Source organism: Methylorubrum zatmanii, from assembly GCF_014845115.1.
Classification (GTDB): domain Bacteria; phylum Pseudomonadota; class Alphaproteobacteria; order Rhizobiales; family Beijerinckiaceae; genus Methylobacterium; species Methylobacterium zatmanii.
Genome location: NZ_NKUI01000038.1, coordinates 1 through 46,587, shown reverse-complemented (window position 1 = coordinate 46,587; position 46,587 = coordinate 1). Strand labels below are relative to the sequence as shown.

General features: G+C 66.6%; 38 protein-coding genes, 1 other RNA gene and 2 pseudogenes. 12 read left to right on the top strand and 29 right to left on the bottom strand.

The genetic code is table 11. From position 1 onward, the window contains the following. Together MZTS_RS04905 and ffs are read right to left on the bottom strand one after the other, a co-directional pair. Nucleotides 1–1,338: DNA polymerase III subunit gamma/tau (locus MZTS_RS04905; RefSeq protein WP_192282245.1), on the bottom strand; the 1,338-nt coding region annotated here is incomplete at its 3' end. Nucleotides 1,339–1,391: 53 nt separating this feature from the next. After that, nucleotides 1,392–1,488: signal recognition particle sRNA small type (gene ffs, locus MZTS_RS04900), an RNA gene on the bottom strand. Between the two features lie 103 nt (nt 1,489–1,591). Between ffs and MZTS_RS04895 the strand changes: the two genes are divergently transcribed. Further along, nucleotides 1,592–2,062, top strand: a complete 471-nt coding sequence (locus tag MZTS_RS04895) for a DUF5991 domain-containing protein (protein ID WP_009866009.1) — start codon at nt 1,592–1,594, stop codon at nt 2,060–2,062. A gap of 33 nt (nt 2,063–2,095) precedes the next feature. Here the strand turns inward: MZTS_RS04895 and MZTS_RS04890 are convergent, their stop codons facing one another. Further along, nucleotides 2,096–2,356 (bottom strand): PepSY domain-containing protein, encoded by a 261-nt coding sequence (locus tag MZTS_RS04890; protein WP_009866008.1) that lies wholly within the window; start codon nt 2,354–2,356, stop codon nt 2,096–2,098. 247 nt (nt 2,357–2,603) lie between these two features. Here MZTS_RS04890 and MZTS_RS04885 point away from each other — a divergent pair. Further along, nucleotides 2,604–3,449: pseudogene (locus MZTS_RS04885) on the top strand (YifB family Mg chelatase-like AAA ATPase); the annotation flags it as partial. Between the two features lie 225 nt (nt 3,450–3,674). Next, a complete protein-coding gene (locus tag MZTS_RS04880; RefSeq protein WP_192282244.1) occupies nt 3,675–5,498 on the top strand; it encodes a hypothetical protein in 1,824 nt (607 codons plus the stop codon). Nucleotides 5,499–5,540: 42 nt separating this feature from the next. Here MZTS_RS04880 and MZTS_RS04875 read toward each other — a convergent pair whose 3' ends face one another. The 5 genes from MZTS_RS04875 to MZTS_RS04855 all read right to left on the bottom strand — a co-directional run bounded on the left by MZTS_RS04875 (nt 5,541) and on the right by MZTS_RS04855 (nt 9,986). Continuing rightward, nucleotides 5,541–6,290, bottom strand: coding sequence for a hypothetical protein (locus MZTS_RS04875; protein ID WP_192282243.1), 750 nt, complete (start codon nt 6,288–6,290; stop codon nt 5,541–5,543). A gap of 86 nt (nt 6,291–6,376) precedes the next feature. Continuing rightward, the gene (locus MZTS_RS04870; RefSeq protein WP_192282242.1) at nt 6,377–6,874 is read right to left on the bottom strand and encodes a helix-turn-helix domain-containing protein; all 498 of its coding nucleotides are present in this window, start codon (nt 6,872–6,874) and stop codon (nt 6,377–6,379) included. A gap of 389 nt (nt 6,875–7,263) precedes the next feature. Next, nucleotides 7,264–7,914 carry a hypothetical protein gene (locus MZTS_RS04865; protein WP_192282241.1) on the bottom strand — a complete coding sequence of 217 codons (651 nt, stop codon included), beginning with the start codon at nt 7,912–7,914 and terminating at the stop codon, nt 7,264–7,266. A gap of 5 nt (nt 7,915–7,919) precedes the next feature. Beyond that, nucleotides 7,920–8,735, bottom strand: coding sequence for a hypothetical protein (locus tag MZTS_RS04860; RefSeq protein WP_192282240.1), 816 nt, complete (start codon nt 8,733–8,735; stop codon nt 7,920–7,922). 360 nt (nt 8,736–9,095) lie between these two features. Next, nucleotides 9,096–9,986 carry a 3'-5' exonuclease gene (locus tag MZTS_RS04855; RefSeq protein WP_192282238.1) on the bottom strand — a complete coding sequence of 297 codons (891 nt, stop codon included), beginning with the start codon at nt 9,984–9,986 and terminating at the stop codon, nt 9,096–9,098. A gap of 340 nt (nt 9,987–10,326) precedes the next feature. Between MZTS_RS04855 and MZTS_RS25100 the strand changes: the two genes are divergently transcribed. The 4 genes from MZTS_RS25100 (at nt 10,327) to MZTS_RS04835 (ending at nt 13,871) form a co-directional block, all read left to right on the top strand. After that, nucleotides 10,327–10,782, top strand: a complete 456-nt coding sequence (locus MZTS_RS25100; RefSeq protein ID WP_343068701.1) for a LexA family protein — start codon at nt 10,327–10,329, stop codon at nt 10,780–10,782. Continuing rightward, nucleotides 10,779–12,068 carry a Y-family DNA polymerase gene (locus tag MZTS_RS04845; protein ID WP_192282233.1) on the top strand — a complete coding sequence of 430 codons (1,290 nt, stop codon included), beginning with the start codon at nt 10,779–10,781 and terminating at the stop codon, nt 12,066–12,068. The genes MZTS_RS25100 and MZTS_RS04845 overlap by 4 nt, the downstream gene beginning before the upstream one ends. 68 nt (nt 12,069–12,136) lie before the next feature. After that, nucleotides 12,137–13,393, top strand: coding sequence for a DUF2235 domain-containing protein (locus MZTS_RS04840; protein ID WP_192282231.1), 1,257 nt, complete (start codon nt 12,137–12,139; stop codon nt 13,391–13,393). Between the two features lie 13 nt (nt 13,394–13,406). After that, the gene (locus tag MZTS_RS04835) at nt 13,407–13,871 is read left to right on the top strand and encodes a plasmid fertility inhibition factor family protein (protein ID WP_157914151.1); all 465 of its coding nucleotides are present in this window, start codon (nt 13,407–13,409) and stop codon (nt 13,869–13,871) included. A 403-nt stretch (nt 13,872–14,274) separates the two neighbouring features. Here MZTS_RS04835 and MZTS_RS04830 read toward each other — a convergent pair whose 3' ends face one another. The 10 genes from MZTS_RS04830 to MZTS_RS04790 form a co-directional block, all read right to left on the bottom strand. After that, nucleotides 14,275–15,354 carry a GIY-YIG nuclease family protein gene (locus MZTS_RS04830; RefSeq protein ID WP_192282229.1) on the bottom strand — a complete coding sequence of 360 codons (1,080 nt, stop codon included), beginning with the start codon at nt 15,352–15,354 and terminating at the stop codon, nt 14,275–14,277. Continuing rightward, nucleotides 15,347–17,440: a DEAD/DEAH box helicase gene (locus MZTS_RS04825; RefSeq protein ID WP_210329123.1), complete on the bottom strand. Its 2,094-nt coding sequence runs from the start codon at nt 17,438–17,440 to the stop codon at nt 15,347–15,349. Before MZTS_RS04825 ends, MZTS_RS04830 begins: the two co-directional genes overlap by 8 nt. A gap of 11 nt (nt 17,441–17,451) precedes the next feature. Beyond that, a complete protein-coding gene (locus tag MZTS_RS04820) occupies nt 17,452–20,163 on the bottom strand; it encodes a class I SAM-dependent DNA methyltransferase (RefSeq protein ID WP_210329122.1) in 2,712 nt (903 codons plus the stop codon). Between the two features lie 135 nt (nt 20,164–20,298). Beyond that, complete coding sequence (locus tag MZTS_RS24955; RefSeq protein ID WP_210329121.1) at nt 20,299–20,709, bottom strand: hypothetical protein; 411 nt, start codon at nt 20,707–20,709, stop codon at nt 20,299–20,301. Between the two features lie 700 nt (nt 20,710–21,409). Beyond that, entirely contained in the window at nt 21,410–21,535 is a 126-nt protein-coding gene (locus MZTS_RS25455; protein WP_281397007.1) for a hypothetical protein, read from the bottom strand. A gap of 273 nt (nt 21,536–21,808) precedes the next feature. Further along, entirely contained in the window at nt 21,809–23,470 is a 1,662-nt protein-coding gene (locus MZTS_RS04810; RefSeq protein WP_192282221.1) for a DUF3987 domain-containing protein, read from the bottom strand. A 159-nt stretch (nt 23,471–23,629) separates the two neighbouring features. Then, complete coding sequence (locus MZTS_RS04805; protein WP_192282218.1) at nt 23,630–24,343, bottom strand: hypothetical protein; 714 nt, start codon at nt 24,341–24,343, stop codon at nt 23,630–23,632. After that, nucleotides 24,340–27,303, bottom strand: coding sequence for an HsdM family class I SAM-dependent methyltransferase (locus MZTS_RS04800; protein WP_192282215.1), 2,964 nt, complete (start codon nt 27,301–27,303; stop codon nt 24,340–24,342). The genes MZTS_RS04805 and MZTS_RS04800 overlap by 4 nt, the downstream gene beginning before the upstream one ends. After that, nucleotides 27,300–28,082: a DNA adenine methylase gene (locus MZTS_RS04795; protein ID WP_192282212.1), complete on the bottom strand. Its 783-nt coding sequence runs from the start codon at nt 28,080–28,082 to the stop codon at nt 27,300–27,302. The genes MZTS_RS04800 and MZTS_RS04795 overlap by 4 nt, the downstream gene beginning before the upstream one ends. A 78-nt stretch (nt 28,083–28,160) precedes the next feature. Beyond that, complete coding sequence (locus tag MZTS_RS04790) at nt 28,161–29,072, bottom strand: GSU2403 family nucleotidyltransferase fold protein (RefSeq protein ID WP_192282209.1); 912 nt, start codon at nt 29,070–29,072, stop codon at nt 28,161–28,163. Between the two features lie 306 nt (nt 29,073–29,378). Between MZTS_RS04790 and MZTS_RS04785 the strand changes: the two genes are divergently transcribed. Further along, complete coding sequence (locus MZTS_RS04785; protein WP_246481996.1) at nt 29,379–30,392, top strand: hypothetical protein; 1,014 nt, start codon at nt 29,379–29,381, stop codon at nt 30,390–30,392. Between the two features lie 343 nt (nt 30,393–30,735). On the opposite strand, the gene MZTS_RS04780 is transcribed toward MZTS_RS04785, so the two are convergent. From MZTS_RS04780 to MZTS_RS04740, 9 genes are all read right to left on the bottom strand, one after another. Beyond that, nucleotides 30,736–31,692, bottom strand: coding sequence for a hypothetical protein (locus MZTS_RS04780; protein ID WP_192282206.1), 957 nt, complete (start codon nt 31,690–31,692; stop codon nt 30,736–30,738). 209 nt (nt 31,693–31,901) lie between these two features. Beyond that, nucleotides 31,902–32,957, bottom strand: coding sequence for a TniQ family protein (locus MZTS_RS04775; RefSeq protein ID WP_157914156.1), 1,056 nt, complete (start codon nt 32,955–32,957; stop codon nt 31,902–31,904). Between the two features lie 7 nt (nt 32,958–32,964). Then, nucleotides 32,965–33,867, bottom strand: coding sequence for a TniB family NTP-binding protein (locus MZTS_RS04770; RefSeq protein WP_192282203.1), 903 nt, complete (start codon nt 33,865–33,867; stop codon nt 32,965–32,967). A gap of 115 nt (nt 33,868–33,982) precedes the next feature. Continuing rightward, on the bottom strand, nt 33,983–35,176 hold the full coding sequence (locus tag MZTS_RS04765) for a hypothetical protein (RefSeq protein WP_192282200.1): 1,194 nt from the start codon (nt 35,174–35,176) through the stop codon (nt 33,983–33,985). 49 nt (nt 35,177–35,225) lie between these two features. Further along, a complete protein-coding gene (locus tag MZTS_RS04760; RefSeq protein WP_210329120.1) occupies nt 35,226–35,567 on the bottom strand; it encodes a hypothetical protein in 342 nt (113 codons plus the stop codon). A 233-nt stretch (nt 35,568–35,800) separates the two neighbouring features. Next, entirely contained in the window at nt 35,801–37,168 is a 1,368-nt protein-coding gene (locus MZTS_RS04755) for a hypothetical protein (protein ID WP_192282194.1), read from the bottom strand. Nucleotides 37,169–37,374: 206 nt separating this feature from the next. Further along, nucleotides 37,375–38,466 carry a hypothetical protein gene (locus MZTS_RS04750; RefSeq protein WP_192282191.1) on the bottom strand — a complete coding sequence of 364 codons (1,092 nt, stop codon included), beginning with the start codon at nt 38,464–38,466 and terminating at the stop codon, nt 37,375–37,377. A gap of 193 nt (nt 38,467–38,659) precedes the next feature. Further along, a complete protein-coding gene (locus MZTS_RS04745) occupies nt 38,660–40,558 on the bottom strand; it encodes a Mu transposase C-terminal domain-containing protein (RefSeq protein WP_192282188.1) in 1,899 nt (632 codons plus the stop codon). Then, on the bottom strand, nt 40,456–41,337 hold the full coding sequence (locus MZTS_RS04740; protein ID WP_192282185.1) for a TnsA endonuclease N-terminal domain-containing protein: 882 nt from the start codon (nt 41,335–41,337) through the stop codon (nt 40,456–40,458). The genes MZTS_RS04745 and MZTS_RS04740 overlap by 103 nt, the downstream gene beginning before the upstream one ends. A 208-nt stretch (nt 41,338–41,545) precedes the next feature. On the opposite strand from MZTS_RS04740, the pseudogene MZTS_RS04735 reads away from it, so the two are divergent. The 3 genes and pseudogenes from MZTS_RS04735 to MZTS_RS04725 all read left to right on the top strand — a co-directional run. Next, nucleotides 41,546–42,265, top strand: a pseudogene (locus tag MZTS_RS04735) (ATP-binding protein); the annotation flags it as partial. A 148-nt stretch (nt 42,266–42,413) separates the two neighbouring features. Continuing rightward, nucleotides 42,414–43,583 carry an FIST N-terminal domain-containing protein gene (locus MZTS_RS04730; protein WP_192282183.1) on the top strand — a complete coding sequence of 390 codons (1,170 nt, stop codon included), beginning with the start codon at nt 42,414–42,416 and terminating at the stop codon, nt 43,581–43,583. Beyond that, nucleotides 43,580–44,956 carry an ATP-binding response regulator gene (locus MZTS_RS04725; RefSeq protein WP_192282181.1) on the top strand — a complete coding sequence of 459 codons (1,377 nt, stop codon included), beginning with the start codon at nt 43,580–43,582 and terminating at the stop codon, nt 44,954–44,956. The genes MZTS_RS04730 and MZTS_RS04725 overlap by 4 nt, the downstream gene beginning before the upstream one ends. A gap of 13 nt (nt 44,957–44,969) precedes the next feature. Here MZTS_RS04725 and MZTS_RS04720 read toward each other — a convergent pair whose 3' ends face one another. Both MZTS_RS04720 and MZTS_RS04715 read right to left on the bottom strand, forming a co-directional pair. Further along, entirely contained in the window at nt 44,970–45,290 is a 321-nt protein-coding gene (locus tag MZTS_RS04720; RefSeq protein WP_009866171.1) for a hypothetical protein, read from the bottom strand. Nucleotides 45,291–45,454: 164 nt separating this feature from the next. Further along, nucleotides 45,455–46,129: a transglutaminase-like cysteine peptidase gene (locus tag MZTS_RS04715; RefSeq protein ID WP_192282179.1), complete on the bottom strand. Its 675-nt coding sequence runs from the start codon at nt 46,127–46,129 to the stop codon at nt 45,455–45,457. Between the two features lie 261 nt (nt 46,130–46,390). Here MZTS_RS04715 and MZTS_RS04710 point away from each other — a divergent pair. Continuing rightward, nucleotides 46,391–46,587 (top strand): hotdog domain-containing protein (locus tag MZTS_RS04710; protein ID WP_343068700.1); only part of this gene is annotated, 197 nt, incomplete at its 3' end.

Here is a 46,587-nt window from a genome sequence, read left to right as displayed (position 1 = left end):
GGGTGGGGGGGCCATCTGCAGCGCCGCCGAGCCGTGGGACAGCATCGCGCCAGGGCCGCCGTCACGCCCGAGGCTGGGGCGGGAGGCCGGAGGAGCCCCGCCCTCGGAGCCGGCGATATCAGCCCGCAACTGGCGCAGGGCCTCGTCCGGTGTCGGCAGGTCGGCGGCATAGGCGAGCCGCACGATGGCCATCTCCGCCGCCGCGAGCGGCCGCGGGGCGGCCTGCACCTCCGGCAGGGCCTTGAGCAGGATCTGCCAAGCCCGCGACAGGGCCCGCACCGGCAGGCGCCCGGCGAATTGGGCCCCGCGCACGCGCTCCGCCTCGCTCAAGGTCGGATCGGCCTCCGCCCCCTGCACGAGCTTGAGCCGGGTGACGAGGTGGGTGAAGCCGGCGAGATCGGAGAGCACCACCGCCGGATCGGCGCCGGCATCGTACTGCGCGCGCAGTTCGGCGAAGGCGGCGGGCACGTCGCCGCGCATCACCGCCTCGAACAGATCGACGATGCGGGAGCGGTCGGCGAGGCCGAGCATGTCGCGCACGCCGGCGGCGGTGACGGCACCCGCCCCGTGGGAGATGGCCTGATCGAGCAGCGAGAGCGCGTCGCGCACCGAGCCTTCCGCCGCGCGGGTGATGGCGGCGAGGGCCTCGTCCTCGGCCTCCACGGCCTCGGCCGCGCAGATCTTCTTCAGATGCGCGGAGAGCACGTCGGCCTCGACCCGGCGCAGGTCGAAGCGCTGGCAGCGCGACAGGATCGTCACCGGCACCTTGCGGATCTCGGTGGTCGCGAACACGAATTTGGCGTGGGGCGGCGGCTCCTCCAGCGTCTTCAGGAAGGCGTTGAACGCCTTCTCCGAGAGCATGTGGACCTCGTCGACGATGTAGACCTTGTAGCGGGCCGAGACCGGCGAATAGCGGATGCCGTCGATGATGCCGCGCACGTCGTCGATGCCGGTATGTGAGGCGGCATCCATCTCCAGCACGTCCATGTGCCGGGATTCCATGATCGCCTGACAATGCAGGCCGAGTTCCGGCATGGACACGGTCGGGCCGGTCTCCGGCTGGCCGCTGCGCACGTAATTGAGGCCGCGGGCCAGGATGCGGGCGGTGGTGGTCTTGCCGACCCCGCGCACGCCGGTCAGCATCCAGGCCTGGGGAATGCGGTTGGCCGCGAAGGCGTTGGCGAGGGTGCGCACCATGGCGCCCTGGCCGATCAGATCATCGAAGGTCTGGGGACGGTACTTCCGGGCCAGCACCCGGTAGGGCGTCGCGGCCGGTTCCGGGGCGGGCATGCCGGGCAGGCCCGGCTCGTCGGGGAACGTGCCGTGCGTCTCGTCCATGCCGCCGTTCGGACTTTTGGGAGAAGCTGGCCGCCCGGGCCGCGGGCGGCGAAGGTGGGAGGCTGGACAAAGACCCGCTCGGTCTCGTTAGGGCTGCTTCCTTCCGGACCTGACCCGGTTGGCGAGTGAAACGTCCCTCGCCAACCTCCCGCGCCGTATATGACGGCAGCCGCGCCGGGATGCAAGCGGGTGCGCGCCGGTTGCGAAGGACGATCCGCGCCGCCATGCTCCGCACGGGATCGAGGGAGGGAGCATGCCGACGACCCTGACCCGGATGTCCGCTGCCGGGCTCGCCGTATTCGCGGGCCTGTCCCCGCCCGCCTTCGCCGAGGAGGGCGCTGCTGCGCGGGAATGGCAGGGGCGCTATCGCTACGAACACGCGGCCGGACGCACCGCCGGGGGCACCGGCATCGTCGTGACCTACGATCTCAGCCTCGGGCCACCGGGCACCCGCGGCGGCTGCGTCCTGTCGATGGCGGGCTTCCAGACCGACGAGCGCCTTCTCTGTCAGGCGCAAAGGGAGGGGGACGGCCTCACGGTCACGTTTCACCGCTACCCGGATGGCCGGACGGTCAACACATACGGCGTGGCGGTCTACCGGCCGGGCCAGCCCCTGTTCAGCCTCAGCCGGAGCGAGGCTGGGCTCGTCACCCGCTGGCAAGGCCTTCGACCCGATGGCCAAGCTGTGCCCGAGACCGGGTCGTTCTTCGTGAAAGCGAAGTAGCCCCGGGGAGGCGCGCTCCCCGGAGCCGGCACCTCACTCGGCCTTGCGCTTCACGATCTCCAGGGTCTTCGGATCGAGCTTGAGATCGAACTGCTTGCCGTTGGCGTCGATGGCGTCATCGACCTCGATCATGCCGTCGTCGAGCTCGATCTCCTTCCACTTGGTGAAGCCTTCCTTCTTCAGGACGTCCTCGACCTTGGCCTGCTGATCGGGCGGCAGCTTCTCGTCGGCGAGCGCGGGGCCGCCGAGCAGGGCGAGGCCGAGGGCAGCGGCAGCGAGAGGGCGAAACGACATGATACGCTCCGTTTGAGGAAGAGACGCCGGGCGAACGGGCGATCGTCCCGGGGGTTCCGTTCTTTTTACCCGATGGCTCGGCTCGCCGTGACCGGGGCAGCGGGCATCCGTCCGCCGGTCTGACATGCGCGGTCACACTATCAACTTAAGGTCGCGGTCTGGCCCTATAAATCCGCTCTGCGCCGGCTTTCTCCCGAGAGGAAGGGGCTCTACTCTGCAACCTCCGGGTCGGAGCTTGCATCTCAACATGGTCACGCGCGTCGCCACCGTCGCCTTCGAGGGGATCGAGGCGCGCGCCGTCGATGTGCAGGTACAGATCGCGCCCGGCGCCGTGGCCTTCACCATCGTCGGCCTGCCCGACAAGGCGGTGGCGGAATCCCGCGAGCGGGTGCGCTCGGCGCTGATCGCCTCGGGGCTGGCGCTGCCGGCCAAGCGGATCACCGTCAACCTCGCCCCGGCCGACCTGCCCAAGGAGGGCTCGCATTACGATCTGCCGATCGCGCTCGCGGTGATGGGGGCCATCGGCGCGCTGCCGGCGGATGCGTTGGGCGGCTACTGCGTCCTCGGCGAATTGGCCCTCGACGGGTCGATCACGGCGGTGGCCGGCGTGCTGCCGGCGGCGATGGCCGCCAACGGGCGCGGCCTCGGCCTGATCTGTCCCGCCGCGACCGGCCCGGAGGCGGCCTGGGCGGCGGGCGACATGGACGTGCTCGCCCCGCGCTCGCTGATCCAGCTCGCCAACCACTTCAAGGGCAGCCAGGTGATGGCCCGGCCCCAGGCCGCCATCGCCGCCCCGGCCGGGCCGATGCCGGATCTGCGCGACATCAAGGGGCAGGAAGGGGCCAAGCGCGCCCTCGAGATCGCGGCGGCCGGCGGCCACAACCTCCTGATGAACGGCCCACCCGGTGCCGGCAAATCGATGCTCGCCGCCCGGCTCCCCTCGATCCTGCCGCCGCTGGGCCCGCGCGAACTCCTCGAAGTCTCGATGGTGCAGTCCGTGGCCGGGGAACTGAAGGGCGGCGCCCTCTCGAACCGCCGGCCGTTCCGCCAGCCGCACCATTCCGCCTCCATGGCGGCGCTGGTCGGCGGCGGCTGTCACTTCCAGCAAACGCTGCGACTGATCTAAAAACTCTGCGACTGGCCAAGCTAGCCTCGGGCGCTTGTGCGCCATTCCGCCGCACCTTATCCACAAAGGCCTTAGTGATCCCCGGTCCTCCGCTCACGTCGCCGCTAAGCGTCCGCAGCGCCCGTCAATTCCACGGGATTTTAAGCACCCTTCGTCAACCCTGCGGCACCAACTCGTGCCGTGGGTCTCCGTGTGGCGTCGCGCTCGTTCAAGATGTCGGGGCTTCCACAGGAGGGCACGTGGCTTATCCGCTGGATCGACGGCTTCGTCGATCATCCGGCGTCCTTGTCAAATCCGGAAATCGAAGTGGCACTTGAGCGCCTGGCGGACGATCGCTGGGACGGTGTGACGTTTGCGGAAGCCGTCGCGCGGAATGAACCCGCACGCAGCAGCGACAACCGTCCGATGGAGAGCGTGATCTGTCGGCTCCATGCAGGGGCGATCACGGGGCTGCATCTTGGCGCGGTCATTCACAAGGGCGACCATGTCGGTCGGCTCGACGCGCCGATCGTGCCTTTTGGCGTCGATCTCCCGGGCGATCTCCTCGCCCTGCCGCCGACTGATCAAAACCTCGGGCTGGTTCACGCGGGCACGAGGATCGGGGGGCTCATCGGCGGCGACAGCGAGCGCGCGTTGGTCCCACGCGACCTCTATCGGACGTTCCTGATTCCGCGCCTCGTCACGCCTGTGAAGGTCTCCGGTGGCGTGCTGATCCTGCCGTCGTCGGTGGTGATCCGGGCTTTCATTTCGCCCATCGGCGCGGTGGTCCGGGACCTTGTGCGCCGACCACCTCAGCCGCTGCCTCTCACGCCTCAGCCTCTTCTCTACTCGGTCCTGGGACCCGGGACGGGCGTGATGCAGGACGGGCGATGGCGGGTGGCGCTCGATGCGAAGATCCACGAGCGTCATGCGCCGTTGCTCGCCAACCTCCACCGGACCTTTAGCGAGCATGGGTTCCTGGCAGCGGAGCGCGTGTTCGACGGCGCGCGCAGCGAGCCGCCGCGGCTCGCGGGCCCGCTGCCGTTCACCGACTGCATCTTGCACATGCGGGTGCACGTCTACGAGATCGCGCCGGGTCATTGGCTGGCGCTGGATGTCGAGAGTGCGCGGTGGCCGTACGACGAGCCACGCGAGATCGACGTCGTGCGCTGGGTGCGCGAGGGCGAGCGCCCTGGCGACGTGCTGTATCGGCCGGGCGGTCGGCCTGGACTGGCGGACGATGGCCAGATCGACGTTCTCTCGCAGGAGGATGCGCATGAGGGCGCGGATTTGGCGATGTGGGCGACAGGTGGCCCGGCATGGGAGGCGCTTCCCGTTCGCCATGAGACCCGAGAGCCTTATCACCGCGACGAGGAGCGCTGGGTCGGGGTGAAGAGCGGGAACCCGAGCGAGGTCGGCTCGCTGGGTGGTACGGGGCCTCACGGTGACGTCGAGGCGGTCACGTTCGATCAAGGTCCCAAAAAGCCTTCGCAGATCGAGCCGATCGCGCGGTTCGAGGAGATCCTCGCGCTTTTCGACGAGCTTTGCGCGCCAGATCCACGAGAGCGGAGAGGGACGATCACGTCCGCGATCCCCTGTGTTCAGGGATTAGAGGTAGACCGGATCATGGCTGGCAATTGCCCGGTATGGCGATTTCGGAATAGCCCCAACAAGCCCGACAAGCCCAATCCCTGGGTCGTGTGGAACCCTGGGGCGATGCCGGAGCGAAGCCGCACGGCCCTCGTCTGTCGGATCCCGGTGCCAGGGCATGGCGATGCAACGTGGTTCGAGATCGAGGGCCGCACGGCGAACGATCTCTACCGGGCGCTGATCGTGGGGCGTCTTTTGTGCGATGCGGAGATCATCGCGATCCTGGACGCTGTGAGCGAACAGAACAACGTGCTTCACGTCGATTACGGTGCGATCCTTCCCCATTGCCCGCCGCCCGCCCTGTGGAAGCATGGGCGGGTCAAGGAGACGGGGCGGCTGAGTGCGAAGAGCGCCTGGGCAAAGCTCGTGGCGGCGTTCGGCGGCTGATCCGAGGGGATCGGTATCCCTGTTCCGCGGGTGTAACCCGGATCAGACGCTGGTCTTGTCAGCATCGCCCGCCGTGAGTTCGGCGATCTTATCGAGCACGGCCTGCCGGATTTCGGCGGCGTCGTTCATTCCAGGAACGGCTTGGATCTCGGCCGGGGTCGCTCGTGCGAGCGCGGCATAGTTCGTGAGACCAGCCCGCTTCCTGACCGGGGCGGTTGCGGCATCACCGCCGAGCTTGCAGGTGGCGAGGCGTTCGAGCGCATCGCTGTCGGCCTCAGGCACGAGACAGGTCCGGTCGCGTTCCTCGGGGCTGATGGTTGAGCGCTTGAGCAAAACCTTGAGCGCGTTGGTGAGCGCTTCGGCCGCTCGGATCTTGGCAACGCGGGCGGCAGAGGCTTGCGAGCGCGCTTGGGCGGCGCGGTCGCGCTCGATTGCCTTGAGGACGCCGTCTCGCATGTTGCCCACGAGTTCCGACTGTGCGCCGGGCAGGGCGAGGATTTCGGCGGGCGTCGCGCGGGCGAGGGCGGCCATGGTCAGGAGGCCGGCATCCTTCATGGCCTGGCGGAAGGCGGGTTCGCCAGTGAGCCGATGGCGTACCAAGGCCCCGAGATCCGCCGCGGTGGCTTCAGGGACGAGGCAGGTTCGCTCGCGCTCCTCGGCGCTGATGATCGAGCGCGCGAGCAGAACCTCGAGCGCATCGGCAAGGATCTGGTCCGGCGTGCGGCGGGCCTTGCGCTCGGCCGGTTGCGATCGCGAAGGGCCCCAGGTCGAGAGCCATGGTGTGTCGGTCATGGATGTCCTCGTGGCGCTGACACGCGGCAGATCAGCCTGGACGCTCGCTCGAGGTGCGCGATTCAGGCAAACTGCTTGTCCAGCCTTCAGATGGACGCTTGAGCCCCCTGGGTCATCTTTCCTTTGTCCGAGGCGGCCAATGTGCAGTCCACGGCACCGAACCGGATCGGGCAGAGGCCGAGTGTCTCGGCGAGTTTGACTAGGATCGCCATCGGCATGCTGCGGCGACCGTCCTCGACGATGACGATGTCGTCGAGGGAGACCCCGGAGCGCGCTGCGATATCCTCGCGGCTGAGCCCGGCGGCGGCGCGGGCCTTCGGTAGGATTTCCTTGGCTTGGCACCCTCGGCGAACGATGCCGACGCTCAGGCGGTCCGGGATCTGGCGCAGGATCTCCCAGCCGAAGGCCTCGTAGGCTTGCTGGGCGCTGATTTTCAGCCCTCCCGCGTCCGGGCTGTCATGGGCGATCGCGGTGTGGCAGCGAACGAAGCGATGCGAAGATTGGCGTGCCCTCTCGGCCGGCGTTTCACCCGGTCCCGGCCCGAACACGTCGTCGAGTTCGAACGGGTCTGCATTTTCAATCATGGAATGACGGCCTCAGAGATCCTTGATCTCGGCAGAAGCCTTCGCGCGAAGCCAGGATCCCCTGAGCTCGGATCGACCCTGAACGACGACGCGCTCGCTGGCGCGAATGACGTAGGGAGAGCTTGAGAATTCGGACAGGTACTGAGCGTCGGTCGTTTTTGTTCTCTCAGACATCGTGTTTCGATCCGTTTTGGTTGCTGGAGGCGCAGGGGGATCGCGCAAGCCTGATGTCGCATGAAACCCGGTCGGCCGAGGGGCCGTTCCAGACCGCGTCCGGTTAAAGCGCGCCCCTGGCTTCTCGGCGCGATCATCCGAGCGCCTGAGCGGAATGAGTTTCTCGGCCAACCCGAAGCACGTGTACGTTGTGTTGGAAGGGACGCAGGTGGCGTTCAGTCCTCGGCTGGCTTCAAGTTGGTTCGGGCGAATGTTTTGCGGATCCGGTCCTGCTCCCGCCAGGCCGGGAGATAGGCAACGGCCTCGGCAATCTGTTCGGCACTCCAGAAACGGCAGTTCGTCGTCTTCTCGAACGTCGTTTTTTTGATGAACAGGTGCGGGAGTCGCCCGTCGGAATCCCATCGGTTTAGCTCGGACGACGTGCACTGGAGTTGTCTGCGCACGTCGTCCGACCTAAGCGCAGTTTTGCGCATGGCAATGGCTGCCGTGCGCTCAGGGCCTGTGGCGATGCGGTCGCGCTCTTCTGAGGTCAATCCGGCGAGGGCGGTGATCCGCGCAAGCCCGGACAGAAGCGCGAGCGAATTCTGGAGTTTGCGAAGGCGCGCCTGTTTGCGTGCGTTCTCGGCCTGCTGCCGCGCCTCGGCCGCATCGGCCTTGTCCCGCGCGGTCCGGAGGACCTTGGCCGCGTGGACGTCACCGATCTTTCGGCCGTGCTCGGCGAGCGGGATCGGCAATTGGTTGAGGAAGGCCTCGCTGCCGGCGCGCTCGGGTTCCTGGACTACGACTTTGCCGAGGTAGAGTTTGGCTTTGGCGGGATCTATGGTCCACAGACGCATCACGCGCTTAAATATGGGATCATCGGTCATGTGGCTCAAATCCGTCCGGTGAGACGCGCGTAGGCGTCCCGGATTGGCGTGTGGATGCGCTGCCCATCGCGTGAGAGGATCCACTGGCCCTCGCCACGGCCGCAGAGGCGCACGGTGCCGTGCTGGTCGATCACCCGGAAGATCCCGGGCGCGAGCCCGCTCTGGTCGTCGTGCAGGACGGCCACGCTGATATGACCGCGGATCTCGCCGCTGCCATCGAACAGGCGATGGCCGGGCGAGGGTGGCGACAGGGCGTCGATACCGATCCGCGAGAGCGGGAACAGGCCGGCGCGATCTTGCGCGTCGTAGGTGATCGTTATCTCGTCCTGGTCTGCGTCGTCATCCGGCTCGCTGACGACGAGGGTGATGTCGACGCGATCGCCGCGGCTGGTCACGTCCTGGATCGGCAGGATGTCGCCGGGCGAGACTTGCGCATCGCCCTCGCCGTCGGAGCTTTCGACGAAGCCGTGAAGCTGCACCACGACACGGTCGCCGGGCATCAGTGTGCGCACGTCGTCCGCGCGCAACCAGTCCTGGGTTCCCCGAGCGAGGATCGCGGCGACCCAATCCCGGTAGCCGAGGTCGGTGGCTTCGCTGTGCACGGCCGCGCGCCAGTCCTCGCGCAGCAGGCTGGGGTGCTCGAACGCGCGTGCGTCGATCTCGGTTGGCTTTGCGCCCGCGATGAGCGCGGCGATCGTGGCGGCGCGCGTCTCGGCGTCCGTCCGATCAGCGAAGGCGTGGGCGAGACCGCCGGACTGCGCCGCAACCTCTGCGGCGAGACGGACGAGGTCCGCGTAGACGGTATCCTGGAGCGTGACCATGTCTGTCCTCGGATTGGTCGAACCCCACCGGGTTTTATAGGCCCGTTCTTCCCTGGGATTTGAAGCGGGGTCGGCAGATCCGCCGCTTCTTCTTGGGTATTTCTTCTCCGGCGCTACGGCCGGTCCTCAACCGATTGTCAGAACTGTCGGTTCTGTCGCTGTCTTCGGATTGGCCAATCGGGACAGACGGCAGGGGTACGACAACGGGCGTGAGGTCGTCTGACAGAAGGGACGGAAGCGCTGAACCCCGGTCGGCGTCGTACCCGCAGTCGGCAGACGCCTTCGTCATCCCCGCCTCCGGATGAGCCTGCAGGACGCTGCAGGCCAGCAGGCCCGCGAAGCTCTTCCGGACGTGTCGTGTCAGAATAGCCGATCCGAGAAGCGGATATAGGCGTCGACCGCGGTCACGAGCGGGGCGATCTCGGGGAAATCGAGGTCCTCCAGGAAGCAGAGCTCGGCCTCGACCTGGTCCACGTCGACTTCCCGATGCCAAGCCCGGTAGCGCCCGTCCTGCCCGGCATTCCATCGGTAGCCGTGCTCGCGCAGGCGATCCTTCACCTCGAATGGGGTTCCGATGGCCCAGATTTTCCGGGTCTCCCGGCGGGCGGCGTCGAGGAGCGTCGTCATCGTGATCGCGTGCGAGCGCGGCAGCGGCATCTCGAGGAGTTCGAGCAGGGCGTAACAATCGTCGAGCGCGCGATGGCCCTCGAACCAGAACGCCTGCTGGTAGGCGACGTAGAACAGCTTGGTGCCCTCGACGCCTTCCTCGCGCCAGGGCACCTGGCTCATCGAGCAGGCCCAGGCCTTGTCCACAAAGACGGTGTTCAGGCGCTCGCAGAAGCGACGGTCGAAGGCGGCGTTGTGGGCGATCACGAGGTCGGCCGAGCCGACGAAGTCGCGCACGGCGTCATCGTCGATGTGCTGCCCCGCAACCATCGCGTCGGTGATCCCGGTCAGCTGCGTGATGTGCCGGGGGATCGGCCTGGAGGGCTCGCGGAAGCTGTGGAACTCGGCGAGCGGGCCCAGGATGGTGCCGCTGGCCGTGTAGGCGAAGCGGAGCATGCCGAGTTCGATGATCTCGTTCTCGTGCGGATCGAGGCCGGTGGTCTCGGTGTCGACGATGACGCCGATCTTCACCTTGTCGGGCAGGGGCCACTCGTAGAGGGGACGACGATCGAGCTTGCGGAGAACCCGGTAGTGAGGTGAGCCTTGCAGAGCGATCGCGTGCAGCTCGGCTTCGAAACGGTCCATTTTGGGCCTCCGGAATCCGAAAAGCCCGCGTTCGCTCCTAGGAATTCGGAGCAGTCCGCTGGGCTTCTGGTCCGGACGTTAACTAAGAACAAAAGAGGAACAAGACCTCGCCGACATCGCGTTGCGATCGCGAATGGGTGCGACGGACGGGGACTTAGCGGGGGGTCTGGACTCGCAGGCGCGCCAAATTCGGTTTCGCGTCGTACCCGGCGACGTCCGAACGCCATCCCCGATATCCACAGGCTTCCCCAGGCTCGCGCGATCGTTGCCGTCGGCGCTTGCCTCAGCCGGAACCGACGGCGCATCTGTTCGCGTTCTGTTCCATAATTGGAGAGGCGCGGTGGGGATCGCTCGGATCGAAGAACTCGTGTCCGGCAGCGCCGACGCGGTGCGGATCCCGCTGATCGGGCAGAGCCTCTGTGCGGGCTTCCCGTCGCCGGCCGACGACTTCCTGGAGGGCGCGCTCGAACTGCCGCGCTGGCTCGCGCCGAACCCGCCCGCGACCTTCCTCTGGCGCATCGCCGGCAACAGCATGCACGGGGCAGGGATCTTCGACGGCGACCTCGCCTGCGTGGACCGCAGCTTGCAGCCCGCCGACGGTAGCGTCGTCGTGGCGGCGATCGACGGCGAGATGTCGATCAAGCGCTACCGCCTGGAGGGCAACCGCGCCTGGCTCGCCTTCGAGAACCCGGACCTGCCGGTGTTCGCGGTCGAGGAGCTTCAGGACGGTGTGATCTGGGGCGTCGTGCGGTTCACGATCCACTGGCACACTGCGAAGGCGGCGTTGAAGCGATGAGCCGGGCGATCGCGCTCATCGACGGCAACAGCTTCTACTGCTCCTGCGAGCGGGTGTTCGACCCGAAGCTCGCAGGCAAGCCCGTGATCGTGCTGTCGAACAACGACGGCTGCGCGATCGCCCGGACGGCCGAGGCCAAGGCGCTCGGCATCAAGATGGGCGCGCCGTACTTTCAGATCCGGGACATGTGCCGGGCGGAAGGCGTGCGCGTGTTCTCGTCGAACTACACGCTCTACGGCGACATGTCGGCCCGCACCAACGCGGTGTACCGCGACTTTGCGCGGGACGTGGAGATCTACTCCATCGACGAGAGTTTCTTGGACCTCTCCGACGTGCGCGAGCGGGACCGCTTTGCGCTCGCGCAGGATCTCAGGGCGACAGTGCGCGCCTGGACCGGCATCCCGACCTGCGTCGGCCTCGGGCCGACGAAGACGCTGGCGAAGCTCGCCAACCACATCGCCAAGACGGTGCCGGACCTCGGCGGTGTCTGCGACCTGACCGATCCGGTCCAGTACGACCACTGGCTCTGCCGGATCCACGTCGGCGAGCTCTGGGGTATCGGCCGGGCCTCGCTCGCCAAGCTCGAGGCGATGGGCGTCGACAGCGTCGCCGATCTGCGCGACCTCGATCCCCGACCGGTGCGCAAGGCGCTCACCGTCGTCGGCGAGCGCATGATCCACGAGCTGCGCGGGCTCTCCTGCCTGCCGCTCGAACTGGTGCCGGCGCGGCGCAAGGGCTGCGCGGTGACCCGCTCCTTCTCAGGCCGCGTGACGGACCGGGAGACGCTAGAGGAGGCAGTCGCCGCCCACGCCGCGCGCCTTGGCGAGAAGCTGCGGCGCGACGGGCTCGGCACCGATCAGGTGACGGTCTTCTACCACACGAGCGAGCATGACCGCGGCGAGCCCATGCGCTCGGTCTCGACCGTGGTCAGCCTGCCCGAGGCGACGAGCGACAGCCTCGCCCTGATCAAGGCGGCGACACACGGCGTCGCCAAGACCTGGCGCGAACCCGGCCAAGTGCCCTGGCGCTACTCCAAGGCCGGGGTGATCACCACCGATCTCGTGCCGCTGGCTGAGAGCCCGCGGGCGCTCATCGGCCGCCTCGACCGCGAGCGGTCCGGGCCGCTGATGGCCGCGCTCGACGCCTGCAACGCGCGCTGGGGTCGCGGTGCCGTCGTCCCGGCACGGGCTGGGCTCACGACGAAGCGGGACTGGAACACGAAGTTCGAGATGCGGACGCCCCGGTACACGACGCAGGTATCGGATTTGCCGGTCGCGTGCGCGTGAAAGGCCAAGCAACGCTTGGTCGAGACCCGCGTTAACCTTGTTGTGCAAGGGTGAATATCGAAAATTCGATGTCGAACGGGATTGAGCCGGCGCAGTCGCCGGAGCGGAAACGCATTGCCGTGTTCCTCGACGGGACGTGGAACACGCTTGACGACAACACCAATGTCTGGCGACTGAAGGCGTTGTGCGCGCAGCGCGGCACCGACGGTGTCCGTCAGGTCGTCTACTACAGCCGGGGCGTCGGGACGACGGTCGGCGAGAAGGTCCGGGGTGGCGTCCTCGGCGTTGGCATCGATCGCAATGTCGCCCGCGCGTACGAATGGCTGGTCGAGACCTACGAGCCGGGCGACGAAATCTTCATCTTCGGCTTTAGCCGAGGGGCCTACACGGCGCGCAGCCTCGCCGGGTTCATTGCCCTATGCGGCGTGTTGAAGCCCGGGGCCCCACTCGGGACCAGCCAGCTATTCGACCGGTACCGCCGGGGCGACGAGCGGCGCACGGTCCGGTGGCTGCAGGCGCGCGCGGGGGGCGGCAGGCTAACCGACGCCTCACCCGAGGAGCGTTGGATGGTGACTTACGCCATGCCGGTGCCGGTCAAGATGCTCGGCGTCTGGGACACGGTCGGTTCGCTCGGCGTGCCGACGACGATCCCCGGCCTCGCCAGGATCCCGGGCCTGAGCCGGTCGGGTTACGCCTTCCTGCACACGGGGCTGCGGCTGCCGATCGAGAACGGCTACCACGCGCTCGCCATCGACGAGCACCGGGCGGCGTTCGCGCCGACGCTGTGGACGAAGAAATTTCGCGAGGGCGTCCCGCTGACCGAAATGGCACCGCCCCGTCCGGTCGCAAACGTCGAGCAGCGCTGGTTCGTCGGCGCACACGCCAATGTGGGCGGCGGATACCGGGACGACCTCCTCAGCCAGCTCCCGCTCAGGTGGATCATGGAGAAGGCGGCCGGTCATGGATTGGCGTTCCGCGCCGACGTCGTCCTCGAACCGGGTGTGTTGGAGGTGCGCCCCCGGGACAGCTACGGCGAGTTCGCGAGGGGGCTGTACCGCTACGTCGCCCAGCCATTCTACCGCCCGATCGGCGCGCCGCCGGAGGTCTCGCAAGGCGAACGTGACGAGATCGTCAACGAGACGATCGATGCGTCGGTGTTCGAGCGCTGGCGCGCGGATCGGGGCTACCGGCCTCAGAATCTCGAAACCTGGGGGCAGCGCTACAAGGTGGAGCCCGGCGCGCTGACGGAGGCCGTCTTCGCCCACGATCCGCACAGCGTCGTACCCGTGCTCACGAAGGTTGAGAGTGATGTCCCGGCCGCCTAAGAATGCCGTCCATGTGAACTGGACGGTCTTCAGCTGGGACATCGGATATCGTCGCGCACCGGATGCGGACGTTCGCGTGTGGATCGATATCGATGCTTTTGATCGCTGTTGGTTTCTGTCGGACCAGTACATTGCGGTCCCCGGCGATGCTTCAGACGACAACTCGAACAGATTTGCCAAGGCGGGCAAACGATTTCTCGCCGGCGAGCCGATGTGGATGCCGGAAGTCTCCGTAGAGCGGCACGGAGCGCTCAGCTTCCGCGATGGCCGCCACCGCTATCTTTGGATGCGGGAGCATGGCGCGCTGTCGATGGAAGTCGCGGTGGCGAGGAGCCAAGCGCCGGCCGTGCGAAGACTCTGCGGCACGCGTCGCCGGACGTCGTGGTTCATCCCGCCGCGTTCACGGGTTCCGACGGCCTTGGTGCTTGGGGTGCTCGGCTTGGCGGCGGCTGGCCTTGTGGCCGTGGCTCGTTCCTGACCTATTGTCAGAATCGTCGGTTTTGTCAGCCGGGTACGACGGACGCTATGAGATTTGCCGGAGGCTGTCTTGGTCAGACGCGTCTGACAATAGGGACGAAAGCGACACAAGCTGTGGTGTTCGGGAGCTCCGTTCGGACTGTCGTACCCTTCGAGCATTCGACCTGAGAGGGTGAATCGCAGACTGGGTGTAAATTTGCGGACCTGCTGAGCTTGGCGTAGCTTAGCTTTGCGTTCGAGCGGATGGCCGAGCGGTAGTGACGCGATGCCCTATCGACTGCACGCTGGCCTCGGATGGAGGCCTCATCCGCCCAGGTGCGGTGCGTGACAGGTGTCTGTGTTGCGGGGAGGCCAGGAACGGAGATTAGCTACCTCTCGCCCTGAGCCTCCCTCGCCACGCTCGCTTACGCGGCGATCGTCCGCACCTTCTGACCAAGCGCTGCAGTCACAGCATCGGCGACGGCATCGGCATTGATCCGGAACCACTCGGTCGCGCTGTGAGGCGTGCCGTCCGGTCCCGTGACCTTCAGGGCGACGTGGTAGGGCCGCAGCTGCTTGTGAACCAGTCGCTCGGCCTCTTGGGCCGAGTGCCCCTTGAACTCGTAGGTGTCGACGATCTCGACGTCGGCATAGAGGTAGGTCGCCTGCGTGGCGGCGCGGCTGATCCGATCTTCGACCCGCCCGGCGGTCGTACCCACCTTCAAAAGCCCGGCGACCTCGGGGCGCGGGGACAGCGACCTAAGCACGTAGACGTACCCGGTCGACGCGCCCTCAAAAAGTGGGCCTGCGCTCGTCGTCGGAATCCGTCGGGCATCCTTATCTTCGTAGAGCCGGCGTACCAGTGACGACATCAGGAGATTGGACTCGGTGCCGTTCTCGAAAACGACGCGCAGACGCGCGTCATCCTTGCCGTTGCGCTGATGCTTATCGCGGACATCCGCCACCTGGAGCATCTGGCCCTTGAGGACGAAGAACTCGCCGATCTCGACCCGTTCCTGGCTGAACGGGACGGGCTTTCTCAGGCGCTCCTTCACGCTCTGGCGCACGCTGTCGAACAGGCCCTCGAACCGATCGAAGTCCTGGCAGGGCACACGATCCGCGACATAGTCCGGCATGGCGCGCGGCTGGAGGGCATCGCGGACCTGGAAGATGTCGGTCCCGTCGGCGAGCAACGGATCGTCCATGGGATCCACTGCCTGGCCTGTCACGAACACGAGGCCGTGAACGTCGAAGGGCTCGAGGCCGGTGAGGGCCGCCTTGGACGCGCGCAGGCCTGCGAGCTCATTCGCCAGCATGCGCTCCAGAACGCTCCGACCCTTCTGCGAGACCGGCTCCGTCCCGTTCTCGGCGTAGAAGGCGTTGATGCGCGCCAGTACCTCGGCGGCCTGTTCGACGACCGGTGTACGTGCCGCACGGACCCGCTCATCGGGCGTCGCGAGGAGGGGGTCGTTCAGATAATCGATGGCGTCCTGGGTCTCAGCCATTGGCGGCTCCAGCAGTGCGGCCGGCATCGGCCCCGGCAAGATCGGCGCGACGTTGCCGTGCGAGCCTGCGCATGAAGGCGAGGGCATCGGCGAGACGGACCTCACGTCCGTTCGGCGCGTTCAGGTTCGGCTCGCGGCCCTCGCGTTTGATAAAATCCTTGATCCGGTCCATCAGCTTCTCGGCCTCATCCTGCGTCATCGCCACCTTCATGGCGCGGACCTCTCCGTGGAGGCGGGCGAGGATGTCCTCGTTCAAGGCTTTGGACAGGATCTCGTAGGCGTCGATGAACTCGCGCCGCCCGCCGAGGAGATCGACCTGAAGATCGCGCACGTCGAGGAACTTGTGCGTCGCGCGGATGAAGTTGTCCCCGCCGCCGGGGAGTTGGGGATCCTGAGGCTCCTGCCCCCCGGACGCCGGCGTACGGTCATCCAGGTCGAGGCTCATGGTCTGGATGACGCTGGGATCCTCCTTCACGGCCCGGCCGAGTTCCGTCCGAGCCCCGAACAGCGTGACCACGTCCTGTATGACGTTGTCGGGCTGGTGGGGATACCGCCGTCGCACGATGTCGGTGCAGATGACGTCGTGCATGACGTCGGCATGGTGGGCGTCGGGATTGAGCATCACCGTGATCGTCCGAGGGTCGCTCTGCACGTTGGCGACGAGATCTGGGAAATCGGCGTCGATGATGCGCTTGGCCTCATCCGACACCATGGGCCCGTTGATGACCTCGATCTCGCCCGCGTTGGTCACGGGCTCGGGCTTGCCCGTCTGAGGCTGCTGCCCGGTCATGTCGTCCGACCCCTTGTGGGTGCGGAACTTGAAGGTCGGGGCCATCACCTGCTCCATGAGCAGGGACACTGAGATCGCTTTCAGCATGTCGTTGACGGCACGCGAGACGACATCGTCCTTCGCGAACGGGGCCGAGACGAGGTTCGTGAAGCGTGCCTCGGTCTTGCCCGGTGCGTCGCGGGTCGCGCGGCCGATGATCTGGACCACTTCCGTTAGCGAGCCACGATAGCCGACCGTAAGGACGTGCTCGCACCAGATCCAGTCGAAGCCCTCCTTGGCCATGCCGAGGGCGATGATGACGTCGACGTCGTCGCGGGATTTGACCTTGCGGAGCGAGGCCATGACCTTCTCTCGGCCGGGGCCGTCATCCACGAGGTTGGCGATCTTCAGGATGCGCCGGCCGTTGCGCACGCGCACGAAGCCGGTGACGGGATCGACGCCGAGCGGATCCCCGAGCGTGTCGACGATAGCGTCGACCTCGAACATCTTGTCGGCGACGGCCTCGCTCGATCCCACGTGCGGGATGTGGACGATGGTCTTCAGCGCCGGATCCAGGGCCTCACCCATCCGGTCGAGGTAGCGACCTTGATAGAAGCGGAAGCCGATGTGCAGCGTCTTCAGGTACTCGTATCCGTTCAACTGCTCATAGTAGGTGTAGATCACCCGCTCGAACCGAGCCTCGTCCTCGGGATGGAGGATCGCTTCCGTGTCGCCCCGGAAGTAGGAGCCGGTCATCGCCAGGACGTGGGCGCTGCCGCGGTCCATAAGGCCGCGCAGGAGTGAGCCGAGCTTGTTCTCGTCGTTCGACGAGGCGTGGTGCAGTTCGTCCACGCAGATGAGAGCGCCGTCGAAGATCTCGATGCCAGCCCTGGTGAACGCAAAGCGCAGCGTGGCGTGGGTGCACAGAGCGATGCTCTCGCTGCTGGAGCCGAGGAACTCGATGAGTTCGGCGACCTTCGATCCGGTCTCCGAACCGACCCCGCAGAGATCGCGGTCGAGCTTCCAGTCTCGGAAGAATCCGCCAGCGGTGAGCTTCGTGTCGCGGAACGACGCGCCGATCGACCGCTCGGGCACCGCGACGATGACCTTGCGAAGCCCCTGGTTTTGAAGCTTGTCCAGGCCGATGAACATGGCCGCGCGCGACTTGCCGGACGCCGGCGGCGATTTCACCAGGATGTACTGGCTGTCGCGCACGTCCCAGACGCGGCGCTGCATGACGCGCATGCCGAGCGCGTCCGTGCGCTTCGAGGATCCGTCCGCCGCATAGCGCAGCGTCGTGTCGGAGAGTTCAGCCACGGCGTTTCCCCTTACGCTCTTCTGCCGGGTTCATCGGCGATGGCGCGCTCGTAGAGCTGCAGCATATGCTCGATCCGGTCGGCGTCCGAGCGGTACTTGCGCGAGCCGAAGATCGCTTCGACGGTTTCGTCGAGCTCTTCGTGGGCGCGGCGCAAATCCCCTGGCATGGCTTTGGGCGCATAAAGGTCGCCAAGCGTACGCCCGAAACCAGCTTCTTTGCGCGCGCGATCGATTTCCCACCAGTGCTCCTCAAGCTCTTCCTTTCTACGATCGGAGAGAATAGGCAGTGGGAAGTTATTCCAAACGATTGTGTTGGAGTATCGAACGCGAGTCTCCAGCTTGCCGCCGATGGTTTCCAGCCAAAGCCTGTGAATGCGCGACGACAGTATAGCTGCCTGCCAAATTGATCCGTCGTAGATGGCGAATGCCTCGCTCGAAACTATGTTTTCTGAAGCGAGAACATCGACAGGAAGATAGATCCTATCTTCGCTTGATGGCCGTGGCACGACGATAGTATGAGACGATGAGCAGTTTTGCTCTCGAAATGACCAAGGGCGTTCAGCCATTTTCTTGGCAGACGCGTCCGAGCTAGCGAGCCGCTTTGCTCGAACTCGCTCAAATCTTTCGGACAACATATTAATACGGCCCGCGGACTCCGCCTCGTCGGGTCTGATCCAGAGACACCATCGCTCGATGCCTTTCATCAGCTCCTGGCTTCCATAGATTCGGCGGAGATATGTCTCAGCTTCTGGATGCTGATCCAAAAGAGATTTTTTGTCTTGAGCATTTAACAGGAGTGCATCGCCATTGTTCGGCATATTTCCGAATTGCATGAGCTCGAAATCACGCGAGATCGGCTTGGACCGCTTCGTAACGATTGTTGTAACGTTTGGCGCAAGATAGGGACCGATAAGATCGACGGATCTTACTGTGTCTGCATCATACAAATATTTAGGCGCTGATGTTTCAGGCCCAAGACCAACGATCACGCAGGTTACGCCTGCGTTGCGCGTGGCCAAATTGGCCCATTTGAATGATCTATGGGCGAAATAGATCTCTAATTTCTTTAAGAGTCTCGGCCAGAGTGTCGGAACGGAAGCGCCCTGGACAATCGAATTTGTGGAAACGAAAGCGAATGGAGAACCAGTTGCTTCGGCGTAAAGCACGCCTTTGAAGAACCAAATGGCGACGTAATCGAGTTCGCCGTAGTTCGGGATCTTCCCGTGGAAGACCGTGACCATGTCGGCGCGCTGGTCGCTGCTTTGATGCTTTGAGCCTTTGAAGGGTGGGTTACCGACGACGTAGGTTTCCATCGTCGGGTCTGGCGGACACGCGGTGAGCCAATCAGCGCGCGCCGAGTTGGCACGCGTGATCCGTCCTGCAGCCGTTAGAGGCAGTGCAGGAGGGGCCTTGCCCATCTTTTGCCGGAAGTTCTCGTTAACCTGATACTCGGCGATCCACAGTCCGAGGCGTGCGGTCTCGCAGGCGAAATCGTCAATCTCGATGCCATAGAAGTGCTCGAGCTTGACCACCGGATGGGCGAACTCACCGAGCCGAATGAAGATCTCCATCTCGATGGCGCGCAGATCCTTGTAGGCGAGGATCAGGAAGTTGCCTGATCCACAGGCCGGATCGAACATCCGGATCCGACCGAGGCGGGTCAGCAAGTCGTGCAACCGCCCCTTATTCGATCCTGCCTTTTCGAGTTCTGCTCGTAGATCATCGAGCAGGATCGGATTGAGCACTTTGGCGATGTTTGACGGGGACGTGTAATGCATCCCCATCTCGCCGCGCTTGTCGATATCAACGACGGCCTGAAGCATTGATCCGAAAATATCGGGATTGATCGTGCGCCAATTGAGTTTGGCACAGGCGAGCAATTGCTTGCGGCAGCGGCTATCGAGCGTCGGCATCGGCGACGTCTCTTCGAAGAGGCCACCATTGACGTAGGGCAGCTTGCCCCAGCCCTTGGCGGGCTGCGTCCGTTTCTCGGGTTCCGTCGCCATGTGAACGAATGCGCCGTCTAAAAAGGCGGCGAGGTCAGAGCCATCGACCTGAGTCGATTGGATCAGTGCGCTCTTGAAAAGGTCGGCCTCGAAGATGCCGACGTCCTCGGCGAACAGGCAGAACAGGACCCGGACCATGAACAGGTTCATGGCATGCCGGTCGGCCTCGGTGGACCATCCAGGGTTCGCATCGCGAACGGCATCGAAGAACCGGGAGATGTGCTTGGTCGCCCGCACATCCGCCTGACGCTCCGGGGCCGGGACGTAACGCTCATGCCCGCCGAGGGGGAAGAAGAACTCCGCCTCCATCGGCAGGACATCGACACCCTCATGGATGTCGTCGCCGATCTTCGTGTCGTGAGCGGCGATACCCTCCCCATCGTAGGCCACCAGCAGGCGAGGCCGCTTCGTCTTGGCCGCGCTTGCAGCCTCGGCCTTCATCCGCTCAAGGGTGCGGTCGGCATCGCCGAGAGCCACGGTCTCGAACCGAAGCATGCGGGTCCAGGAGAAGGATCCCGTGGCGGCCTCGTCCTTCAGCTTGGTGATGGTGGCACGCGGCGCGCCAACCGCCTCCATCAGGGCCAAGCCGAACTCGCCGCCGACCAGCTTCTGCTGCGCGAGCGCATCGAAATTCTCGTAAATCTCACTCGGGCTGAGCATGCGGCCTGGGCTGTGAACCATGGTTCTGGACGGCTCCGTCGATACCACGCCGGTCATGTGAGGGCAGCCGCTGTTCGGCTCAGGTTTGAGCCATCCGCCAGACGATCCACAGATAAGTATTTGTGATAGTTGAATAATTTTCTCATCTGGAGGCCCCTCGGGCGGCTGCGAGACGCATTGCTCCATCGCGCATCAGACGAAGCCTTCGTTCACGAGGCGTACGCCGGCGGACGTGATCTCGTGCCGCTGTCCAGAGCCTTCGACGACCCTGCACCAGCTCTCGGCGACGAGACGCGCATTCGCGCCGTCCGCGACCAGTCGGTAGGCGAAGCCTCCGTACATGCCTGGGACGGCGAACCAGGCTGGTTCAGCGTTCAGGGGTGTCTCCAAAAGGTGCGCGATCTCCGGCAGGCGTAGCCGTGCATCGCGAACGAGGTCGTCGGCACGAGCCCGGATCACGGTGTGGAAGTGATCCTGGATCTTGCGCAGCACGCCGAAGGGGACGCGCGACACTCGCACAGGCTCCAAGATTGCCATGAGCCGGTTGTGACCAAGGCGCTCGGCGACATCGACCGCGCGCTCGCCCCGGGCGTTCTCTAGCATCCGCCAAGCTCCCAGGCGGATCAGAGCTTCGCAGACCTCACGCGGCGCATTCCCGTGCGCAGCCTGGTGGAGCGGCGCGTACAAGGACTGTCCGTCCGGTCGCGTGGTGTTGGCGAGGGCCGGATCGGTCTCAAGGAGGGAGAGAACCCTCGTCCACTCATAGCCCTTTGCGGCATCGGCAAGGGCGTGCCGGCGAGCGGCATGGTCCCCATGGAGAACCTGGCATGCTGTGACGCCGTCCCAGACAACCGACACCCACCTATCCCCTTGTGGCGTAACGACATGCCACCTTCTGAGGGTGACGGATGCGCCTGATGGCGACCTGAAGTTTCAGGCCGCGGTCGTGATCACGCAATTGCGAGCGCGCAACACCGGGAGCGCATCGCGCGCTGAGGCCGACGACGGCGTGGCCGACGGGTAACTTCTGTCGATCGTCCGAAGCCGCAAACCTGCACGACTACGCGGCGTCGAACGAGGATCCGATCAAAGCCCGCGGTGCTGCTCTTATAGGCCCCACCCCCGTAGGCTCAGAACGCATAGGGCAGGGTGCCCTCCTGGTCAGGCATTCGCCGAGCGACGGCCTGGCCGTTTCTGCGTCCTGCCACCCCGACCAATTGTCAGGATTGTCGGTTCTGTCAGCGGCTCCGCATTGGAGGGGATGGGCTCGACGAGCTTGGCGGCCTAGCCCGGTGCCGTGGCTTCAAAGGAGCACGGGGCCGCCCGCCTGGATGAGATCGAGATCCTGGGCCGCGAGGATGGCCCGCAGGTCGTCCAATGCCGCCTGTGCATCGGCGAAGGATGCGAGATCGCGACGTTCGACGGTCATGCCTGTGGTCGTGGTGACAGAGATCGCGATTGCGCCATCGTTGCCGGAGTGGATCTCGTAGGTGACACAGCACGACGACACGGGAGGGGCCTGGACCTCAAGGGATCTGCGCCGGAACTGGGGACCCCGGGTGAAGTCCGAGGTCGGCCCGAGCGTTCCGCCCTCGGTACTCACGACCGGGGATGCAGAAGTAGGGGTACGACGAACGGGCAGATTTGGTCTGTCCGCCCGGGGAGTTCCTGACAATAGGGCCAGTAGCGACAGAAGCCTGGCTTAGGCGGCTTCGTCGGTCGGCTCTGCTTGGGGAGCGGCGTCCGCGGTCGAGGGTTCCTGCGGGAAGATCACCCGGGCGTTGACGCGATATTCCTCTCGCTCGCGACCCTTGGTGGTGCCCTCCCGCTCGGGCTTCCACCAGAGGAGGCCGGCCTCGACGAGGAGGGCGCAGGCGTCCTTGCGGAGCCGGGTGTTCGCGAGCCGTCCACTGGCGACACGCTGGAGCTGCCGCCCGGTGAAGCAATCGCGCCAGTCGCGTTCGCGCAGGATCGCGAGCACGGCGCGGGCATCGGCCTCTCCATCGCCGACGGTCGCCGTCTGCCGGACGCGCTTGGCCTGTTCGAGGAAGTAGGCGTCCATCAGGTGGATCGCCTCGGCCATGCGGTCGGCGTCGATCGTCGTCGGCGATTCTGCGTCCTCCGCCCCGCCGCTCCACTGCAGGAACGTCAGGACGGCGCTGAGGCGCAGAGCCTGGCCGGGAGCCTTGTTGAGCGTTGAGGCGTACCACGCGCTCTTGCCCCGGGCGTCGTCCATCATCCTCTGGCCGAAGGCCTGGAGGAGGTCGGTAGCCTCCTCGGACACCGCGACCTCGTCGGGCCGGTTCTTCACCCGCGTCGATAAGTCGTCGATCGCGATCAGCGCCGCGCGGGCCCGGTCGTCATCGGCCCGCGCGTGCGTGTCGGACTTGCGCGGTATCCGGAAGCTGGTCGGGCCCTCGGGCCACATCCACAGGAAGCGATGGGCGAGGCCGTCGTCGGACTTCGTCAGGAAGTCGCGCAGCGGCTCTGGCTGGACGCTGCCGATGACGCCGATCGATAGGTGCGAGATCTCGACCGGTGCGCGCACGCCGTTCTTCAGGTCGCCGCCCTTGCGAATCACGGTGTAGGGATCACCGTCGTAGGCCTTCAGCCAGAACGGCCGGTCGGCGCTGACGCCCTTGGCGCGATAGCGGTCGAAGCCGCCGAACCAGCCCGCGAGCTCGTCGGAGAATTGCAGCAGCCCGCGCGGCGAGCCGGCGGCGGTCGTGATCAGGCCTTCGGTCGTAGCGTCGACCACGTGCAGGACCGGCATCACCGGCGTCGCCGGGATCTCGGCGTCCTCGGGCCACTCGGGCGGCGGCTTGTCCTGGGCGAGCGCCTCTTCGACGGCGCGCCGCCACGCCTTGTCCTTGAGGTCAGCGACGACGGCCTTCAGGCGATGGGCCGCCCCCTCGCCGTCGATGGTGGCGGCACGCTTGGCCTCGATCTGGTTGATCAGACGACGCACCGGGCGCATGCCGGGGCTCTTGGCGGTCGAGGGATTGCCGACGAGACCGATCCACAGCACGCTCGGGTGTTCCCAGACGCCCTCGACGTTGGGCCAGCGCACATTGCCGAGCAGCGCCCCGACGGTCGCGAGCAGGGTGCCGGCAGTGTAGTCGACCGGGGCGTTCGCGGCCCGAGCCGATTGCTCGACCCAGGTCTGCCAGAAAGGGCCGAGCACCTCGACCGGAAATCGGGGGGCGTCGACGAAGCTGGTCCTCAGCAGCGACGTGTCCGGATCGGCCCACCGGGACTTGGTCGGCTTCGCGTCGGCCTGGAACGCCGCTTTCAGCGCCTCCTGCTGCGCATGGGCGTCCCCTGGCTCGGGGTTCTCATTGGCGGGGGCGTTCGGATCGGACATCGCGTGGGCCTGGTGGGTTCGAGACGAACCTCAGGAGGCGCGGCCAAACCTAACGCAGCCCTGTCGTACCCGCTGTCCCCAGGTCCCTAGCGGAGATTGGTCTCCACTATCCTGAACCTGCGGTTTCCAAACATGCGCTTCTTGGAAGTTCCGAATTTTTTAGTTTGGTGGAAATGCAAATACCAGATGCAGGATGGAGATGTCCGGGAGTTCGAGGGCTGGTCTCGGCACTCCAGAATGCAGTGCGATGCCGAACTGAGGCTGAACGGCATGCAGCGTCGCTCCGTATTCGCCGCCGCGCAGAGCGCCTTCAATCAGATTGGCCCACGGCGGATGCTCCTGAGCCGCAGAGTACGCGAACATGAGCGCTACGCGCTCGCGGGTGTAGGTCGAGTCTGTCGTGAGAAAGCAGCCGAGCCCATCTTCGCCGAGATAGGCAGACGTGACGTCGCCGTGCTGTCGGAGGAGCTTGGCCTCGACGGCCAGGGAGGCTGTGCGACGGCTTCCGAACCGGCGCTTGATCCGGAAGTCCATGCGCCGTGCTGTTGGCCCGCGTCGTGTGCGGCTTTCCACGGGAAGCTCGGGGACGAATTCGATGTCCCGAAGAGGATTGTCGATCCTAAATCTGTCTTTGAGACGGTCGATCTCATGGAAGAGGGCGACCGAGATGTCGACTTCGCCCATTTTCTTCTCAGGCCTAATGGCACGCTGTGCGTCCCAAGCCTTCTGACGTCGCAGGCGCTTGTAGGCGATGGCGACGGCACGAAGAGACGTGACCGTCAGGGCGCTCCAGATGCTGGCTTCGTCGCGGACCATTCCGGCCGCCATGAACGTCTCGATGAGAGCGGCTTGCCTCTTGGTCTGGGCGATCATGCGTGGGGCGCGAGGATACCGGCCGCGACGCGATCCGCGTCGATGAAGGCTTGGGCAATCGTCCAGTGGTGGGCCTCGGACGGCTTGACCAGGACGAGGCGCGCGGCATCGGGATCGCGCCAGTAGAACAGGCTGTCTTCGAACGCCGCTCCAGCGTTCTGATCGTAGGATCGCAGCGCCGGTTCCAAATCGAAGCTCTGGGAGGGCACGCCGGGATCGAGCGAGGTCTGCACGACGGTGACGTTGCGAACCGGATCTCGAAACTCGCATTCCGGTCCGACGCCAGCGACACCGATCAGGCGCTTGCGGATGGTCTGCACGTAGGTCGTGTGAGCAGCCTCCTCGGCGTCCAAGAAGGCTTCCTCTGGAACCTTGGCGTTCGCGAACAGGCGACGATAATCCAGAAATTCCTCGATGGCAGAGCGGAATTCGCCAGTGATCCCGAGAAGATCGTAGCAGGCTGCATCGAGATCGGTCTGGGACTGCTCGAAGAAGCGCTCGAGCCGCGGATCCTCGGGGCCCCGGAAGGGCAGCGGCAGCGACGTGAGATCACCGAGGCTCAAGCGGGGGCGATCCATCATCGCGGAGGGGGCGTGCAGGGTCAGGTAGTACTGGGCCCAACGGCTGTTCAGCACCAGGGTGATCGCTCGCAAGAGTGTCCGTCCGTGGTCGGCTTTGGGCTCTTTGAGGCCGATGCCGATGAGTGTCGTGTTGAACGCGACGGGCCGCGTCGCCAGGGCTGCCGGTCCTTGCTTGCGCGGTACGAGGACGACGTCGTTCAGGAAGAGCGAACGATACTGGCCCTTGATGCCCTTCTGAACCGCCTTGGCCAGGGGGTAGATGCCCTCGGTATCGCCGAGCTTCAGTGCCGAACCGGCACCGACGAAGTTCATATAGTCCGTCCGAGCATCGCCGCGTGTCGTCAGCGTATGGTCCATGGGTACGCCCGAATAGCGTGTCTCGGCCCCGAGCTTCACCACGAGTTCTGGTGTCAGGGACCCGAGGGTCGCGAACCGCTGACGGGCGATATGTCCGTCGACATAGTTCATGATCAGGCGATCGACCGATCGCCCGTTGATCCCGCGGACCCAAGCCGTGTCTGTGTCGAGTTCCGCCTGTGGGATGCCGACGCTCTCGCCTGGATCGAGGACGAGCGTCCAAGCCGCGGTGCGCCGCTTGACCGGCTGAGAGATCGCCGTCGGCGCGTCGAAGCGGACGAGGTGATCAGGCTCGGCCACGCTGTTTGACATGATCAGGATCGCGGCGGCCTGTTCGGCTTCCTTGAAGAGTTCGCGTCGGAACGGGGCAAGGTTCGTCACACTGACGATTTGGTACGCCGTCATGGCATGCCGGAACGGCGCGGCGCGATCGTTGCCGAAGGAACTGGCGGGCAGCAGATAGGCGGCGATGCCCGTAGGCGCGATCGCACGATCGAGCGTTTCAAGAACGAAGACCTGGGCGGCCTGAGCGTTCTCGACCTTGTCCTTCCACCGAAGCGCAGCCTTCTTCAGCCATTCGGCATCGCTGCGAAGCGCATTGCCCCACGGCGGATTGCCCACGACGATATCGAACCGGGCTGAGAAGCGCGTGCTTGGCGCGAAGAAGTCATCGGCGATGAGGTTCGTGCCGACGAGCGGAGGGAACAGCTTCTTGGCAGCCCCGCGCTTGCCGAGGGAGAACGCCATGATCTCCTCCTCGGCGAGGTAGTCGAGGAGGGTGAGATACAAGCTAAAGGCTGCGACGTGACAGGCCTGCGGCTCGAGTTCGGCTCCGAAGATACCGGTCGTCAGGATCATCTGGAGGCGTTCGGCTGGCAGGACAGACTGCCGTTCGGCGACGAGCGCGTTCTCGATCTTGCGCCGGTATGCGCCGACGAGAAAGACACCTGAGCCGCAGGCCGGATCGAGAACGCGGTCGTGCTCCGTCAGGAGCTTCCGGTCCTCAACGGCATCCAGGATGAAGTCAGCGAGGAACGGCGGGGTGTAGAACGCGCCGTCGGCCTTCTTCCGCTTCGGGTTTGTCTTGGCGAGGAACAGTTCATAGACGGCCGAAAGCGTCTCGATCCGGATTGAGCCGAGATCGATCTCGAACAGGGCGAGTTGGAGGCTGCCGTCGCTGTTGGCCCGGCCGAGCCTGATCGCGTCGCGCAAGTAGGTGAGATGCGCGGCTTCGATGATCGCGGGATCCGTCGTAAGCGGGAAGATGGTCCCGTTGAAGACCCCATCGAGCTTTGCGTTGAGGGCGAGAAATGTCTCGACCGGCCAGGGATGATACGGCTCGACGACGGCGCGGCGGTCCTGCTTCTGGTGCTCGAACCAGGCTTCATTCAGGATGCCCCGATCAACCAGCATGTAGATGTAAATCATCCGCCCGATGAGCGTATGGGCGAGCTGGATCGGCAGCTTGCTGAGCCCGGCCTGTCCCCTCGTCAGAACGTCGGAGAGGCTGCCAAGGTTCTTCAGCAGCACCTCGTCGACGCCGGTTTCCGAGACGGCATAGTCGCGCCACGTCACGCGCGAGCGCAACGCGTGAGCGTGCAGCTTGGGAAACACGGTATCGCTTGGGCCTGCGAGGTCGTCGACCGCGACCCTTTTGCGCGTGCGTTGCTCGCGCGTGTCCGATGAGAAGCCGAACCCGTCGCAAAGCCAAGCGCTCTGAGGCGTGACCACGATCAGATACGGTACCAGTCCCTGGCTCCAGACGCGCCGGTGCAGGTTCAGAACTGCGCTGTCGTCCTCGGCTTGTGCGATCAGGACGAGCGGCTTGAAGCGGGGACGGTGGTGGGACGGGCGAAGACCGAACGCCGCGACCACCTGCATGCGGGCTGCGGCCGTCGCGAGCGCCGCGCGATGAGAGCCGAGAGCATCAAAGGCTTCGGCCCAGACCAGACCGTTGGCCTCGCTGTAGCCGAGCCGCTCGATGACCGCATGGACGGTCGCGGATACAGGGAGCGCGCTCATCGCGCGTCTCGGTTCAGCAACGGCGTGTCCGCAGAGCGCCCGGCATCGTGCAGACGGCTGGCGACGGCGAGAAACACGGATGTGTCGGCTGCGGCGAGTTCCTCGAGCATGGCGAGCCGTTCCGGCGTAGGCAGAGCTTGGATGCGGCTCAGAACCCGGCTGCGACGCCGCCGGATTTGCTCGCGCTCACGGAATGTCGCTCCGATGTGTTGATAATCATGCAGGTGGTCGGAGGGGGTGTAATTCACCCAGAGCGATTCGACCACAGCGCCGGCCTGGCTCCAGCCGGGAACGTCGATGCGCTGCCAGCCGGGCAGCAAATCCGTATAGAGATCCGATGCGTAGCCGGACAGGATGACCGGGCAGGGTAGGTTGCGGAGAACTGTCAGGGCCGCAACGTGCTCGGCCTCGCTGTAATCGTGGCGGTAGATCCGACTTCGCGATCGCCGGGTCGCGGCGAGATAGGGCGGATCGCAGTAGACGAGTTCCTCGCCGGTGAAGCGCCGCTCCTTCAGGTGCGCGATCCCGTCGCCGACCTGGATCGTGCAACCCCGCGGCGTGCGGTCTCCCCACCACGCGATGACGGTCGGGTCCAGATCGTAGCCGAAGCTCTCGTGCGCAGGTTTCTTGTGCCGCAGCACTGCGCCGTGGCCGAGATGGGTCTCGATGTACGTGCGATGCGGCGGCATCAGCGAGATGATCCGCTTGTAGCACCGCCCTTTTCCACCCGGGTACGTCATGCCCGCACCATCGCCAAAAAGGGCGATGGACGCAAGCACGCCAGAAGCTCTGTCCCGTGGCTGATGTGTGACACCCCGGGCCGGCTACAAATCCGTCTGCCTGAGTGAGGGGCGTTGTCACGATCCATTGCGTGTCGTGGCCTCTAAGATGGCCGCCGTCGGCGCAGGATCTCGACCGATCGCTCTGGGCGCTTCGACGAGATGGCGAGCGCGTTCGGTGCAAACGCGATTTACGCATGCGCCGGCTCCTCGACGGGCTTCCGTCAGGGCGTGAACCGCATGCCGCTCCGGCGCTGGCACGGCGACGGGAATGCCGGGGCCGTGCAAGACGAGGGATTGCACCGGGTTATCGATCAGGAAGCCGGTGAGGTCTGATGTCTCGTCGTTGGCCTGATCGAGGCCGACGACGGCGACCTGCACGCCGGTCGCCGAACGGCAGAGGCCAAGGTCCTCGGGCCCGGAGGCGAAGCTGGGATCCATCGTGCGGAGGGCGTCGAGGATGCCGCCGACCCGGCCGGGATCCCGGAGGGCGATCTCGACCGCGGGATCATCCCTGGTTCGCTGTGGGCGCTTGGGGAAGCGCACGCCGAGGACGCCGTCGTAGGTCTGGAAGGCGGCCTCTCCGAGGAGCACGGCGTGGTCGGGAAACAGGCCGGCGCGCGCGAGCGCCTCGATGATCCGGCCGGTGATCCGGTCGGGCCGCGGCATCCCGGCTCCGATCAGGGCGCTCACCGTCGTTGCGCGCTCGGCGCGCACCGTCTTCACCCGCTGAAACCGCGCGATCCGTGCCACGACGTCAGGATCGTCGGCGCGCCCGAGATAGCGGGCGTAGCGCTGGCCTCGGCCGGCATCACCGGCGGCGGGGCGGTAACCCTGGTAGTAGGCGTGGTCGGCTGGCGCGCCGGCGCGGTTCGACCGGACCAGGATGCTGCCGTTCTCCGGCATCTCCGGATCGAATAGATCATCGATCCCCTGGTCGAGAAGGTCAGCGTACAGCGTATGCTGGGCGAGCGAGAGCGGTCGGACCATCGTGGGCGATGATGTATGCAAAAACGCAACATGCATACATCGCGAAGAGCGGGCGGGCACGCCCTGTGCATGACCTTTTGTCAGGATCGTCGCTTTGGTTGGCGATCTCACACCTTTGGCGGATCGCAGAAGGGTTCGCAGCCGACCTCCGCTCAGTCCTTCTGACAGTAGGTGCGTTAGCGACGATAGGCTCGGACTTGGCCCTCGATTGGCCCGAAGCGCCTGCAATCGCCGCCCCTGCAGGGCCCGCATCCTTCCTGCCTCAGTCGCAGTGTGGTTCAGTCAGTGAGGGGCAAGGGGGATCACATGGTGGGATGGCGTCCGGGCGGCGAGATCTGTCCGGTCTGCGGCGGTGAGGGACGGGGATCGGTCTCCTATCCCGCCGCGATCTGCCGGGATTGCGAAGGCCGCCTCGTCGACTGGGCCGACCGACCGGTCGACATCACGAACACATCGTTCCTCGGAACGGGCATCCAAGTTTCGAACGGCGAGGATGTCGTCGCCAATGACGACACCCCGATCTTCGTCGACGGGATTGCGTGCTGGGCGCGGGAAGCCCGCTTTGGGGGTGTGGTGGTCCAACCCGTGGCGGGTTGGCTCATGCCGCCGTTTCCGAGCGACACGCCAGATGAATGCAAGACTCTTGCTGCGTTCGGGTACGATGGGCGGGCGGTGCTGGATTTTCTGATCGCCGCATCCCCATGGGGATCGATCGATCAAGCGATCGCGTCCCTGTCGCTCTTCGCTCATCCCGACGTTGTCACGGCGACCGGACGCCGAGCCGTCTTCCGCACGGTACGGGGTCGGACGGCCGACCGGGGCACGATCGTCGACGGCGTGATGGTCGATGACAATGCGAGCCCGGCGGCCGCCTTCGAGTGGAGCACGGGTTTGAAGCGCGCGACGACACGCGACCTGACCTGCTGCCACCTCTACGCGAGTTCGAGCGACCCGGAGGCCTACACGGACCTCCGCAACATCTTCTACGCGCCGAGCTTCATCGCGAAGCTGACCGACAGCCAAGCTCGATCGCTTCCGGAGGTGCATGCCCTCCACGTTCTACGGTACCGCGCATTCGCCCTGCACGGCTATTGTGGGCCGGGCAGCACGATCCGACCACCGAAGCCACAGAACTACGATGCCCTGACATGGGCCGATCCAGCGGGCGCGGGTGCGACCGCGGACCAAGTGCAAGCCAAACTTCGCGCTCGGCTTGCCCAGAAGCCGAAAGACCGGATCACCAAATCGGTCGCGCGATGCGGCTGGGTGTTCACGGGCGGACACCCGGACCCGCTGGTGGTCTATGACGGGCGTTCATAACCTGCGCCGATCGTTCTCGGCCGTCGTAGGTTCTGATCGAGGTGGTAGGCGATCGCCGCCTCGGACCCGATCACCACCTTGCCAAGCGCAGGAAAGGGCTGACCCCTGATTCACTCTGACTCAGGGGTGACGTCGCTGGAGCCTCTTGTCTCGCCGTCGTGGGATGCCACCTTCGACGTCATGATGGACTGCCGTGGAGATACGGCGGACCATCATTGCATCCCAGCCTGTTGCGAAGTGGATGGCCGACGGTTCGTGCTTTGACGTCGGCAAGAGAAAGCGTCACCGGGGACGTCCGAGTGCTAGACGGGCGTTACCCGGTGATCGCGTCCATTCTATTCCATCATAGCTTCTTTGCCTGATCTTTGGCCTTGCCGGATAGGTGGTAGGCGATCGCCGCCTCGGACAGAGGCTGGTGCCCGTGCCGACCGGGGAACGCCCAGGGGCCGGGTCGACTGCTCCAACCCGATGTCCATCTGGCCCAGCGCAGGAACGTGCTGGCGAACGGTTCTTCGAGGGCGATCGCCTCGGCCGCCGGCCACAGCGTGACGCTGTTGCGGGTGACCACGATCTCGTCGCGCCGAAGCGTGAGAACGCGGGTCATCGGCAGGGCGTAGATCCTGGCGAGGAGCAGGATGAGCATGGCCCGTGCCTCGCCGGCGCTGCGCGGCTTTGCAAGGCGCTTCCGCCAGGCTTTGATCTCGGCGCGCAGCCGCTTCTCCTGAGCGACCGGACTGAGAGGGCGCGGCTTGGGCGAGGTCAGGGCCGGCCCGCCCTGGGTGGCGACGAAGCTGAGAAAGCCCTGAAGCGCGGCCCGGTGCCCGGGGCTTTTGCGCAGCGCACGTGCGAGGTGGCGCTGGCTCAAGTCGCCCAGCGGGGCGTCGCCGAGTTCGGCGAGGAGGGCGAGGGCGGCCGTGAGCGAGGTCCGCTGGGTGATGGGCTTCCGGTTCCGGGCCGCGAGGCTGTCGCGGTACCGGCGCAGGAGGGACGCGTGCGGGCTGTCCCGATGCGCGGTCAGGATCGCGTCGACTCGCTCGTTCTCGATCAGGACCTGAAGCCGGGTCCGGTCCCAGTCGAGCACGCCGACATCGCTCATGAAGGCGATCAGGGGTGCGACGCGTCTCGCGCCGTCAGCGCCGAGCGCGGCGTGGACCGCGTCGGTGGTGAGGCGACCGTAGGTGGGATCCCTCACCGCGATCGCGCGGCATGCGTCTGCCGTCCGGGCGATGCGCTCGGCGGCGAGGCCGTTGTCGAGGGGGATGCGGCCGCTCTCGCAGAAGGCGATAAACATCCCGGACATCCACTGGATCGGGATCGTTGCGGCCTCCTCACCGATCTGGCGCTCGGAACGGCGTCGCTGGCTGCAGGGGTAGCAGGGAGCGTGGCCGCTTCCGGGTATGACGGCCTGGCAGATCGGGCACGTGTGGGTGATCCCGACCGAGCAGGGGAAGCAGATCCGGTCGTTGGCCATCACGGGGCGATGGCGGCGACAGATTCGGCAGGTCGCCTTCATCGGCGTTGGGCCGTGGCGTCGAGCAGGCGAGCGGCACGCACGCGCCGGTACCCGGCACGGTTCTGGCGGCGGAGGCGTTTGAGGTCGCGGTCCTGGAGCACGGGGACGAAGGTTCGATCGCGGGCAAACCCTTCGGGCAGGCGCAGGATCTGGAGCGCGAGGTCGCCGGGTTGGGCGACCTTGCGGAAGCTGCGTTGGGTCAGCCCGGCGCTGCCGGCCGCGACGAAGAAGCGGTTCGGCCAGTCACTGAGCCAGTGACCGACGGTCTCGAGGATGACGGCGCGATCGCCGGCGCGCATCCGCTCGAACCGGGTCACCGGGATCGCCGCGGCGTCGAGCCCAAGGGCGCAGCGCAGCAGGGGCAGCACATCGGGATGCCGCGCCACCGTCACAAGGCTGCGCACGCCCCGAAAAGCAGCATCCCCCTGCCAAGGCCCGACCGTCGTACCCGGGTCGTTCGCGAGCACCGCGAGCAGGCGGGTCTGTAACTCGTTCACGGCCGGCAGGACCACCGCGGGATGCGGATCGCGATGGGCGAGATCGAGCCCGCACGCGTGGCAGGCGTCCAGTCGCCAGCGGTAGCTGCGATGGGGCACGATGGCGGCCCCGCAATGGGGGCAGGCATCGCGGAGCGGTGTCATGCAGGTCGGGCAGGCGAGCACGAAGCTGTAGCGCCACGTGCGGCGCATGTACGGCTCACCGTCACCAAGACACCGCGGACAGATCTGAACCGCGTGTCGCATCCGTGTGCGGTGAAAAATCCCGGCGGACAGGATCAGCGCCGTATCGCCCGATCCCCGGCCGAACCGGCGGCGCGGGGCGTCGAGCGTCATCGCCTGCACCCGTTCGAGGGTGAGACCGGCGCGGTTCGCGAGATCGGCGAGCCAGGCGGTATCTTCGCCGCGGTCGAGATCGCGGTTCCAGACCGGTCGGTCCGGCCACCATTGGGCAGCGAACACGGTTGGTGGCAGGCGGTGCCGGAACGCGGCGCGTGCGAGGTACGAGCTCAGGATCTCGTCGTCGTAGGGGGTTGAGGGCAGGGGCCAGCGCATGGCACCCTCAGCCGGCTGCGCGACGCCGTTCCCCGCCATACGGCAACCGCGACGCAGCCTCGATAAGCCCGAGATCGACCCGAGGCTTGCCGGCCTCGATCGCGGTCTCGGTCGCTCGCTGGATGACCCGAACGACCCGGCCGACGGTGCCTTCGGACACATTGAACAGGGCCGTCAGGGGCTCCTTGTCGGCGAGGTTCGAAGGCTCGGGCATTGGCAAAAGCCGCTCGTAGCTCGCCACGAACGAGCGAAATTCCTGGTTCAATCGCCAGCGCGGCAATACGAACGGCTCGAACCGGTTGGCGGTCTGCTCGTCGGTCTTGAGCGCGGCCTCGGCGTCGCGTGTTCCCGCCGCGACGATGGGCAGACGCAGGCGATTGCTCAGGCTCTTGAGCAGGAGCAGCCGGTCGCGCTGGGCGCGCGGGGGCAGGCGCGTGATGTTGTGCAACTCATCGATCATCAGCATGCGCACCGCGAGCTGATCGAGGATTGCGCAGGTGTAGCGCATCAGGTTCTCGCTCCGCCGGGGCGGTGCGCAGCGCATGCGTTCCAGGATCGCCTCCCAGAACAGGGCCTCGTTGGCCTCCTTCGGCATTTCGATGAGGACGACGGACAGCGGCCGATGACCGGTCGGCCCGTCGGGCTCGCGCAGGCGCACCGGATCGCCGTGGCGCGCAGCGAACGTCTCCAGGATGGTGCTCTTGCCGTTGTTGCTGTCCCCGATCAGCAGGCAGTTTTCCATCCGCCGAGCCCGGGCGTGATGGAGGATGCTCTCCAGGCGATCCATCGCCGCCGTCGCCGCCGGGTAGCCGATCCACTGGTCGGATTGGACGAACGCGATCCGCTCCTGGCGCGAGCGTTCCACGAGGAGCCGGACATCCGGCTGGAGGTGGGGATAGCGCTCGGACATCGGCGGCCTCGCAGATCGAGTTCCTGTTTTGTTCTAATCTGGGACGGTGTTCAACGGGCTTGGGCCCGCTGTCCTCAAGCCTGTGGAGAACGGGGATAGGTTCCGACGGCTTGCGCTAAGCCGCCTTCGGAAACGTCCGGAAGAACCGCAGGTAGGCGTGCTCCGGTCCATAGACAGCCTCGGCGGACCCGAGTTCGGCATGGTCCAGAAGCGCACGCCGGACGGAGATCAGCATGTCGCAGACGACGTCCTTGCGTCCGCCCGCAGCCTCGAACAGATAGGGCAGGTCGGCGTCCGCAATGAAGCCGAGCGCATCCATCCCGTAGTTCCAGGCGGCACCGATCCATTCAGGGGCTTCGTGGTGATCCGGATCGTAGGGTGCATTCTCGTAGGCGAGTTCCTGCACGGTTGAGAGGTCATCGCGCGGATTGCTTCGTGCCCGATCGAGGAACGCTCTCTCGTCGCCCGTCAGATCGCCGAACAACGGTGGCCGGTTGGGCGGTATGCCGTCTTGGTACGGGATGCGGTACAGGGCGTCGCCCTGCGGCAATCCTGCGATCATCCGTCTGCCCGCGACGGCGAGGTGGAAAGCCTTGGCCCGGAATTCCCAAACCTCCCAGTTTCCCCAGTCTTTTTCGATCTCGGCGAGTGTCGGTACGGCTTTGAGGGCCTTGCCGAAGGTCGTGCATCGTTCCTTCACCAGGACATTGCCGACCCAACTCAACATGAGGCGGCTGTCCTTGATGGTCATCTCGGCGAAGCCCGGTGGCAGGGGGCGCTTGGCGTAGACCCGCAAGGCTTCGGCTTCGGAGGGCCGGTCGAGATGGGCCTGGATCGTTTCGCGGCAGGCTCGGACCTTCCAGAGCGGAAGTCCCCTCGCGAGCAGGGTCGCGGGGCTCGCGGTCATGGCGAGCCCTGCGAGGGTCTCGATGCCGAGCGCCTTGGCCCGGACGAAGACACCTGTCGGCAGGTTCAAGCCGTACAGTGTGATGGTCGAGAGAGCCTCAGTCTCGGTCTTGCTCAGATCCCGAACGAGCGGACCCGTGTCCAGCCGCTCAAGGATCTCGGCCTGAAGGTTGAGCAGCGTCGTGAGTTTGACGCCCGGCAGGCTGAGGACCTCCTCAGGCAGGCAGAGGGCGAGATCGGCGAGAGTGTGGACGCCGCTCGACGCCATCTCGGCGACGAGGGCGGGCTTCGTGAACGTCCCGGACGGTGGCACGTCGGTCAGATCGATGACCTGATCGCTGAGGATGCCTGGCACGAGGCACCAACTCCGACGGAATTCCGCCGGCAGGGGATAGACGTTCATGGTGGTCCTGCTGGGTGGATAGGGGTGCGTTACCGAGGCTGGCGTGATGTCAGCCCTGGGTTCGGTCGCAGCGATCGGGCGCGGCCTCGAACGTCGCGGGATCGTCGGTCCAGCGCTTCGCGGATCCGTCCATGCCCCGCCAGCACATACGACTGCAGACCTCGCAGCAGCGCTGGACGCTGCCGTAGGGCTGGCCGCGCTGTGAGACGAGGTGAAGCGGTTCTTGGGTCGGATCGGTGGCGGTTAGCGCACGCATTTGTGCGTCCTTGGGTACGACGAAGGGAGGGGGCGAAGCGTCATCCGTTGAATCGGCCTCATCGCGCGTGCTGCGCACGAAGTGGACGATTTCTTTGTCGGTGAGGTGCACGAGATACGAGAACGCCGTGCGCATCGCGGCCTCGGCGTCTTGGATCACCGCGACCTGTTAGTTGTCGGGCAGTCGATCCCACGCGGCGGCACGCTGGATCTGTCCGCGCCGTCCCCGGCGTGCGTTGGCGATGGCGATCGCGCCCGCGTGGGTGGTGCTCCACAGAATGTTCTTGTCGTCGCGGTCTGTGGGGGTTGCGGTCGCTGGCCTCGATGATGCGGGCATGGTGGCGTCCTGGGGCACGCCTCGAACGCAGGTCAGCGACGGTGGGCGCGGACGAACCGGGCGATCGTGGCGTCGTCCCACTCGGCCATGATGGCGAACGTGGCGCGGATCGCAGCCTCGGCGTCGTCGATCAGGGCGATCTGCTCGCCAGCTTTCATGTGGTGAAAGGCGATGTGCGGTTTCCCGCCGGGAGAGCGAGCGCAATGTATGGCCTCGGCCGCCAGTTCCTTGGCCCGCTCCAAGGCTGAAGAGTGGGGATCGATCGAGGCTTGGCGTGCGCGGGTGTGAGGCGCTCCGGCGGTGCGGCGTCCGGCCGGGCTCAAACCGGGGTCGATCTCGCCGTAGAGAGCGATGCCGGAACCGGGCGTGCGGGACTCCATCAGCGCGCGCCTGACAGCCGCGATCATCGCGCAGACCTGAGAGGCGTCGCCCTGCGCGACGTCCCACAGGAAGGCGAGATCGGACCGGGCGACGAGGGCCAGGCTGTCGATCCCGTGTCGGTCCAGGGCTTTGGCCCAGTCCGGGACGCCCTGCTGCTGGGTCCAGCGCACTGCATCGAGTTGGATCCCCTCGGTGACCGACCAGCCCGACGGCATCAGGCGCAGGGGGACGTAATCCTCGGTGCGATAGGGAACCCGCGTGGGCGTCGTGCCGGTGATCGATGAGGCGGCTTCAAGCGCGACGAAGTGCTGGATGCCCAACAGGGCTGATGACAGGGAGAGGCGACGGTCTCGACTGTGAGGTTCGTCGACGAAGCGCATGGCATCCCCGTATGTCGTGAGCCCGATGCGTTTCAGTCTGGCTCCGAGCCAGCTGCGACCGAGATCGTCCTCCGCGAACGGCCGATCCGCGAAGCCCACGGGGAGGGGGCGAGCTTGAAAGGCCCGTTTTCGCGCTGCGTCCGATCGGTTCGGCCAGTGATTCCGGAAGGCCGCAATACAGCCGCGCTGCTGCACGAGGCTCAATCCGAGCGTGTCGAGGACGCCGTTGTGCGTTCGAGCGACTTCGCCGAGCGTTGTGATACCAGCGGCGACGAGAAGGTCCGCGGTACCCTTCGGCAAGGCAGCCTCGCGGACCCACGCTCTGTCCAGGCGTTTGAGGGCGGCCGCTCCGAGACTTCGAGCGGGCGGCCGATCGGTCACGACGAGCGACACGTACACGGCCAGTTCGTGGAGGACGTCCGGGCTTGCATTCGGCAGGCCCAGAATTTCCTCGGGCAGCAGCCGCGTGAGGTCGTCGAGCGTGGTCATCCCCAGAGCCTGGAGGACCGGTCGGACCTCTGGCGTTTCGAAGAACCCGGGGAGCGGTTGCCGTCGCAGGCGTTGGCGATCGGTCTTGCTGAGGGATGGGAACATCGACCACGCGATCCTGAGATCGCGCGGCAGGTCGTAGAACGGCATGGTCGTTTCGCACCCGCACATGCGTCCGCAGATCTCGCAGCAGCGCTGGGCGCTTCCGTAGGGTTGGCCGCTCTGGGAGGTGGGGCGGATCGCGGGCATGCGGACGTCCTGGAGTACGGCGGGAGGTCTTTCGCGAGGGCGACAGCGGCGTTGTGGCCGACCGTCCAGAGCATCGGCGTCGGGCCGTCGATCGCGGCGAGGCGTGCTCAGGGGCCTGACGGGTCGACCCCGTGCGGGCCGTAGACGGCGACGCTGGACCCGGCGACCGTGCAGTCCATCCACGCGCGGCGCAGGGCGACGATCATCGCGCACATCGCGTCCGTGTCCCCGTCGGCGACGATCCAAAGGAAAGCGAGGTCAGCTTCGGCGAGAAGGCCGAAATTGTCGATCCCATGCCGGTAGAGCGCTTTGGCCCAGGTTGGCGCGGAATCCGCGTCGGTCCATCGGACTCGTGAGAGGATCGAGCGTTCGCGATGCCCATCCGCCCCCATCGGCACAATCGGTTGGTGGTGGGAACGATAGGGAAGCCGATAGAGCTCGGGCCCGTCTGCGTGTTCGGCCCGAAGCTGGTCGGCGTCGTGGTCGAGGAGGTGTTCGATCCCGGCCCGGGTTTTGGGCCCGAACCGGCGATGCGCATCCTCGGGCGTATCCGCGAGGAACGCCATGACGTCCGCATACGTCCTGAGCCCCTCCGCCTGCAACGCCGGGCCGAGCCATGATCGGCCCAGGGATCCGCTCCCGAACGCCTGAGATCCGAAGTTCGGCGGCAGAGGGCGTTGATCGCCGACGTCTTCCTGTTCCAGGGATGGCTCCGAGATCACCCGAAAAGCCGTGATACAGCGGCGTTGCTCGTCGAGGCTCAATCCGAGCGCGTCACGGGTGACCGCGGCCATGCGAGCCACGTCTCCGAGCGTCTTCAAACCGGCCATCTTCAACGCCGCGGTGGAGCCAGCCGACAGGCCGGCCTCACGCAAGGGAACCGTGTCCAGCCGCGCGAAGTCGTCTGCGGTGAGCGTGTCCGAGGACGGGCAACGGACCGTCACCAGCGACAGGCACTGCGCGATCCATCCGAATGCGTCGATCGTCGCGCCCGGAAGGCTCAGGATCTCCTCGGGCAGGAGCTGCACGAGATCGGCCAGCGTGTGGACCTCCCACGTCGCTAACACTAGGCGGACCTCTGGACTTGCGAAGTACCCTGGGAGTGGGTGCCGGCGCATGCGCAGGAGATCCTGCTGGCTGAGATGCGGATAGAGGGACCAGGCAGACCGGAGATCGGGCGGCAGGTCGTAGAACGGCATGATGGCCTCGTGGGTGCGACGGAAGCGCTGACTGACGGTGGCCGTGCTGGCGCTTCACCAGCCTGCGCCACTCGACGAAGTGCCGGGGCTCGCCGGGAAGACGGACGGCGTCACTGATGCAGTGACCATTGGCGATCCGAACGCGTGAGTGCGGGTACGACGACGTCCGAAAAACGGGTCGTCGCACCCTGCGTCAGCGCTGGAACTCGGCCGGCTCGATGTCGCCGTAGATGACCGGCGGCGTATCGAAGAGCCCGTCGTCCTCGCGTAGGCTCGGCGTGCACGGCTGAGGTTCCTGCGCCGGTGCTGCCATCGGGGCTGGTTTCACCCGCGTAGCACGATGGAACTCACGGCGGGCCGCCTTGGTCTTGGCCCGCGCTTCCTCGGCGTAGCCCTCTCGGCGCGCGATGGCCTTGAACAGCCCGTCCTCATCGACGTCGAGAACGCCCTGGCGTTTGAGTTCCGCCTTCGCCGCCTTGATCTGCCACAGGCTCACCGACGGGTGGCTGAGATCGCGATAGGGAATCGCGAAGTATCGCTGGATCTCAGGGTCCCAGAACCAGATCCGGCTGACGTCGCGGGGATCCCGGCGGAACTCGAACTGCCGCGGCCGCTTCGGATCGTCCGGATCGGTCGCCCCGGCCCAGCGATACAGGACCTCGTCCTGGTAGCCGATCTTGTCCATCTCGACGCCGTAGCGCTGGATCGTGCGCTCAAGGCACGGCGTGAAGTCGAGCCGGAGCTTCTCCGCGTCGGCGATCTTTTCAGGCAACCCCGCCCCGGGTTGGACCCCGTCGCCCAGCAGACCCACCTGCCACCTGCGCCGCGGCGTCATCTCGATCTCGCTGTGCAGGCGCATGTGATAGGTCGTGGTGAGAAAGTCGACGAGGTACCGCTCGACCTCGCCGAGGGTCATGTTGGCCATGCCCTCGGAATTATAGCCCTCGCGCTGCCGCGTGTTCGAGAACGTCGCGCCGTCGAGCTTGCGCACCTCGTTGGCGGTCGTCCCCATCAGGCGCTCGATGTGGCCGCCATAGTGCGGGGTCTTCACCGGCCGGAAATCGAGGTCGATGCCCCAGTCCCGGCACGCCCGCGCGAGCAGCTTGCCGCGAAACTCCTTGGCGTTGTCCGCCATCACCTTCGCCAAGCGCCCATAGACCGGCCACTCGCCGGGCACGCCTAGCGCCTCCAGCACCGGCCCCTTGGGCAGCATGCTCATCGACAGGCACAGGCCGACCGCGTTGGCGTTCGGTCGCTCCATCGACAGGTGGTAGCCCGTGACCATGCGCGAATACACGTCGATCGCGAGCGTCAGCCACGGCCGACCCATCGGCAGCCGCGTCGTCTCCTCGACCACGATCACATCGAGCTGCGTGTGATCGATCTGGACGACCGCCAACGGCTTGTCCGCGCCCGGAAAATGCCCTCGGACCGGCTTGCCGAGGTTGTCCGCCTTCGCCCGCTCGCCGCGGCGGCGCAGGACCAGTTGCGGATGCAGCGCCGCGATCCGCGCCCGCACCGTGTTCTTACCCGGCACCGGCAGCTTCGCTTGACGGCATGCCGCTTCGACCTTCTCGATGATGTCGGAGGGCTTCAGCTTCTGCCTGGTCAGGAACGCGTCCTCGATTGCGCCGGCGATCACCGCCTCGACCTCCGGCGACAGCGACGTCCGGCCCCGCGGGCGGCCTGCCGTCGTCGGGGCCAGGCTCGAGAGATGCCCCGAGTGACTGTAATCCGAGAGCCACCGGTAGATCGTGCTCGGATCGACCTTCGCCTGGGCCGCGACGGCCTCAACCTCGGCGCGCGGGATGATGCCGCGGTCCACCAGCGGCTTGATGATCGCCCAGCGCTGCTCGGCGACCGACCACGCCTTGTCCGAGATGTCGCTCGCCCGGCGCTGCTTCTCGGCCGGCCCGCCGGCAACCGGCTGCACCGCCTCGATGTCGGCGACCTTGAGCCGCTTGCGCTCCCCCGTCGCGACGTTCTCGCCTAGGACGCTGTCGAGATCGATCTCATGGGTGATGCGATACGTCGCCTCTCCGCAGCGGACCTCACAAGAGGGCGCAAGGCGTATGAATGCGGATCGCTCCATGTCGTGGCCTCGTCCTCGGCGACCCAGATCGGGGTCTTCATCGTCAGGTCCAGGGTGAGATCAGCCTCGATCCGACCCTGCGCAAGTAAGCGCCACAGGTGCGGGAGTGCCTGCAAGCGGCTGGGCTCGTCGGAGAAACTCGCGAGCAGCACGATCTCGGGCGTGGCCTCCTCGTAGGCCATCAGCGTCGCGATCAGCGTCTCCTCGAACCCGTCGTGCTCCGCGCGCCGGAGGTACGGGCGCAGGAACGTCACGTTGGCGAGCAACGGCGTGCGAATCTCTCGCTCTGTCAGAATCTTGAACGTCGCCCCCTGCTCGCGCGCATGGGCGCGCGCCGCCAGGAACGCCGGCTTCAGGCGCGGCCACTGCGCGATCAGGTCCGCCCGGTACTTCACCTCGTAGATCATCGGCGTCGCCGCGGCGGTCGAGGGCTGGGCCGCATTCGGCCCGACGAAGTCGACGGCCACGTCGGGTGTGTACCGGCGGGGCTTGTGGGTGACCGGATCGCGGAAGGGGATCGTGATGGGTTGCCCGCGCACCCGCTGGGCTGAGGGCATGAAGTCCAGGATCGTCAGGAGGTCGCGTTCGAGCGTGCTCTCATGGGCGATCGACGCGCCCTTTACCTGAACCATGCCGCGGACCGAGCGGTGGCCCATGCCGATGGTGCGCGCCGGCGCGCTGGCGTGCGCGGAGGCCGTCGATGTCGCGAAGGGCGCGAGCGGTGCGGCTGGCGTGGGCGAATCGCTTCGCGCCGAAGATTTCGGGGACTGACGTGGCATGCGCGGGAGTGTCCCGAAGCGGAGGAAGCATGGAAAGGGAGGCGGGATCGCGAAAAATCGGCGGGCTCGGCGCGGCCGTGTGAGGCGGCGAAATCCGGTCGCGGAATTTCCCGGAAAAGGCGATCCAGTCGCGGAATTTATGGGTGTAGAGTCTTGGGTTTTTGGGGTAGAAACTCTGTTAAAGCGTTGTTTTTGCTATTTTCGATTTGCAGTGTTTGGTGGAAGTGACAGCGGCCTCGGCGCCCGGCCGGGGGAGGCCTCCCTCGCCCATGGCGGCGTGCTGTTCCTCGACGAGCTGCCCGAGTTCACGCCCCAGGTGCTCGATTCCCTGCGCCAGCCGATGGAGACGGGCGAGATCATGATCGCGCGGGCGAATCACCGCGTGACCTACCCGGCCCGGTTCCAGCTCGTGGCGGCGATGAACCCGTGCCGTTGCGGCATGGCGCTGGAGCCGGGCTATGCCTGTCGCCGGGGGCCGAACGAGCGCTGCGTGGCGCAATACGGCACCCGCATCTCCGGGCCGCTGCTCGACCGGATCGACCTGCGGATCGAGGTCGCGGCGGTGACCGCCGCCGACCTGATCCTGCCGCCCCCCGAGGAAGGCTCGGCGGAGGCCGCCGCGCGGGTGGCGGCGGCTCGCACGCTCCAGGGCGCGCGCTACGCCACCCTCGGCCTGCCGGCCTCCACGACCAACGCCACCTGTCCGGCGACGGTGATCGAGACGGTGGCGGCGCCCGATGCCGAGGGGGCGGCGCTGATCCGCGATGCGGCGGAGACGATGCGGCTCTCCGCCCGCGGCTTCCATCGGACGCTTCGGGTCGCCCGCACCCTCGCCGACCTCGACGGTGAGGCGACGGTGCGGCGGCTGCATCTGGCCGAGGCCCTGTCCTATCGGGCGCGGGGCGAGCGGCCGGCGGCTGCGGCCTGACGCCTCGCTGCGAAACACCATCCGCGAACCGGCACCGGCCGCGGCGCGCCGGCCATTGCCACGTCCCTCCGCCGGGCACATAGTCGTGCACAATATGTCAGGGGCGGCCGGCCAGCCGGAACAGACCCCCGCGCGAGGGAGTGGGACGGTGGCGCATGGCACGCAGATGCGGCGGCATCTGTGCGGAATCCAGACGGTCTGGACGGATGCGGGCGAGGCGGAGGGCGCGGTCGCCTCCGTGGCGGAGGCCATCGACCGGAGCATCGTCGGCCACCTCATCGTCTTCTTCTCGCCGGCTTACGAGGCGGAGGTTCTCACCGCGTCCCTCGCCGCCCATTTCCCCGGCGTGGGCGTGAGCGGCTGCTCCACCTCCGGCGGCATCAGCCCGGCGGGCACCATCGAGCGCGGCCTCGTCGTGATCGCCTTTCCCCGGCAGGGATTCCGCATCGTCTCGGGCCTGCTCACCCAGATCACCCGGCTCGATGTCGAGGGCGCTGCCTCCACCGTGCGGGGCTTGCGCCGCCTGCTCGACCAGGGCCGCCCGGAGGGCGTCGGCGGCCACCGCTTCGCCCTCTCGCTGATCGATTCCCTCGCCAATGCCGAGGAGACCGTGGTCTCGGCCGTGGCCTGGGCCCTCGACGGCATTCCCCTGATCGGCGGCTCGGCCGGCGACGACCTCGCCTTCTCCAGCACGATCCTGATCCGCGATGGCGTCCTGTGCCGCGACGCGGCGGTGATCCTGCTGGTCGAAACCGATTTCCCGATCCGCATCTTCAAGAGCGACAATTTCGAGCCGACGCAGCGCAAGTTCGTGGTCACCGCCGCCCGCGAGGAGGAGCGGCGCGTCAGCGAACTCAACGCCGAGCCCGCCGCCCGCGAATACGCCATGGCGGTGGGACTCGACCCGGAAAACCTGTCGACGATGAGCTTTGCCGCCTATCCGCTCGCGGTGAAGATCGGCGGCGAATATTACTGCCGCTCGATTAGCCGGGTGGAGCCGGACGGCTCGCTCACCTTCTTCTGCGCCATCGGTGAGGGCGTGGTGATGACGCTCGCTCAACCCCGCGACATCGTCGAGGCGACGCGGGCGGAGCTTGAGGGCTTGGACGAGGCGCTGGGCGGCCTCGATCTGGTGATCGGCTTCGATTGCGTGTTCCGCCGGCTCGATGCCGAGAGCCGCCAGGTCCGCCACCGCATCGCCGACCTGTACAAGCGCTACGGCGTCGTCGGCTTCGAGACCTACGGCGAGCAGTACCGCGCGATGCACCTGAACCAGACCTTCACGGGCATCGCCATCGGTCGGGCCGAGACCCCATGAATCGCCCGACCCTGTGGATGGAGCCGCCGCCGGACCCTCAGACCATCGAGTCCCTGAATCTGCGCGTGGCCAAGCTCGAGCGCATCAATGCCTCGCTGATGGCGCATGTCGAGCGCACCATGGATCAGCAGGGCGGCGCCTACTCGCTGTTCCAGACCGCGATCATGCTGGAGGGCCGGGTCCGCGCCCGCACGGAGGAATTGACCGCGCTGATGCACAGCCTGGAGCGGTCCAACGAGGCGCTGCAGGCGGCCAAGGAGGAGGCCGAGACCGCCAACCGCTCCAAGACCCGCTTCCTCGCGGCGGCGAGCCACGATCTGCTCCAGCCGCTCAACGCCGCTCGCCTCTCCCTCTCGGCGCTGACCGATCTCGCCCCCGGCCCGGAGGCGAAGGCGGTGGCCCGGCAGGTGGAGCGGGGGTTGGAGACCATCGAGGATCTGATCAAGACCCTGATCGACATCTCGAAGCTCGATGCCGGCATCGTTCGCCCCGTGGTCAAGCCGGTGCGGCTCACCGATCTCGTCGCCGGGATCGAGGCGAGCTTCCGCCCCTTCGCCGAGCGCAAGGAACTGCGCCTCGTCACCCGCTGTGCCGACCTCGTGGTGGAGACCGACGGGCTCCTGTTGCGGCGCATCCTCCAGAACCTCGTCTCCAACGCGATCCGCTACACCGAGAGCGGCGGCGTGCTGATCGCCGCCCGGCGCCGGGGCGGCGCGACGGGCAAGCTCTGCCGGATCGATGTGGTCGATACCGGCCGCGGCATCCCGGAGCATGAGCGCGGGCTGGTCTTCGAGGAATTCTATCGGGGCGGGCACGATTCCGAGGAGGGCGGTATCGGCCTCGGGCTCGGCCTGTCGATCGTGCAGCGCATGGCCTCGACGCTGCGCCACGACATCGCCCTGTATTCCCGCATCGGGCACGGCACGCGCCTGAGCCTGACCCTGCCGATCGCCGCGCAGCGCCCGGATGCGCAGGTGCCGCTCGCGCCGCTGGCGACGGCGCTGACGGGCGCGCGGGTGCTCGTGATCGAGAACGACGCCTCGACGGCGGAGGCGCTGCAACGGCTGCTGCGCAACTGGGATGCCGAGGTGCGGGTGTTCCGCGATCTCGCCGGTGTGGTGACGGCCCTCGGCACCGGAATGGCGCGGCCGGACGTGATGGTGATCGATTACCATCTCGACAACGGCGCCTGCGGCCTCGACGTGGTCGATTACCTGCGGCGCAACCGGGGCTGGGTGACGCCGGTGATCCTCACCACCGCCGATCACGGCGCCGATATCGCCGCCCAGGCCCAGGCGACCGGCGCCGAACTCGTCCATAAGCCGATCAAGCCGGCGCAGCTGCGCTCCCTGCTCGCCTACATGCTGGCGTGAGGATTGAGGACGCTCAGAGGGCGCTGAAGCGCCGCTCGCCCATCAGCCGGTCGCGTGCCCGTGCGACGAGGGCGGGGCGGATGCGGGCCACGTCCTCGGCATCGAGCAGCGGCGAGCCGGCGAGCGCCCCGAGATAGGCTTCCTCGCGGTCGTGGCAGAGGGACACCGCCCTGGTGGCGGCGAAGCTGCGGCTCGTGGTGCGGGCGTGATCGGCGAAGGCCGCGTCGAGGCAGGCCTGCCACGCCGCGTGGCGCTGGCCCTCGGGGCTGTCCGCCCGCGCCGGACCGGCGGCGAGAACGAGAGCGGGGAGGAGGCTGATGAGGACGCGGCGCATGGGACGGGCGGACCCTGGGACGGCGAACCTGAGGGAAACAGGGAGTTTTCCAGGCCGGTGGGCCTTTATTGGAAACCTCTCGTCAACCTTGGTCGCCGCCCCCTTAAAGGCCGTTAACGCACGGTGCGCCGGCCCGGTCCCGATCCGGGACGCGCCGGCTCCGCTCAGCGATTGGCGGCGGTGAGCGGCGAGGCGTCGCGGCCGAGGGCCACCCAGCCCAGCGCGTCCTGGCTTTCGCGCTTGATGAAGGTGTAGCCGGTCTGGGTCCAGGGCAGCACCGCGTTGGTCTTGTTGTCGAGCACGAGGTCGCCGCGGTTGGTGAGGATGGTGAGGACGGCGTGGCCCTCGCCCTTCTCATCGATCACCACGGTCATCCGCATGGCCCGGCGCGGCAGGCCGGCCTCCACCAGCATGTGGCGCTTGAGCAGCTGATAATCCTCGCAATCGCCCCGCCCGTCCTCGGCGAGATCCCAGCGGTCGGCGGCGCGCCAATGCTCCTGATCGGTCACCGCCTCGATCGCCCGGTTGATCCGGCGGTTCACCGCGTTGATCGTCTGCCACAGAGCCGGGGTCAGGGTGACGAGGGCCGGCTCGGTGCGGTCGACCGCGCATTCGCCAGCGTAGCGCTCGCAGAACTCGGCCCAGGCGGCGATCGGCCGGGCCGGGCCCACGGTGGTGGCCGCCTGGGTCACGGCCGGGAGGGCGGCGGTGCTCTGCGCCTCGGCCTGCGGGGCCGGTGCGGCGAGGAAGACCCCGGCCAGGGCGAGACCCGCGAGAAGGCGAGCCGTGAGAGCCTTGCGGGGCCGGACGACACAGAGCGGGGAGAACGCGATACGCATGGCCCTGACCGAGCAGTTAAGCTTCCGTTAATGAAGCTCTCACAGGCTTCGGGTTCCCGCAATCGGCAGGTTAAAAATCGGTTAACGCGATCCGTCTCATTTGAGCGAATGCGCCCAAGCGACTGGGGCATCGCGCGGAATCCGCCTCGTGCGAGGCTGCGCAACACATGCGGGCCTCCGTTACCCGGTCCGATGGTCCGGCCGGCATGGCAGCTGCTAGGCTCGGCGCCACCGCCGCTAGCCCAAGACTTCCTGCCTCCGATGACGTCCGAACCGATCCCTGCCAAAGCCACGCAGCCCACCGACCGAGGGCCGCCGGTGATCCGCACGGTGGCGATGCCCACCGACACCAATCCGGCGGGCGACATCTTCGGCGGCTGGCTGATGGCGCAGATGGACATGGCGGCGGGCAATGTCGCCGCGCGCCGGGCACGGGGGCGCTGCGCCACCATCTCGGC

Excerpts from the sequence above, each read along its gene's own strand:
- MZTS_RS04895 (WP_009866009.1), top strand. The coding sequence starts at position 1,592 with ATGCCGACGACCCTGACCCGGATGTCCGCTGCCGGGCTCGCCGTATTC.
- MZTS_RS04890 (WP_009866008.1), bottom strand. The coding sequence starts at position 2,356 with ATGTCGTTTCGCCCTCTCGCTGCCGCTGCCCTCGGCCTCGCCCTGCTC.
- MZTS_RS04875 (WP_192282243.1), bottom strand. The coding sequence starts at position 6,290 with ATGACCGACACACCATGGCTCTCGACCTGGGGCCCTTCGCGATCGCAA.
- MZTS_RS04870 (WP_192282242.1), bottom strand. The coding sequence starts at position 6,874 with ATGATTGAAAATGCAGACCCGTTCGAACTCGACGACGTGTTCGGGCCG.
- MZTS_RS04865 (WP_192282241.1), bottom strand. The coding sequence starts at position 7,914 with ATGACCGATGATCCCATATTTAAGCGCGTGATGCGTCTGTGGACCATA.
- MZTS_RS04860 (WP_192282240.1), bottom strand. The coding sequence starts at position 8,735 with ATGGTCACGCTCCAGGATACCGTCTACGCGGACCTCGTCCGTCTCGCC.
- MZTS_RS04855 (WP_192282238.1), bottom strand. The coding sequence starts at position 9,986 with ATGGACCGTTTCGAAGCCGAGCTGCACGCGATCGCTCTGCAAGGCTCA.
- MZTS_RS04845 (WP_192282233.1), top strand. The coding sequence starts at position 10,779 with ATGAGCCGGGCGATCGCGCTCATCGACGGCAACAGCTTCTACTGCTCC.
- MZTS_RS04840 (WP_192282231.1), top strand. The coding sequence starts at position 12,137 with ATGTCGAACGGGATTGAGCCGGCGCAGTCGCCGGAGCGGAAACGCATT.
- MZTS_RS04830 (WP_192282229.1), bottom strand. The coding sequence starts at position 15,354 with ATGGCTGAGACCCAGGACGCCATCGATTATCTGAACGACCCCCTCCTC.
- MZTS_RS04820 (WP_210329122.1), bottom strand. The coding sequence starts at position 20,163 with ATGACCGGCGTGGTATCGACGGAGCCGTCCAGAACCATGGTTCACAGC.
- MZTS_RS24955 (WP_210329121.1), bottom strand. The coding sequence starts at position 20,709 with ATGCTAGAGAACGCCCGGGGCGAGCGCGCGGTCGATGTCGCCGAGCGC.
- MZTS_RS25455 (WP_281397007.1), bottom strand. The coding sequence starts at position 21,535 with ATGACCGTCGAACGTCGCGATCTCGCATCCTTCGCCGATGCACAGGCG.
- MZTS_RS04810 (WP_192282221.1), bottom strand. The coding sequence starts at position 23,470 with ATGTCCGATCCGAACGCCCCCGCCAATGAGAACCCCGAGCCAGGGGAC.
- MZTS_RS04805 (WP_192282218.1), bottom strand. The coding sequence starts at position 24,343 with ATGATCGCCCAGACCAAGAGGCAAGCCGCTCTCATCGAGACGTTCATG.
- MZTS_RS04800 (WP_192282215.1), bottom strand. The coding sequence starts at position 27,303 with ATGAGCGCGCTCCCTGTATCCGCGACCGTCCATGCGGTCATCGAGCGG.
- MZTS_RS04790 (WP_192282209.1), bottom strand. The coding sequence starts at position 29,072 with ATGGTCCGACCGCTCTCGCTCGCCCAGCATACGCTGTACGCTGACCTT.
- MZTS_RS04785 (WP_246481996.1), top strand. The coding sequence starts at position 29,379 with ATGGTGGGATGGCGTCCGGGCGGCGAGATCTGTCCGGTCTGCGGCGGT.
- MZTS_RS04780 (WP_192282206.1), bottom strand. The coding sequence starts at position 31,692 with ATGTCCGGGATGTTTATCGCCTTCTGCGAGAGCGGCCGCATCCCCCTC.
- MZTS_RS04775 (WP_157914156.1), bottom strand. The coding sequence starts at position 32,957 with ATGCGCTGGCCCCTGCCCTCAACCCCCTACGACGACGAGATCCTGAGC.
- MZTS_RS04770 (WP_192282203.1), bottom strand. The coding sequence starts at position 33,867 with ATGTCCGAGCGCTATCCCCACCTCCAGCCGGATGTCCGGCTCCTCGTG.
- MZTS_RS04765 (WP_192282200.1), bottom strand. The coding sequence starts at position 35,176 with ATGAACGTCTATCCCCTGCCGGCGGAATTCCGTCGGAGTTGGTGCCTC.
- MZTS_RS04760 (WP_210329120.1), bottom strand. The coding sequence starts at position 35,567 with ATGCGCACGGCGTTCTCGTATCTCGTGCACCTCACCGACAAAGAAATC.
- MZTS_RS04755 (WP_192282194.1), bottom strand. The coding sequence starts at position 37,168 with ATGCCGTTCTACGACCTGCCGCGCGATCTCAGGATCGCGTGGTCGATG.
- MZTS_RS04750 (WP_192282191.1), bottom strand. The coding sequence starts at position 38,466 with ATGCCGTTCTACGACCTGCCGCCCGATCTCCGGTCTGCCTGGTCCCTC.
- MZTS_RS04745 (WP_192282188.1), bottom strand. The coding sequence starts at position 40,558 with ATGGAGCGATCCGCATTCATACGCCTTGCGCCCTCTTGTGAGGTCCGC.
- MZTS_RS04740 (WP_192282185.1), bottom strand. The coding sequence starts at position 41,337 with ATGCCACGTCAGTCCCCGAAATCTTCGGCGCGAAGCGATTCGCCCACG.
- MZTS_RS04725 (WP_192282181.1), top strand. The coding sequence starts at position 43,580 with ATGAATCGCCCGACCCTGTGGATGGAGCCGCCGCCGGACCCTCAGACC.
- MZTS_RS04720 (WP_009866171.1), bottom strand. The coding sequence starts at position 45,290 with ATGCGCCGCGTCCTCATCAGCCTCCTCCCCGCTCTCGTTCTCGCCGCC.
- MZTS_RS04715 (WP_192282179.1), bottom strand. The coding sequence starts at position 46,129 with ATGCGTATCGCGTTCTCCCCGCTCTGTGTCGTCCGGCCCCGCAAGGCT.